This is a genomic window from Mycobacteriales bacterium (genome assembly GCA_035690485.1).
Classification (GTDB): Bacteria; Actinomycetota; Actinomycetes; order JAFAQI01; family DASSKL01; genus DASSKL01.
Map to the genome: position 1 here is coordinate 1 of DASSKL010000070.1, position 56,185 is coordinate 56,185.

Annotated in this window: 55 protein-coding genes (1 of these 55 cut by a window edge); 13 read left to right on the forward strand and 42 right to left on the reverse strand. The window is 71.0% G+C overall.

The window, feature by feature from the left end; all coding sequences use genetic code 11:
• Positions 1–696 (forward strand): methyltransferase domain-containing protein (locus VFJ21_09615; GenBank protein ID HET7407373.1); only part of this gene is annotated, 696 nt, incomplete at its 5' end.
• 34 nt (positions 697–730) lie between these two features.
• The gene (locus VFJ21_09620; GenBank protein ID HET7407374.1) at positions 731–1,171 is read left to right on the forward strand and encodes a nitroreductase family deazaflavin-dependent oxidoreductase; all 441 of its coding nucleotides are present in this window, start codon (positions 731–733) and stop codon (positions 1,169–1,171) included.
• Here VFJ21_09620 and VFJ21_09625 read toward each other — a convergent pair.
• The 3 genes from VFJ21_09625 to VFJ21_09635 are packed head-to-tail and all read right to left on the reverse strand — an operon-like array spanning position 1,168 to position 4,800.
• On the reverse strand, positions 1,168–1,602 hold the full coding sequence (locus VFJ21_09625; protein HET7407375.1) for a nuclear transport factor 2 family protein: 435 nt from the start codon (positions 1,600–1,602) through the stop codon (positions 1,168–1,170). The genes VFJ21_09620 and VFJ21_09625 overlap by 4 nt on opposite strands.
• Positions 1,602–2,621 (reverse strand): LLM class F420-dependent oxidoreductase, encoded by a 1,020-nt coding sequence (locus tag VFJ21_09630; GenBank protein ID HET7407376.1) that lies wholly within the window; start codon positions 2,619–2,621, stop codon positions 1,602–1,604. Before VFJ21_09630 ends, VFJ21_09625 begins: the two co-directional genes overlap by 1 nt.
• Positions 2,611–4,800 (reverse strand): acyl-CoA dehydrogenase, encoded by a 2,190-nt coding sequence (locus tag VFJ21_09635; GenBank protein ID HET7407377.1) that lies wholly within the window; start codon positions 4,798–4,800, stop codon positions 2,611–2,613. The genes VFJ21_09630 and VFJ21_09635 overlap by 11 nt, the downstream gene beginning before the upstream one ends.
• A 144-nt stretch (positions 4,801–4,944) precedes the next feature.
• Here VFJ21_09635 and VFJ21_09640 point away from each other — a divergent pair, with 144 nt between their 5' ends.
• Entirely contained in the window at positions 4,945–5,574 is a 630-nt protein-coding gene (locus VFJ21_09640) for a TetR family transcriptional regulator (GenBank protein HET7407378.1), read from the forward strand.
• A 7-nt stretch (positions 5,575–5,581) separates the two neighbouring features.
• Here the strand turns inward: VFJ21_09640 and VFJ21_09645 are convergent, their stop codons facing one another.
• Genes VFJ21_09645 through VFJ21_09655 form a run of 3 tightly spaced genes read right to left on the reverse strand, consistent with a single transcriptional unit; the run spans position 5,582 to position 8,968 of the window.
• On the reverse strand, positions 5,582–6,304 hold the full coding sequence (locus VFJ21_09645; protein ID HET7407379.1) for an ABC transporter ATP-binding protein: 723 nt from the start codon (positions 6,302–6,304) through the stop codon (positions 5,582–5,584).
• Positions 6,304–7,062, reverse strand: a complete 759-nt coding sequence (locus VFJ21_09650) for an ABC transporter ATP-binding protein (protein HET7407380.1) — start codon at positions 7,060–7,062, stop codon at positions 6,304–6,306. The genes VFJ21_09645 and VFJ21_09650 overlap by 1 nt, the downstream gene beginning before the upstream one ends.
• On the reverse strand, positions 7,049–8,968 hold the full coding sequence (locus VFJ21_09655; GenBank protein HET7407381.1) for an ABC transporter permease: 1,920 nt from the start codon (positions 8,966–8,968) through the stop codon (positions 7,049–7,051). The genes VFJ21_09650 and VFJ21_09655 overlap by 14 nt, the downstream gene beginning before the upstream one ends.
• 184 nt (positions 8,969–9,152) lie before the next feature.
• On the opposite strand from VFJ21_09655, the gene VFJ21_09660 reads away from it, so the two are divergent.
• Both VFJ21_09660 and VFJ21_09665 read left to right on the forward strand, forming a co-directional pair.
• The gene (locus VFJ21_09660) at positions 9,153–9,683 is read left to right on the forward strand and encodes a hypothetical protein (GenBank protein HET7407382.1); all 531 of its coding nucleotides are present in this window, start codon (positions 9,153–9,155) and stop codon (positions 9,681–9,683) included.
• Positions 9,684–9,711: 28 nt separating this feature from the next.
• On the forward strand, positions 9,712–11,001 hold the full coding sequence (locus VFJ21_09665) for an ABC transporter substrate-binding protein (protein ID HET7407383.1): 1,290 nt from the start codon (positions 9,712–9,714) through the stop codon (positions 10,999–11,001).
• A 7-nt stretch (positions 11,002–11,008) separates the two neighbouring features.
• On the opposite strand, the gene VFJ21_09670 is transcribed toward VFJ21_09665, so the two are convergent.
• From VFJ21_09670 to VFJ21_09750, 17 genes are all read right to left on the reverse strand, one after another.
• A complete protein-coding gene (locus tag VFJ21_09670) occupies positions 11,009–11,908 on the reverse strand; it encodes a 3-oxoacyl-ACP reductase (protein ID HET7407384.1) in 900 nt (299 codons plus the stop codon).
• Between the two features lie 36 nt (positions 11,909–11,944).
• Positions 11,945–13,069, reverse strand: a complete 1,125-nt coding sequence (locus VFJ21_09675) for an acyl-CoA dehydrogenase family protein (protein HET7407385.1) — start codon at positions 13,067–13,069, stop codon at positions 11,945–11,947.
• 8 nt (positions 13,070–13,077) lie between these two features.
• On the reverse strand, positions 13,078–14,253 hold the full coding sequence (locus tag VFJ21_09680; protein ID HET7407386.1) for an acyl-CoA dehydrogenase family protein: 1,176 nt from the start codon (positions 14,251–14,253) through the stop codon (positions 13,078–13,080).
• A 10-nt stretch (positions 14,254–14,263) separates the two neighbouring features.
• The gene (locus tag VFJ21_09685) at positions 14,264–15,457 is read right to left on the reverse strand and encodes an NADH:flavin oxidoreductase (protein HET7407387.1); all 1,194 of its coding nucleotides are present in this window, start codon (positions 15,455–15,457) and stop codon (positions 14,264–14,266) included.
• Complete coding sequence (locus VFJ21_09690) at positions 15,454–17,082, reverse strand: AMP-binding protein (GenBank protein HET7407388.1); 1,629 nt, start codon at positions 17,080–17,082, stop codon at positions 15,454–15,456. The genes VFJ21_09685 and VFJ21_09690 overlap by 4 nt, the downstream gene beginning before the upstream one ends.
• Positions 17,079–18,695 carry an acyl-CoA synthetase gene (locus VFJ21_09695; GenBank protein HET7407389.1) on the reverse strand — a complete coding sequence of 539 codons (1,617 nt, stop codon included), beginning with the start codon at positions 18,693–18,695 and terminating at the stop codon, positions 17,079–17,081. The genes VFJ21_09690 and VFJ21_09695 overlap by 4 nt, the downstream gene beginning before the upstream one ends.
• A gap of 12 nt (positions 18,696–18,707) precedes the next feature.
• Positions 18,708–19,466 (reverse strand): glucose 1-dehydrogenase, encoded by a 759-nt coding sequence (locus VFJ21_09700; GenBank protein HET7407390.1) that lies wholly within the window; start codon positions 19,464–19,466, stop codon positions 18,708–18,710.
• Positions 19,463–20,623 carry a thiolase domain-containing protein gene (locus VFJ21_09705; GenBank protein HET7407391.1) on the reverse strand — a complete coding sequence of 387 codons (1,161 nt, stop codon included), beginning with the start codon at positions 20,621–20,623 and terminating at the stop codon, positions 19,463–19,465. The genes VFJ21_09700 and VFJ21_09705 overlap by 4 nt, the downstream gene beginning before the upstream one ends.
• Complete coding sequence (locus VFJ21_09710; GenBank protein ID HET7407392.1) at positions 20,620–21,675, reverse strand: thiolase domain-containing protein; 1,056 nt, start codon at positions 21,673–21,675, stop codon at positions 20,620–20,622. Before VFJ21_09710 ends, VFJ21_09705 begins: the two co-directional genes overlap by 4 nt.
• Complete coding sequence (locus VFJ21_09715; GenBank protein ID HET7407393.1) at positions 21,676–22,179, reverse strand: Zn-ribbon domain-containing OB-fold protein; 504 nt, start codon at positions 22,177–22,179, stop codon at positions 21,676–21,678.
• Entirely contained in the window at positions 22,179–22,619 is a 441-nt protein-coding gene (locus VFJ21_09720; GenBank protein HET7407394.1) for an OB-fold domain-containing protein, read from the reverse strand. The genes VFJ21_09715 and VFJ21_09720 overlap by 1 nt, the downstream gene beginning before the upstream one ends.
• A 3-nt stretch (positions 22,620–22,622) precedes the next feature.
• Entirely contained in the window at positions 22,623–24,179 is a 1,557-nt protein-coding gene (locus tag VFJ21_09725) for an acyl-CoA synthetase (protein ID HET7407395.1), read from the reverse strand.
• Positions 24,180–24,242: 63 nt separating this feature from the next.
• Positions 24,243–25,490, reverse strand: coding sequence for a cytochrome P450 (locus VFJ21_09730; GenBank protein HET7407396.1), 1,248 nt, complete (start codon positions 25,488–25,490; stop codon positions 24,243–24,245).
• Positions 25,487–26,602, reverse strand: coding sequence for a nitronate monooxygenase (locus VFJ21_09735; protein HET7407397.1), 1,116 nt, complete (start codon positions 26,600–26,602; stop codon positions 25,487–25,489). Before VFJ21_09735 ends, VFJ21_09730 begins: the two co-directional genes overlap by 4 nt.
• A gap of 8 nt (positions 26,603–26,610) precedes the next feature.
• Positions 26,611–27,783 carry a lipid-transfer protein gene (locus VFJ21_09740; GenBank protein HET7407398.1) on the reverse strand — a complete coding sequence of 391 codons (1,173 nt, stop codon included), beginning with the start codon at positions 27,781–27,783 and terminating at the stop codon, positions 26,611–26,613.
• Complete coding sequence (locus VFJ21_09745) at positions 27,780–28,193, reverse strand: hypothetical protein (protein ID HET7407399.1); 414 nt, start codon at positions 28,191–28,193, stop codon at positions 27,780–27,782. Before VFJ21_09745 ends, VFJ21_09740 begins: the two co-directional genes overlap by 4 nt.
• Positions 28,190–29,140, reverse strand: a complete 951-nt coding sequence (locus VFJ21_09750; GenBank protein HET7407400.1) for a MaoC family dehydratase N-terminal domain-containing protein — start codon at positions 29,138–29,140, stop codon at positions 28,190–28,192. Before VFJ21_09750 ends, VFJ21_09745 begins: the two co-directional genes overlap by 4 nt.
• Before the next feature lie 149 nt (positions 29,141–29,289).
• Here VFJ21_09750 and VFJ21_09755 point away from each other — a divergent pair, with 149 nt between their 5' ends.
• Positions 29,290–30,453, forward strand: a complete 1,164-nt coding sequence (locus tag VFJ21_09755) for a steroid 3-ketoacyl-CoA thiolase (protein HET7407401.1) — start codon at positions 29,290–29,292, stop codon at positions 30,451–30,453.
• A gap of 9 nt (positions 30,454–30,462) precedes the next feature.
• Here the strand turns inward: VFJ21_09755 and VFJ21_09760 are convergent, their stop codons facing one another.
• Both VFJ21_09760 and VFJ21_09765 read right to left on the reverse strand, forming a co-directional pair.
• Positions 30,463–31,584: a methyltransferase domain-containing protein gene (locus VFJ21_09760; GenBank protein HET7407402.1), complete on the reverse strand. Its 1,122-nt coding sequence runs from the start codon at positions 31,582–31,584 to the stop codon at positions 30,463–30,465.
• A 122-nt stretch (positions 31,585–31,706) separates the two neighbouring features.
• Positions 31,707–32,768: a phosphotransferase family protein gene (locus VFJ21_09765; GenBank protein HET7407403.1), complete on the reverse strand. Its 1,062-nt coding sequence runs from the start codon at positions 32,766–32,768 to the stop codon at positions 31,707–31,709.
• Between the two features lie 128 nt (positions 32,769–32,896).
• On the opposite strand from VFJ21_09765, the gene VFJ21_09770 reads away from it, so the two are divergent.
• Both VFJ21_09770 and VFJ21_09775 read left to right on the forward strand, forming a co-directional pair.
• A complete protein-coding gene (locus tag VFJ21_09770) occupies positions 32,897–33,100 on the forward strand; it encodes a ferredoxin (GenBank protein HET7407404.1) in 204 nt (67 codons plus the stop codon).
• Positions 33,097–33,894, forward strand: a complete 798-nt coding sequence (locus tag VFJ21_09775) for a crotonase/enoyl-CoA hydratase family protein (GenBank protein ID HET7407405.1) — start codon at positions 33,097–33,099, stop codon at positions 33,892–33,894. Before VFJ21_09770 ends, VFJ21_09775 begins: the two co-directional genes overlap by 4 nt.
• A gap of 10 nt (positions 33,895–33,904) precedes the next feature.
• On the opposite strand, the gene VFJ21_09780 is transcribed toward VFJ21_09775, so the two are convergent.
• The 3 genes from VFJ21_09780 to cysD all read right to left on the reverse strand — a co-directional run bounded on the left by VFJ21_09780 (position 33,905) and on the right by cysD (position 37,265).
• Positions 33,905–34,303 carry a VOC family protein gene (locus tag VFJ21_09780; GenBank protein ID HET7407406.1) on the reverse strand — a complete coding sequence of 133 codons (399 nt, stop codon included), beginning with the start codon at positions 34,301–34,303 and terminating at the stop codon, positions 33,905–33,907.
• A 152-nt stretch (positions 34,304–34,455) separates the two neighbouring features.
• On the reverse strand, positions 34,456–36,357 hold the full coding sequence (gene cysN / locus VFJ21_09785) for a sulfate adenylyltransferase subunit CysN (GenBank protein HET7407407.1): 1,902 nt from the start codon (positions 36,355–36,357) through the stop codon (positions 34,456–34,458).
• Positions 36,357–37,265: a sulfate adenylyltransferase subunit CysD gene (gene cysD / locus VFJ21_09790; GenBank protein HET7407408.1), complete on the reverse strand. Its 909-nt coding sequence runs from the start codon at positions 37,263–37,265 to the stop codon at positions 36,357–36,359. The genes cysN and cysD overlap by 1 nt, the downstream gene beginning before the upstream one ends.
• Positions 37,266–37,333: 68 nt before the next feature.
• Between cysD and VFJ21_09795 the strand changes: the two genes are divergently transcribed.
• Positions 37,334–37,735 (forward strand): hypothetical protein, encoded by a 402-nt coding sequence (locus tag VFJ21_09795; GenBank protein ID HET7407409.1) that lies wholly within the window; start codon positions 37,334–37,336, stop codon positions 37,733–37,735.
• Positions 37,736–37,740: 5 nt separating this feature from the next.
• On the opposite strand, the gene VFJ21_09800 is transcribed toward VFJ21_09795, so the two are convergent.
• Positions 37,741–38,154 (reverse strand): Rieske (2Fe-2S) protein, encoded by a 414-nt coding sequence (locus tag VFJ21_09800; GenBank protein HET7407410.1) that lies wholly within the window; start codon positions 38,152–38,154, stop codon positions 37,741–37,743.
• Positions 38,151–39,662, reverse strand: coding sequence for an MFS transporter (locus VFJ21_09805; protein HET7407411.1), 1,512 nt, complete (start codon positions 39,660–39,662; stop codon positions 38,151–38,153). Before VFJ21_09805 ends, VFJ21_09800 begins: the two co-directional genes overlap by 4 nt.
• Positions 39,663–39,758: 96 nt before the next feature.
• On the opposite strand from VFJ21_09805, the gene VFJ21_09810 reads away from it, so the two are divergent.
• Positions 39,759–40,304, forward strand: coding sequence for a DUF1360 domain-containing protein (locus VFJ21_09810; protein ID HET7407412.1), 546 nt, complete (start codon positions 39,759–39,761; stop codon positions 40,302–40,304).
• A 6-nt stretch (positions 40,305–40,310) separates the two neighbouring features.
• On the opposite strand, the gene VFJ21_09815 is transcribed toward VFJ21_09810, so the two are convergent.
• The 3 genes from VFJ21_09815 to VFJ21_09825 are packed head-to-tail and all read right to left on the reverse strand — an operon-like array spanning position 40,311 to position 43,256.
• Positions 40,311–41,228, reverse strand: coding sequence for an SDR family oxidoreductase (locus VFJ21_09815; GenBank protein ID HET7407413.1), 918 nt, complete (start codon positions 41,226–41,228; stop codon positions 40,311–40,313).
• Positions 41,229–41,257: 29 nt separating this feature from the next.
• A complete protein-coding gene (locus tag VFJ21_09820) occupies positions 41,258–42,055 on the reverse strand; it encodes an SDR family NAD(P)-dependent oxidoreductase (GenBank protein ID HET7407414.1) in 798 nt (265 codons plus the stop codon).
• A gap of 58 nt (positions 42,056–42,113) precedes the next feature.
• Entirely contained in the window at positions 42,114–43,256 is a 1,143-nt protein-coding gene (locus VFJ21_09825) for an acyl-CoA dehydrogenase family protein (protein ID HET7407415.1), read from the reverse strand.
• 53 nt (positions 43,257–43,309) lie between these two features.
• Here VFJ21_09825 and VFJ21_09830 point away from each other — a divergent pair, with 53 nt between their 5' ends.
• Positions 43,310–44,347, forward strand: coding sequence for an LLM class F420-dependent oxidoreductase (locus VFJ21_09830; protein ID HET7407416.1), 1,038 nt, complete (start codon positions 43,310–43,312; stop codon positions 44,345–44,347).
• Between the two features lie 3 nt (positions 44,348–44,350).
• Here VFJ21_09830 and VFJ21_09835 read toward each other — a convergent pair whose 3' ends face one another.
• A complete protein-coding gene (locus VFJ21_09835; GenBank protein HET7407417.1) occupies positions 44,351–45,121 on the reverse strand; it encodes a crotonase/enoyl-CoA hydratase family protein in 771 nt (256 codons plus the stop codon).
• Between the two features lie 73 nt (positions 45,122–45,194).
• Here VFJ21_09835 and VFJ21_09840 point away from each other — a divergent pair, with 73 nt between their 5' ends.
• Complete coding sequence (locus tag VFJ21_09840) at positions 45,195–46,235, forward strand: prenyltransferase (protein HET7407418.1); 1,041 nt, start codon at positions 45,195–45,197, stop codon at positions 46,233–46,235.
• Positions 46,236–46,239: 4 nt separating this feature from the next.
• On the opposite strand, the gene def is transcribed toward VFJ21_09840, so the two are convergent.
• The 8 genes from def to VFJ21_09880 all read right to left on the reverse strand — a co-directional run bounded on the left by def (position 46,240) and on the right by VFJ21_09880 (position 55,923).
• Complete coding sequence (gene def / locus VFJ21_09845) at positions 46,240–46,752, reverse strand: peptide deformylase (protein HET7407419.1); 513 nt, start codon at positions 46,750–46,752, stop codon at positions 46,240–46,242.
• On the reverse strand, positions 46,752–47,273 hold the full coding sequence (locus VFJ21_09850; protein HET7407420.1) for an ACT domain-containing protein: 522 nt from the start codon (positions 47,271–47,273) through the stop codon (positions 46,752–46,754). The genes def and VFJ21_09850 overlap by 1 nt, the downstream gene beginning before the upstream one ends.
• Before the next feature lie 22 nt (positions 47,274–47,295).
• A complete protein-coding gene (locus tag VFJ21_09855; GenBank protein HET7407421.1) occupies positions 47,296–48,414 on the reverse strand; it encodes a hypothetical protein in 1,119 nt (372 codons plus the stop codon).
• A 2-nt stretch (positions 48,415–48,416) separates the two neighbouring features.
• Positions 48,417–50,192: an ATP-binding cassette domain-containing protein gene (locus tag VFJ21_09860; protein HET7407422.1), complete on the reverse strand. Its 1,776-nt coding sequence runs from the start codon at positions 50,190–50,192 to the stop codon at positions 48,417–48,419.
• Positions 50,189–52,447: an ABC transporter permease gene (locus tag VFJ21_09865; protein ID HET7407423.1), complete on the reverse strand. Its 2,259-nt coding sequence runs from the start codon at positions 52,445–52,447 to the stop codon at positions 50,189–50,191. Before VFJ21_09865 ends, VFJ21_09860 begins: the two co-directional genes overlap by 4 nt.
• Positions 52,447–54,228 carry a hypothetical protein gene (locus tag VFJ21_09870; protein ID HET7407424.1) on the reverse strand — a complete coding sequence of 594 codons (1,782 nt, stop codon included), beginning with the start codon at positions 54,226–54,228 and terminating at the stop codon, positions 52,447–52,449. The genes VFJ21_09865 and VFJ21_09870 overlap by 1 nt, the downstream gene beginning before the upstream one ends.
• 220 nt (positions 54,229–54,448) lie before the next feature.
• Positions 54,449–54,877, reverse strand: a complete 429-nt coding sequence (locus VFJ21_09875; GenBank protein ID HET7407425.1) for a DUF3618 domain-containing protein — start codon at positions 54,875–54,877, stop codon at positions 54,449–54,451.
• Between the two features lie 5 nt (positions 54,878–54,882).
• Positions 54,883–55,923 (reverse strand): glucose 1-dehydrogenase, encoded by a 1,041-nt coding sequence (locus tag VFJ21_09880; protein ID HET7407426.1) that lies wholly within the window; start codon positions 55,921–55,923, stop codon positions 54,883–54,885.
• A 93-nt stretch (positions 55,924–56,016) separates the two neighbouring features.
• On the opposite strand from VFJ21_09880, the gene bcp reads away from it, so the two are divergent.
• Positions 56,017–56,185, forward strand: the start of a protein-coding gene (gene bcp, locus VFJ21_09885; protein HET7407427.1) for a thioredoxin-dependent thiol peroxidase. Its footprint extends 311 nt past the window's final position; 169 of the gene's 480 nt are visible here — the first part of the coding sequence; its start codon is at positions 56,017–56,019; its stop codon lies off the right edge, out of view.

Sequence of the window (56,185 nt, forward strand, 5' to 3'; positions counted from 1 at the left end):
GGGATGACGCTTCTCGACATCGGCTCCGGACCCGGCACGATCACTGCGGACCTGGCCAGGCTCGTCGCCCCCGGACGTGTCACCGCGTTGGAGGCGACACCCGAAGCGCTCGCCCTCACGCAGGCGGAGATCACGTCGCAAGGACTGCACAGCGTCGGCTTCGCCGTCGGCGACGTGCATGCACTGCCGTACGACGACGGCACGTTCGACATCGTGCATGCCCACCAGGTGCTGCAGCACGTGGCCGATCCCGTGCGCGCCCTCACCGAGATGCGCCGCGTCTGCAAGCCACAGGGCATCGTGGCTGCGCGCGACAGCGACTACCGCGGTTTCACGTGGTGGCCGTTGCTGCCGGAGCTGGACGAGTGGATGGCGCTCTACCAACGGGTCGCCAGGGCCAACGGCGGCGAGCCCGACGCCGGCCGGCGACTGCTGTCGTGGGCGCAGCAGGCCGGTTGCACCGACGTCACCCCGTCTGCGTCGGCCTGGTGCTACGCGACGCCCGACGATCGCGACTGGTGGGGTCGGTTGTGGGCCGACCGGGTCCGGCAGTCGGCCATGGCCGAGCAGGCACTCGCGAGCGGCGCGGCCACCGCGGCGGACCTGCAGCGCATCGCCGACGGCTGGCTGCGCTGGGCACAGGCACCGGACGGCTGGCTCGCCATCCCGCACGGCGAGATCATCGCGAGGCCCTGACGGCACCGTCCGAGCCGGATGCTTGACTCGACGCATGCCTCTGCACGGTGACTACGAGCCCAGCAGCTGGAAATGGGTGCGCGACCAGGTCGAGCTCTACGAGAGCTCCGGCGGGACGCAGGGCACGACCCTGCGCGACACCGGAATGCCGGTCATCGTCGTGACGAACCGCGGCGTGAAGTCGGGCAAACTTCGCAAGACGCCGGTGATGCGCGTCGAGCACGAGGGCCGCTACGCGGTCGTCGCTTCCGTCGGTGGCGCGCCGAAGCACCCCACCTGGTACCACAACCTCGTCGCGGACCCCCACGTCGAGCTGCAGGACGGGCCGCAGAAGTGGGACATGGTGGCGCGCGAGGTCAGCGGCGCCGAGCGGCAGGAGTGGTGGGACCGTGCCGTCGCGGCCTACCCGCCCTACGCGGACTACCAGCAGAAGACCGACCGCGTGATCCCGGTGTTCGTGCTCGAGCAGGCCTAGCGCCGCACGTCGAGCGACCAGCTGCGGTCCTCGTGCCGCGACCGGATGCGCCAGCCCTGCGGCGTACGCACGATCTCGTCGCGGTACCACAGCCCGCAGAACAGCACCTGCTTCTCGTCGGCGACGACCATCGGGTTGAAGCAGATGCTGCGTACGGCGGCGGTGTCGGCGTCGGCCGCGTAGTCGATGTCGATGACCGTGCTGCCGACCAGGTGCTGGAAACCGGCGAAAGCCGGCAGGTTGTCGTCGAGAAAGACCTTCTGCTCGGCCAGCGACCCGCGGATGCCGCCCATCTCGCTGTAGTCGATCACCGCGTCGGGCGTGAACACCGCGTCGAGGTCGTCCCAGCGCCTGGAGTCGATCGCCGCGCAGTAGCGCGCGAGGAGGTCGAGGATCTCCAGCCGGTCGGAGATCTCCTGCTGCGACAGCATCAGCGGACCATGTCGGCGAGCGACCGCAGCACGGCGGGCTCGGTGACGCCGCCCACCAGAAGCGTCGTCACCGGCGACTGCCGCCAGAGCTCCATGCGCTCGCGGATCCTCGGCAGCGGGCCGCAGAGCGCGATGCCGTCGGCGAGGTCGTCGGGCACCGCCTGGAACGCCGCATCGCGGTCGCCGGCCAGGAACAGCTCCTGCACCCGGCGAGCCTCGTCCGCGTATCCCATGCGGGAAACCACGTCGAGGTGGAAGTTCTCGTTCTTCGCACCCATGCCGCCGATGTAGAAGCCGAGCGTGAGCTTCACGGTGTCGATGGCCCGCTGCACGTCGTCGTCGACGATGACGGAGACCGGGCAGGCGATCTCGAAGCCCGGTCGGGCCGATGCCAACGCGTCGGCGTAGAGGGCACCGCCGCGCTCGACGTGGAAGAAGATCGGCAGCCAGCCGTCGGCGATCTCGGCGGCGAGCGCGACGTTCTTCGGGCCCTCCGCGCCGAGGTAGACAGGGATGTCCGGCCGCAGCGGATGGCAGTTGGCCTTCAGCGGCTTGCCGAGCCCGGTGCCGCCCGGATAGGGCAACGGGTAGTGCTCGCCCGCGTTGGTCACCGGACCCTCACGACGCCAGACGTCACGCAGGATCCAGACGTATTCGCGGGTGCGGGCGAGCGGCTTGGGAAAGGGCACGCCGTACCAGCCCTCGACCACCTGCGGGCCGCTCACTCCGAGGCCGAGCACCATCCGACCGCCCGACAGCCGGTCGAGAGTGAGCGCCGCCATCGCGGTGGCGACCGGCGTCCGCGCGGAGATCTGCGCGAGCCCGGTGCCGAGCTTGATCCGGGACGTGTGCGCCCCGACCCAGGCCAGCGGGGTGAACACGTCGGAGCCGTAGGACTCGGCGGTCCAGATGGAGTCGAAGCCGGCGTCCTCGGCCGCCTGCGCCAGCGGCACCTGGTCGCCCGGACCCGGCCCGACCCAGTAGCCGAGCATGAGGCCGAGCTTGAGGTCAGCGGTCATCGCGCGGCAGCCCCAGGATGCGTTCGCCGATGACGTTGCGCAGCACCTCGCTGGTGCCCCCGGCGATCGTGAGGCAGCGGGTGTTGAGCATCGTGTGGGCCAGCTGCCCGGCGGCGCCGTCGAGCGCCAGACCCTGCTCCCCCAGCAGCTCGAAACGCAGCTCCGCGGCCTCCTGCTGGTGGCGCATGCCAACCAGCTTGCGCACGCTGCTGGCCGGACCGGGATCGGCACCGGACAGCTGGCGCAGCGTCGTACGGAACGCCAGCAGCGCCTGCACGTGCGCCTCGCAGACCAGCCGCCCGAGGCGGTCACGCAGCAGCGGGTCGACGCGGTCGCGCACGGCCACGTCGGCGAGCACGTCCTCGACCCCGCGGCCGAAGTGCGCGCCCGCGCTCATCGCGACCCGTTCGTTGGCGAGGGTCGTGCGGGCCAGCCGCCACCCGTCACCGACGGCACCGACCACGCAGTCGTCCGGCACGAAAACGTCGTCGAGGAACACCTCGTTGAACGCCGCATGCCCGGTCAGCTCGCGCAGCGGACGCACGTCGACGCCCTGGCTCTTCATGTCGAGCAGGAAGTAGGTGATGCCGTCGTGCCGGTCGGGCCCCTTGCCGTTGCCGCTGGTGCGCGCGAGCAAGATCGCCCAGTCGGCGACATCGGCCATGCTGGTCCAGACCTTCTGGCCGGTGATGCGCCAGCCGCCCTCGACCTTCACCGCCCGGGTCGTCAGGCTCGCCAGGTCGGAACCGGCGCCGGGTTCGCTGAACATCTGGCACCAGGTGATCTGACCGTGCAGCGTCGGCCGCACGAAGCGCTCCTGCTGCTCGGCGCTGCCGTGCGCCACGATCGTCGGCGCGGCCCAGCCGCCGATGATGAGGTCGCGCCGTTTGATGCCGGCCGCTGCGAGCTCCTGGTCGATGACGAGCTGCTCGACCGCCGAGGCGTCGCGGCCCCACGGCGCCGGCCAGTGCGGCACCAGGTAGCCGGCATCGGCGATCGCCGCGGCGCGTTGTGCCGGGTCGAGGTCGCGCACGCCGTCGACGAACTCCCGCACCTGCGCGCGCACCGCGGCGGTGTCGTCACCCAGCTCGAGGTGCAGGCGGCGGCGTACGCCGGACAGCGCCAGGTCTGCTGCCCGCCCCCGCCACTGCGCGGGATCGCCGAGGAGCGCGCGCAGGGACAGCGCACGCTTGAGTACGACGTGCGCGTCGTGCTCCCAGGTGTAGCCGATCCCGCCCAGCACCTGGATGCAGTCCTTGGCGTTGTCGACCGCTGCCTCGACGGCGACGGCGACGGCGATGGCCGCGGCGAGGTCACGATCGGGGGCGGCCGGCTCGTCGAGTGCGCGGGCGGCGTCCCAGGTCGCAGCCCTGGCCTGCTCGGCGCGCACCAGCATGTCGGCGCACAGGTGCTTGACCGCCTGGAATGCTCCGATCGGCCGGCCGAACTGCTCCCGAGTGCGGGCGTAGTCGGTGGCGGTGTCGAGCGCCCAGCCGGCCAGGCCGGCGCACTCCGCCGCGACCAGCACCCCGGTGAGCGACCGCACGGCGTCGAGGTCGAGACCGGGCAGGATGCGGGCAGCCGGCACCGCTACGCCCTCGAGATCGAGCCGCGCAGGACGGCGGGTGCCGTCGAGACCGGGCAGCTCGTGGACGGCGCAGTCTGCGGCGTCGACGACGAACCACACCTCACCGCCAGGACCCTCGGCACCGAGCACGACGACGTCGGCCAGTGCCGCGCCGAGCACCGGCCGGACGCTCCCCGCGACCTGCACGCCGTCGGCCGTGGGCGTCGCCGCCAGGCCACCGAGCGTCAGGGCGACGGCGCCGGTGGCGGTGCCGTCGACCAGACCGGGCAACAGCTCCTTGCTCGCCGTGGTGGGGTGCTGGCCGAGCAGCAGGCTGGCGAACAGGGTAGGCAGCGACGGGCCGTGCGCGAGCGCCCGGCCCAGCTCCTCGACCGCCACGGCCAGCTCGACTCCGCCGGCGCCGGAACCGCCGGACTCCTCGGCGACGTGCAGCCCGAGCAGCCCCTGGGCGGCCAGCCCCGCCCACCAGTCGGGCCTGCGCTGCGGGCCTTCGAGTGCCTCCCGGGCGGCGTCACGCAGGCCGGCCCGCTGGGCCCAGCCGCGGACCGCGGCGGCGAGGGAGGCGTGCTCCGCGGTCACCCCGATCGTCATGCGCTGGCCTCCCCGCGGGCCCTCGACGGCACTGTCGGGCATACTAGAACAGGTTCTCGTCTCGCCGACAGCGCGAGTCGGCGAATCGGTAGAACGGATGCTAATTTCGCTGCCGACGCACAGAGCACGAGAGGGCGGGCGGACGTGACGGACCAGTCGACGGCCCGGCCGGCGGACGACCAGGTCGACGACGACACGGTCGCACCGCAGGAGACCTCGGCGCAGCGTGCCCGGCGCACCCGCATCCTCGAGGCCACGCTGGAGCTGGCTCGCAGCGGTGGCTATGAAGCCGTGCAGATGCGCGCGGTCGCGGAGATGTCCGAGGTCGCTCTCGGCACCCTCTACCGCTACTTCCCGTCGAAGGTGCACCTGCTGGTCTCGGCGATGGCCTCGCAGCTCGAGCAGATGCGCACCAGCCTGCAGCGCCGCACGATCCCGGGCGACTCACGGCTGGAGCGAGTGGCTTACGTGCTCGAGCGGTCGACGCGTTCGCTGCAACGCAACCCGAACCTCACCGAGGCGATGGTGCGGGCCATGATGGCCGCCGACGCCAGCGTCGCCGCCGAGGTGACCGCGGTGCGTGCGCAGATGGGTGAGCTGATCATCAAGGCGCTGCGCAACGGCAGCGGCGCGCAGCCCGACGACGAGGCGCTCGCGGGCATCCTGCAAGACGTGTGGTTCGCCCGGCAGATCGCCTGGCTCGGCGGCCGCATCGGCACCGACGAGGTGTGGCGAGAGATCGAGCAGGCGATCGAGCTGGTCCTGCGTCGCTGAGGCTCGGTCAGGAGCCCGTCTTCCCACCCAGGTAGACGTCGGCGAGCGCCGCCTCCACCTCGGACGGTGTGCCGGACAGCTCGACCCGCCCGTGCGCCATGACGGCGACCCGGTCGGCGATCTGCAACGCGGTGCGGGCGAACTGCTCGACCAGCAGGATCGCGCGCCCCTCTGCGGCCACCTGGGCGACGATGTCGTAGAGCTCGCCGACGATGATCGGTGCAAGGCCCATCGAGATCTCGTCGAGCAGCAGCAGTCGCGGGTCGGTCGACAGGGCCCGTGACATCGCCAGCATCTGCTGCTCGCCGCCCGACAGCGTGCCGGCCAGCTGGTCGCGTCGTTCCGAGAGCCGCGGGAACCGGCCGAAGGCAACGTCGACGACGTCGGTCATCCGCGTCCCACGCCCGCGGTAGGTCCACATTCGCAAGTGCTCGGTCACCGTGAGGTTGGGGAAGATGCCGCGCCCTTCCGGGATCGTGCAGACGCCGAGCCGGGCCAGGCGTTCGGCCGGGGACCTCGTCAGGTCGCGGCCGTCGACCAGGACGGCGCCGGCCGTGGCCCGCAGCCGCCCGCTCGCGACCCGCAGCACCGTGCTCTTGCCCGCGCCGTTCGGCCCGAGCAGCGCGACGACGCCGGCCGCCGGCACGGTGAGGTCGAAGTCCTGCAGCACCGACACGGGGCCGTACCCGGCGCATACGCCCTGCAGCTGCAGCGCCGGCGGCGCTGGCATCAGTCCACCCTCGCCGGCGCGTCGCCGGGTGCCGCCGGCTCGACGGTGACCCCCAGGTAGGCCTCCTGCACCCGCCGGTCGTCCCGCACCTGCGTCGGCGTACCGGTCGCGATCAGCTCGCCGAAGTCGAGCACGTGCAGCATGGAGCACACGGCCATCACCAGGTCCATGTCGTGCTCGACGAGCAGCACGGCGATGCCTTCGTCGGCGAGCCGCAGCAGCAAGCGGCCCAGCGCCGCGCTCTCGCCGGACGAGAGCCCCGAGCTCGGCTCGTCGAGCAGCAGCACCCGCGGCCCGGTGGCGAGCGCGCGAGCCATCTCCACCAGCCGCGCGGTGCCGGTGGGGAGTACGTCGCAGGGCACGGCGGCAACGTCGCTGATGCCCACACGCTCGAGCAGCTCGCCGGTCAGGTCGGCCGGGCTGCGCCCGTGGCGGGTCAGGCCGGCAGCCACCTCGGCCGCGACGAGGACGTTCTCACGTGCCGTCAACGTGCCGAACAGCTCCAGGCGCTGGAAGGTGCGTGCCAGGCCGAGATGCGCGCGCGCCTGCGGCCGCAGCCGGGTGATGTCGCGCTCGCCCAGCCGCACCCGCCCGGCGTCCGGCCTCTGCAGGCCCGTGACGACGTTGAACATCGTCGTCTTGCCGGCGCCGTTCGGACCGATCAGCCCGGTGACCGCCCCCGCGGTGACCTCGAAGGAGACGCCCTGCAGAGCCTGCACGCCACCGAAGCGGACCGACACCTCCTCAACGCACAGCACGGCCGGCTCCCTCGACTGGGCCCATCGGAGCGGGGACGGCGACGACGGCCGGCAGGTCCGGAGCACGACGGTCCCGCAAGCGCTGCAGCGGTGTGTTGCCGCCGAACGTCCCGTTCGGGTTGCGCCCGATGCCGACCGCACCGAGCCCAACGCCCAGCGAGACGATGTCGCGCAGCGACCCGTGCACGTGCGTCTGGATCACCGGGCCGTAAGCCAGCACCAGCCCCGCGAAGAGCATCCCGGTCGTGGTGCGGATGCCGAACACGACGGCCAGCAGCAGCAGGAGGATGCTGCTGAGCAGCGGGAAATCGGCCGGCCCGACCAGCCCCTGCACACCTCCGAGCAGCGCCCCGCCGAGCCCGGCCAGCGCCGCGGACAGGGTGAAGACGAGCAGCTTCAGCCGGGTCAGGCTCATCCCGACGGTGGCTGCGGCCGCGGGGCTGTCGCCCATCGCCACCAGCCGGCGGCCCAACGTCGACCGGCGTACGGCGAGCACGCCGACAGCGACCAGCGCGAACACCGCGCACAGGAAGAAGAAGTAAGCCCGGCCGTTGGTCAGCGAGAGCCCGCCGACGTGCAGCCGCTTGATCGACAGCGACAGGCTGTTGCCGAAGACCTTCGGGTTCTGGAAGAACACGTAGTCCATCGAGTAGGCGAAGGCCAGCGTCGACAGCGCGAGGTAGAGGCCGCGTAAGCGCAGTGCGGGCAGCGCGATGAGCGCGCCGACCGCACCGGCCAAACCGACTGCGGCCAGCAGACCGAGCACCGACCCGCCGTCGCCGACCTTCGCCATCGCGAACGCGCCGATGCCCGCGAACGTCAGCTGGCACAGCGAAACCTGGCCGCCGTAGCCGGTCAGCAGCACCAGCGACAGCATCACCAGCCCGAAGCAGACCGCGAGGCTGACCGTCGCGATGGTGCCGGCAGAAAGCGTGACGGCGAGCACGGCGGCGACGGCGAGGAACGCCGCGGCGGTCACGAGCGACTCGCGCAGGCCGGCTACCCGTGGCGGCCGGATGACCGTGCTGCGTCCGCGCAGCCTCGCCTGCGGCAGCACGAGCAGGGCGACGAACAGGAAGACCATCGGGATGATCGGCTTGATCTGGCCGAGCAGGTTGCCGACCGGCAGGTAGCCGACGGCGTAGGACTCCAGCAGCCCCAGCGCGACACCGCCGACGAAGGTCAGCGGCAGGTTCTTCAGCCGGCCCACCATCGCGGCGGCGTAGCCGTTGATGACGATCAGCGTCAGCGTGTTGATGTCGAGCGTCACGAGCGGCGCCAGCAGCACGCCGGCGAGCGCGGCCAGCATGGCCCCGAGCGCCCAGCCCAGCTGGCTGAACCGCACCGGCGCTGCGCCGGTCAGTGCGGCCAGTTCACGGTCGTCGACCACCGCCCGGGTCGCGATACCCGGCCGCGTGCTGTAGAGGAACAGCCGCAACGCGATCGCGACCGCGATGGCGGCGGCCACGACCGTGAGCTGGTGCCAGCTGATGACGACGCCGGCCACCGACACGCTGTGCGTCGGGAAGAACTGCGGCACGAACCGCGGCTGGCTCGGGTCCCACACCATCTTCGCGATCCCGATGAGCAGCACGAGCAGGCCGACGGTCACGGTCAGCGACGTGTCGAGCGACGACGACTCGATGCGGCGCATGAGCAGCCGCTCGATGAGGAGGCCGAGCGCCGGCGCGACGACGAGTACGACGGCGGCGAAGGCCAGACCACTCGGCCAGTGATGGTGCTGCGACAGGTCCCAGAACGCGAACGCGCTGACCATCCCGATGGCGCCGTGCGCGAAGTTGAAGATGCCCGACGTGGTGTAGGTGACGACGAGGCCGGCCGCGGTCAGTGCATAGATGCACCCGGCGACGACGCCGACGACCGTCAGCGGGAGGAACGTGTCCATCGACTGCCGGTGACCTCCGTCGGGGGCGATCGCCTGATCGTGGCCTACGGCACGTTGCGCGACGGTGCATTTCGGCAATTCCCTGCACGAGTCGACGACCGCGATCACGATTGGCGCCTGAAACAGGTTCTACCTGTCCTATAGTCCGCTGACAACCCGCGCAGGGCCGCCGGAAGGAGCCCCGATGTCGCCTCGCCTCCCTGCCCCGCGAGCCGCCCGGATCGCCGGCGCCGCTGGCCTCAGCCTGCTGCTCGTCACGGCGTGCGGAGGCAGCAGCGGCGGCAGCTCCAAGGCTGCTGACACCACTCCGTCGCCGAGTGCGAGCAGTTCCTCGGCGGCGGCGAACCAGCCGGCCGACCCGGCCAAGGCAACGGCGGAAATCACCGCGAACTGGGAGGAGTTCTTCGCGCCCACCACGCCGGAGGCGACCGCACAGTCGTTGCTGCAGAACGCCGACAAGCTGCAGCAAGCGCTGGCAATCGCGGCAAAGGCGAAGGCGTCCGGCAACAAGACAAGCGCGAAGGTCAAGGGCGTGACCTTCACGAGCCCGACCGAGGCGACCGTCACCTACGACCTGCTGGTCAACGGCGCCGTGGCGCTGGCCGGCAGCACCGGCAAGGCCGTGCTCGAGGGCGGCACGTGGAAGGTCAGCCAGGTGACGTTCTGCACGCTGGTCGCGCTCAGCGCCAACGGCCAGCCCGTGCCCGGCTGCTGACCCGACGCCCGCAGGAGAGGACGCTCCCGTGACCTTTCGGCGCACCACACAGCTGCCGCGTCTCGGTGCCGCGGTCGCCGCCGTCGCGTTGGTCGCCACCGCGTGCGGAGGTAGTTCCGGCGGCGGCAGCGCCGCTGGCAGCCCGTCGGCCGGCACGGAGACAGCAGCGTCGACGATCGTCGGCAGTGCGAGCGCACCGATCACGAAGGACAGCGTCACCGTCGGCAACGTCGCGACGCTGTCGGGTCCGATCCCCGGGCTCTTCCAGGGTGCGCCGTACGGCGTCGACGCCTACTTCGCGATGGTCAACTCGCAGGGCGGGGTCAACGGGCGCAAGCTCGCGCTGGTCAGCAGCGACGACGCGCTCAACTGCAACGAGAACAAGACGCAGACCGACAAGCTGGTCGCCAGCACCTTCGCGATGGTCGGCAGCTTCTCCATCTACGACGACTGCGGCGCCACCGTGATCGCCGCCCACCCGCAGGTGCCCGACGTCTCGGTGCCGATCGGCGACCACGCCAAGGCGCTCGCCAACCTCTACAGCCCGCAACCGCAGCCGGCCGGCTATGCGCTCGGCCCGTTCGTCTACTTCAAGCAGAAGTACGCCGCGACGAAGGTCGGCTCGATCTACGGCGAGGGGGCCGCGGCGACGTCGTTCAAGCAGCAGTCCGAGGCGATGAAGTCGGTCGGCTACCAGATCGTCTACGCCCGGCAGGCGGGCAACACCGAGACGAACTTCACCTCCGACGTGATCCGCATGCGCAGCGAGGGCGTCAACTTCCTGTGGCTGACCGACTTCAACGCTGCCGGCATCGCGCGGGTGCTGACCGCCGCGAAGCAGCAGAACTGGAAGCCGAAGCTCGTCGTGACACCGACGGCCTACGACGCCAGCTTCTTCAAGCTGATCGGTGACCCGTCGGCGGCCGAGGGGCTGATGATGCCGCTGGCGTTCTCCATGTTCCTGGGCGAGGACAAGGCGCAGGTGCCGGCCGTCGCGACGTTCGACACGTGGATGCACAAGGTGCACCCCGGCTTCCAGCCCGACCTGTTCAGCCTCTACGGGTGGACGTCGGCCGCACTGTTCGTCGACGCGCTCAAGCAGGCCGGTAGCGACCCGACCCCCCAAGCCGTGCTCGACGCGCTGAAGAACACCCACGACTTCGACGCCGACGGCCTGCTGGCCAAGGCCGACGTAGGCACCAAGCAGCCGTCGGGCTGCTGGATGCTCGCCACCATCAAGTCGGGCAAGTTCGTGCGGGTGCTGCCCGACAAGGGCTTCACCTGCGACCCTGGCGGCTACTACCGGGCGACGCCGTAGCCCGCGGCTACAGCGTCATGAACGCATCGGCGCTGTAGCCCTGCTCCATGTCACGACCGGCGAAGTAGTCGCCCAGCGTCGCGTCGAGGTCGTCGGCGCTCCACGACCCGCCGGCGGCGTCCCAGCGCTGCGCGACTGCGGGCGGGCTGACGTGGACCACCATGCCGCCGTAGACGACGAACACCTGTGCAGTGATGCGCTCCGCGGCGGGTGAGGCGAGGTAGGCCACCAGCGGCGCGACGTGGTCCGGCGACAGCGGGTCCGGTTGGCCGGCCGGTGCCTCTCCGAACACACCAGCGGTCATCTGCGTGCGCGCCCGTGGGCAGATCGCGTTGGCCAGCACGCCGTAGCGGGAGCACGACTTGGCGGTGGCGACCGTCAACGCCACGATGCCGGACTTCGCGGCAGCGTAGTTGGGTTGGCCACCAGAGCCGAAGAGAAAGGCCTCCGACGAGGTGTTGACGACGCGCGCGTAGACGGCAGCGCCCGCGGCCTTCGACTGCTCTCGCCAGTGCGCCGTCGCGAAGTGCGTCATCGCCGCATGCCCCTTGAGGTGGACGGCGAGGACACTGTCCCACTCCTCTTCGGAGATGTTGAAGATCATGCGGTCGCGCAGGATGCCGGCGTTGTTGACGAGCACGTCGAGCGAGCCGAATGCGTCGACCGCGGTGCGCACCAGCGACTCCGCGGTCGCCCACTCGGCGACGTTGCCCTGCGCGGCGACGGCCTCGCCGCCGGCGGCCTCGATCTCCTTGCCGACGCTCGCCGCGGTGTCACCGTCGTAGTCGTTGACGACGACCCGCGCGCCCGCAGCCGAGAGCGCGAGGGCCTCCGCACGGCCGAGCCCCTGGCCGGCACCGGTGACGAGCGCGGTGCGCCCGGCGAGGGACAGACGGTCACTGCTCACGGCAGGGTTCCTCCTGGTTCGATGTCGGTCGGCCGGTCAGACCGGCTCGGCGGCGAGCGTGGCACCGATCCGCAGCAGCTGCGCAGTCGCCGCGCCGAGCGTCATCTCGATCTGCTTACTCCAGCGGAAGTAGCGCGCCAGCGGGTACTCGAGGTCGACCCCGACGCCGCCGTGCACGTGCTGCGCCGCGTGGGCGATGCGGTGACCGCCCTCGGCCGCCCACCACTTGGCGACCTGGACCTCGGTCGTGGCGGGCAGGCCCGAGTCGAGCAGCCACACCGCCTGCAGCGTGGTCAGCCGCATCGCCTCGACGTCGATGTAGGCGTCGGCCAGCCGGTGGCCGACCGCCTGGAACGACGCGATCGGCCGGCCGAACTGCTCGCGGCCGCTGGTGTAGGTGGCCGACAGGGCCAGTGCCTTGCCGCTGACGCCGAGGGCCGTCGCGGCCAAGCCGGCGAGTGCCCGGTCGAGCAGCCAGTGCAGCACCTCCTCACCACGGTCGGGGCCGGCCAAGACGTCGCCGGCACCGACCACCACCTCCCCCAGCTCGACCTCGGCCTGCGGCTGACCGTTGGTGGCCGTCTGCGGCCGCAAGGTCACCCCGGGCGCAGCCGGCTCGATCAGGGCGACGACCACGCGGCCGTCCGCGGCGGTGGCGGGGACGAGGATCCGGCGCGCCTGTGCGCCGAGCGGCACGCACGACTTGACGCCGGACAGCCGCCAACCGGCACCGTCGGCAGCGGCGGTCGTGGCCGGTCGTCGCGGGTCGTCGCGCCCGCTCTCGACAAGGGCGGCGGTGAGCAGCGCCGTGCCGGCGGCGACGTCGGGCAGGTCGCGTCGACGCTGCTCCGGCGTGCCGAACGCGTCGAGAGGCAAGGCGCCGCACAGCACGGTCTCGAACAGCGGCACCGGCGCGACGTGGGCACCGACCTGCTCGAGCAGCAGAGCCAGCTCGGTGAAGCCCGCGCCACCGCCACCGACGTCCTCCTGCAGGCACGCGCCCACGATGCCGGAGTCGGCCAGCTGCCTCCACAGGTCCTCGTCGAGCCACCGGCCATCACCTTCCAGCGCGGCGAGCCGGGCCGGGGTCGCGCGCTCGGAGAGGATGCGTGCGGCGAGCTCGACGAGGGCGCGCTGGTCCTCGGTCGGGTTGAAGTCCATCGTCGTCCTTACCGGGGGGCCCGGGGCATCGCGAGCCCGACCATCGAGATGATGTCGCGCTGGATCTCGTTGGTGCCGCCACCGAAGGTCAGCACGAGCGTGTTGCGCATCGCCCGCTCGAGATCGGCGCCGAGCAGCGCACCGGCGGAGTCCTTGGTCAGCGTCGAGGCCTGGCCGAGGATCTCCATGAGAGCGCGGTAGGCCTCGATGTAGAACTCGCTGCCGAACACCTTCACCGCCGACGCGTCGGCCGGGTTGAGGGTGCCCTCGGTGACGCTCCAGGCGACCTTCCAGTTGAGCAGCTTGAGGAACTCCAGCCGGGCGTGCAGCCGGCCGAACGACACCTGCACCCACTCCTGGTCGATCACCCGGCGGCCGTCGGCGAGCTTGGTGTCCTGGGCCCACCGGCGTACGTCGTTGATCTTGCGCTCGACCATGCCGGCGCTCGACAGCGCGACCCGCTCGTGGTTGAGCTGGCTGGTGATGAGCCGCCAGCCTTCGTTCTCGCCGAGCACGACGTTGCCGACCGGCACACGCACGTTGTCGTAGTAGGTGGCGCTGGTGTAGCCGCCGCCGATGGTGCGCACCGGCGTGTAGCTGAAGCCGGGCGCGTCGGTCGGCACGATGATGATCGACAGGCCCTTGTGCCGCTTGGCGTCGGGGTCCGTGCGGCAGGCCAGCCAGATGTAGTCGGCGTGCTGGATGAGGCTGGTCCACATCTTCTGGCCGTTGATGACGTAGTGGTCGCCGTCGCGGACCGCGGTCGTCTTGAGGTTGGCCAGGTCGGTGCCCGCGCCCGGCTCGCTGTAGCCGATCGAGAAGTGCAGGTCACCTCGGACGATGCGCGGCAGGAAGAAGTCCTTCTGCTCCTGCGTACCGAACGCCATGATCGTCGGCCCGACCGTGTTGGTCGTGAGGAACGGCACCGGCACGTTGGCGCGCTGCGACTCGTCGAAGAAGATGTACTGGTCGAGCAGGTCGCGGCCCTGGCCGCCGTAGTCCTTCGGCCACGACAGTCCCAGCCAGCCGTCGGCCCCGAGCTGACGGACGACCTCCTTGTACGCCGGACCGTCGAGCTCGCCCTTCGACAGGCCCTCGACGCGCTCGGGCGTCATGAGCCGGACGAAGTAGTCGCGCAGCTCGTCGCGCAACGCCCGCTGCTCGTCGGTGTAGGTCAGGTACATAGAACACGTTCTACTGGGCAGTCGACTCGGCGGTCAAGGACGGCAGGACGCAGTGCGTGCCGGCGTGGTCGTAGATGGTCGGGGCGCACTTGTTGCAGTGGATGCACAGCGACTCGCTGCTGGCGCCGGCCTGCAGCTTGTTGACCAGGTCGGGATCGCGCAGCAGGGCCCGCGCCATGGCGACGAACGCGAAACCGTCCGCAACCGCCTGCTGCACCGTGTCGAGCCGGTTGATGCCGCCGAGCAGGATCAGCGGCAGGTCGACGGCGACCCGGAACTGCCGTGCGTAGGGCAGGAAGAACGCCTCTTCGAAGGGGTACTCCGGCAGGATCCGCCGCAGCAGCGGCTTGACCACGGGTCGCAGTGCCCGAGGTTGGGTCCCCGCGAAGTCGTCCAGCGGCACCTCACCGCGGAAGAAGTACATGCCGTTGAGCAACGAGCTGCCGCCGGTGAGCTGCAGCGCGTCGACGGTGCCGTCCCCCTGCAGCATCCGAGCGACCTCGATGCTCTCGTCGAGCCACAGCCCGCCGGGCACGCCGTCGCTCATGTTGAGCTTGGCGGTCACCGCGGCCCGGTCGCCCACTGCGTCGCGGACGGCGCGCAGCACCTCACGGGGGAACCGGGCGCGGCCTTCGATGTCGCCGCCGTAGGAGTCGGTTCGCCGGTTCAGGTTGGGGCTCAGGAACGAGCTCAGCAGGTAGTTGTGGCCGAGATGCACCTCGAGGCAGTCGAACCCGGCCTCGACCGCGTGGCGCGCGGCAGCGACGAAGTCGTCGCGCACCCGGGCCAGGTCGCGCGGCGTCGCGGCCGGCACGACGCCCTTCGCCACCGGGCTGAACCGCCGGCTCGGCGCGAGTGACTTCTGCTTGTTGGACATCGCGTCGGCGACCAGCCCCGCGTGACCGAGCTGGGCGGCGGCGGCAGCGCCGTGCGCGTGCACCGCGTCGGTGAGCTTGCGCAGGCCCGGCACGGTGTCGGCGTCGAGCACGAGACAGTGGCGGAACACCCGGCCGTCGGGCGAGACGGCGCAGTAGGCGACGGTCGACATCGCCGCGCCGCCGCGGGCGACCGCCTCGTGGAAGGCGACCAGGTCCTCGGTCACCTGCCCGCGGTAGCTGCGCCCTTCGAACGTCGCCGCCTTGATGATGCGGTTGCGCAACGTCAACGGCCCGAGCCGGGCCGGCGCGAAGACGTCGGCGGTCACACCAGCACCCGGCCGGAGCGGGCGAACTCCTGCTCCACGGCGGCGGCGTCGGCGGGGGTGAAGGGCCGCATCGTGAGGTCGTCGCCGTCCCGCCACCAGACCTCGTCGGGCGCGTCCCAGCGGTCCTCCGCCAACCGGCGTACGACGATCTTGCCGGTAGCCGTCCGCGGCAGGTCGGCGGACACCCGCAGGAATCGCGGCACCCACTGGGGCGAGGTGTCGGGCTGGTCGGCGACCCACTGCGCGAAGCCCGACGGGTCGAAGCCGTCGCCGGGGACGACCGCCGCCATCAGCCGGTCGCCGGCGGTGGGATCGGGCACGGCGTAGACGACGGCCTCGACGACCTGGGGGTGGCGCGTGAGCAGCCGGGCGACCGGCGCGGCCGGGAAGTTCTCGCCGCCGACCCGCAGCCGGTCGAGGCTGCGACCGGCGAAGTAGAGGAAGCCCTCGGCGTCGCGGTAGCCGAGGTCGCCGCTCCAGTAGTGCCCGTCGCGGGAGCGGTGCGCGGACTCCTCGGGTGCGTCCCAGTAGCCCTCGAAGCCGCCGAGCCCGTCGACGTTGACGAACTCCCCCACCGCGACGTCGGCGTTGGCCAGCCGGCCCGACTCGTCGAAGACCGCAGGCGGGCAGTCCTCGCCGGTCTGCGGGTCCAGCACGCGGATGTCGCCGACGCCACGGCCGAGCGAGCCGGGCGGGGTGTCCGGGGTGCGGGTGATGCTGATGCCGCCCTCGGTCGAGCCGAAGCCGTCCATCACCTCGCAGCCGAAGCGTCGCGCGAACCGCTCCAGGTCCGCGGGCGCCCCCTCGTTGCCGAAGACGCGTTGCAGCGGGTTGTCGGCGTCGTCGGGCAGCTCCGGCTGCGCCAGCACGTAGGACAGCGGCGTGCCGACGTAGTTGGCGTAGGTCGCGCCGAACCGCCGTGCGTCGGGGATGAACTGCGACGCCGAGAACTTCCGCCGCAGCGCGATCGTCGCGCCCACGGCCAGGCTCGGCGCCCAGCCGGCGATGACCGCGTTCGAGTGGAACAGCGGCATGCTCACGTAGGTCACGTCGTCGGGCGTGAGGCCGACCCGCTGCACCATCCCGTAGCCGTAGGTCGCGATCTTCCCTTGCGAGCAGCGCACCGCCTTCGGCGTGCCGGTCGTCCCGCTCGTGAAGATCAGCAGGTACAGATCGTCCACCTGGGCCTCGCCGTCCGGCAGCGCCGCCGCGTGGTAGGACATCGCGTCGACGTCGACGACGCGGGCACCACCGGTGTCGGCCCCGTCGAGCAGCGGTGCCATCGACGCATCGGTGAGCACGAGGTCGCAGGCGGTCGCGCGGATGTCGTCTCCGAGCGCATCACCTCGACGCATCGGGTTGAGCCCGACGAGGACGAAGCGGCCGAGCGCGGCGGCGGCCAGCCAGAAGGAGAACTCCGGCACGTTCTCCAGCAGCACACCGACGTGCGCGGGACCGTCGGCTCCGCGTGCCCGGCGGTCGGCGGCGTACCACGCGGCGCGAGCGGCGGCCGCGGCGGTGTGCTCGGCCCACGTCCAGCAGCCGACATCGGTGACGAGACCGGGACGCGGGTCGTCGGCGCGGGCGCGGACAAACGTGGAGACGGTCGTGAACCACGCGCTCACGGCGCGGTGACCGCCGCGGCCGCCGCCTCGGCCAGCACACGGGCCGCCCAGCCGTAGTCGGGCTTGCCGCTCGGCGAGCGTTCGATCAGGTCGACGGCGTGGCAGAAGCGCGGCACCTTGTAGCGGGCGATGCGTGCCGCGAGGTGCGTCTCGATCTCGGGCTGCGTGGGCACCCCTGCGCCGGGCCGCACCTGCAGCACCGCGGCGACCCGCTGCCCCCAGCGGTCGTCGGGGATGCCGGCGACCACCGCGTCGACGACGTCCGGGTGCGCCTTGAGCGCCCCCTCGACCTCCTCCGGGTAGACCTTCTCGCCGCCGGAGTTGATGCAGACCGAGCCGCGGCCGAGGAACCGCATGGTGCCGTCGGCCTCGACGGTGGCCATGTCGCCGAGCAGCACCCAGCGCTCGCCGTCGACCTCGACGAAGGTCTCGGCGGTCTTCACCGGGTCGTTGTAGTAGCCGAGCGGGATGTGGCCGCGCTGCGCGACTCGGCCCACGGCGCCGGAGCCGGGCGGCACCGGCCGGTGGTGCTCCTCGTCGAGCACCTGGGTGCGCTCGTTGACGACGAACCGCAGGCCGTCGGCCGGCTTCGACCCGGGCGGCGCGGTGCCGTTGAAGCCGCTCTCCGACGAGCCGTAGCTGTCGACCACGTAGACGTTGGGCAGCAGGTCGGCGATGCGGTCGCGCAGCGGCTGGGAGAGCAGCGCGCCCGCCGACGCCAGCGCCAGCAGCGACGAGGTGTCGTAGGACCGCTCCTCCAGCGCCTGCACGATCGGCAGCGCCATCGCGTCGCCGACGATCGTGATCGTGTTGACCTGCTCCTGCTCGATCAGCGAGAGCGCGCCGTGGCCGGTGTAGCGCCGGATCAGCACCACCTTGCCGCCGCCGAGGAAGTTGATGAAGCTGCCGAGCTCCGCCGCGCCGTGCATCAGCGGCGGCGCGGGAAACGACACACCGGGCGAGTTGGCCGCCGCGCGCGGGCCGGCATCTTCCGGCCGGGCCAGCGGCTCGCCCATCGGGTAGCCGCCACCCATGCCGGCGAACAGCAGGTCCTCGTGGCGCCACATGACGCCCTTGGGCATCCCGGTCGTCCCGCCGGTGTAGATGATGAACAGGTCGCCGCCGGAGCGCTCCGGGAAACCGTCGCGGTGGTCCGGCTGCGCGGCCAGCGCGTCGTCGTAGACCGTGGTGCCCGGCGGCAGCGCGGCGCCGTCGGTGGGACCCACCGCGACCAGGTGCCGGATCTTCGGCGTGCGCGGCAGGACCGCCGCCACCCGGTCGGCGAACTCGGTGTCGAAGACCACGCCGACAAGGTCCGCGTCGTCGTACAGGTAGTGCAGCTCGTCCTCGACGTAGCGGAAGTTGACGTTGACCGGCACCGCTCGGATCTTGAACAGCGCGAGCATCGTCTCGAGGTACTCGGTGCCGTTCATCATGTGGCAGCCGACGTGGTCACCGGGTGCGATGCCGTCGGCGAGGAAGTGGTGCGCCAGCCGGTTGGCGCGCGCGTCGAGCTCGCGGAACGACAGCCGGCGGCCCTCGGCGTAGAGCGCCTCGCGCTCCGGCACGTGGTCGACGATGTGCTCGAAGAGGTCCGCCAGGTTGAACTGCACGCCGCTCCCCCGCTAGTGCTTGAAGCCGGACCCGGCGATCGCGCCGCCGTCGACCGCGAGCTCGGCGCCGGTGATGTAGGACGCGGCGTCGCTGGCGAGGAACGCCGTCGCCTCGGCGACCTCCTCCGGCCGGCCCATGCGCGACATCGGCACCTGCTTGCCCACCCACTTCATGTTGTCGTCGGTGGGGGCGAACGCGCGGACCATCGGGGTGTCGATGCCGCCCGGGTGCACGCTGTTGACGCGTATGTGGTCGGCGGCGAGCTCGATGGCCGCGGCCTTGGTCATGCCCCGGACGGCGAACTTGCTGGCGGTGTAGGGCACGAGGAACCGGTTGCCACCGAGACCCTCGACGCTGGAGACGTTGACGATCGCGCCGCCGCCCGCCCGCTTCATCGCCGGGGCGGCCTCGCGCATGCCGAGGAAGACGCCCATCGCGTTGACGTCCATGACGAGGCGGTACTCCTCGGTGCTCGTGTTGCCGAGCTCGTTGATGCGCAGCACGCCCGCGTTGTTGACCAGCACGTCGAGCCGGCCGAAGACCTGCTCGGTCTCCGCCACCGCGTCGTGCCAGGCCGTCTCGTCGGTGACGTCGAGGATCAGCGCGACGGTGTCGCCGCCCAGCAGCTCCGCCGTCTCCTTGACCTCGGGCAGCACGTCGCCGAGCACGACCTTCGCGCCCTCGGCGACGAACAGCCGCGCGGTCGCGGCGCCCATCCCCCGCGCCGCACCGGTGATCAGTGCGACCTTGCCGTCCAACCGTCCGCTCATGGCTTCTCCGCTCCGACGACCCACATCGCGAAGTACTGCGAGCCGCCCCCGTAGGCGTGCCCCAGCGCCCGGCGGGCGTCCTTGACCTGGTGTTCTCCCGCGGTGCCGCGCACCTGGTTGGCCGCCTCGAGGAAGCGGATCATGCCGGACGCGCCGATCGGGTTGGACGAGAGCACGCCGCCGGACATGTTGACCGGCAGGTCGCCGTCGAGCGCGGTGGCGCCGTCCTGCACCATCTTCCAGCCGGTGCCCTCGTCGGCGAAGCCGAGATTCTCCAGCCACATGGGCTCGAACCAGCTGAACGGGACGTAGATCTCGGCGCAGTCGATCTCGTGCAACGGGTCGGTGATGCCGGCCTCGGCATAGAGCGCGGCGGCGCAGTCACGGCCGGCGTGCGGGTTGACCCGGTCGCGGCCGGCCCCCATCGTCGGCTCCGAGCGCAGCGCGGTGCCATGGACCCACGCGACCGGCCGGCTGCTGGCCGCCGCCGACGCCTCGTCGCCGATGACCATCGCGGCCGCACCGTCGGACGACGGGCAGGTCTCGGCGTAGCGGATCGGGTCCCACAGCAGCGGCGAGGTCGCGATGCCCTCGAGCGTGATCTCGGGCTGGTGCAGGTGCGCGTAGGGGTTCTTCAGCGCGTTGAGCCGGTCCTTGAGCGCGACCTTGAAGCCCGTGTCGAGCGGCGCCTGCGACTTGCGGATGTAGCCGCGCACGATCGGCGCGAAGTAGCCGCCGGCGCCGGCGACCAGCGGCTGCGAGAACGGCAGGTGGATCGACAGCGCCCACATGGCGTTGCTCTCCGACTGCTTCTCGAACGCCACGGTCAGCACGCGCCGGTGGATGCCGGACTGCACGAGGTGGGTGGCGATGACCGACGTCGACCCGCCGACCGAGCCTGCCGTGTGCACCCGGGTCATCGGCTTGCCCACCGCACCGAGCGCCTCGGCCAGGTAGAGCTCGGGCATCATCACGCCCTCGAACATGTCGGGCGCCTTGCCGATGACGACCGCGTCGATGTCGGCCCAGTCGAGCTCGGCGTCGGCGAGCGCCCGCTCGGCGGCCTCGTGCACGAGGCCGCCGATCGAGACGTCCTCCCGCTTGGCCTCGTGCTTGGTCTGCCCGGTGCCGAGGACCGCCGCCCGCTGCCCGCTCACTGTTCGGCCTCCAGGACGCAGACGAGGTTCTGCTGCAGGCAGGGCCCGCTGGTCGCGTGCGCCACGGCGCGCTGCCCCTCGCCGGCGGACACGCGCCTGGCCGCCTCGCCGATGCGCACCAGCCCGGCCACCATGACCGGGTTGGACACCAGCGCCCCGCCCGACGGGTTGACGGCGGTGGTGTCCTCGTCGAGGCCGAGCGCCTCGAGCAGGATCAGCTCCTGGTGCGAGAAGGGCGCGTGCAGCTCGGCGAGATCGGCGCGGCCGTCGACGCCCGCGCGTTGCGCGGCGATCCGGGTCGACGCGGAGACCGTGAGGTCGCGCGAGCCGACGTACTGCCCCTCGATGCGGTGGTCGATGCCGCGGATCCACGCCGGCCGCTCGGCCAGCTCCCGGGCCCGGTTACCGGCGGCGAGTACGACGACCGCCGCGCCGTCACTGACCGGTGGGCAGTCGTGCTTGCGCAGCGGATCGGCGTAGAGCGGCTCGGCGAGCAGCGTCGCCTCGTCGGTCTGCTCCGACACCTGCGCGTGCGGGTTGCCGGCGGCGTTGCGGCGGTCCCGGGCGACGACCCGGGCGAGGTCCTTCTCGCCGATGCCGTCGGCGTCGAGCAGCGCGCGGGCCTGCAGGGCCGCGAGGCTCACCGCGTCGGGCCACAGCGGACCGACCAGGTAGGGGTCCAGCTGCAGCGACAGCACCCGGGCGATGTCGCCGGGCGAGCTCTTGCCGAACGCGTAGACCAGCGCGGTGTCGATGTCGCCGTGCTGCAGCCGCACCCATGCCTCGTAGAGCGCGAACGCGCCGTCCATCTCGACGTGCGACTCGGCGATCGGCGGCCACGGCCCGACCGCGTCGAGCGCGGAGACGAAGGCGAACGCCTGCCCGGCGAGGTAGTCGCTGGAGCCGGACACCGTGAACCCGATGTCCTGCGTCGTCAGGCCGGTGGGCTCGAGCGCCTCGCGCAGCACCGGCAGCAGGATCTCGACCTCGTTGCGGTTGTCCTCGCGCGCCGACGCGTGCTGCGCGTAGGAAACCACCGCCACCGGGCGCATCTAGAGCGCCTCCTTGAACGACTCGTAGTCGGCATCCGGCTCGTCGATCGGCTCTACGTAGTCGATGTTGGTGAACGAGTAGTCCCACTCGTCGCGCGGCAGCCAGTGCGCGCGCACCCGCATGCCCATCCGGACCTCGTCGGGCGAGACGCCCTGCACGAGCACCATCGACGTCATGTCGGAGCCGTCGAAGAGCACCTCGCCGGAGATGTAGGGCAGGTCGATCACCCGGTTGGCGAAGTTGACGTTGACGACGGCGTAGGTGACGAGCGTGCCGGTGTCGGCGACCTCGACCTCCTCCGCGAACTCGACGCCGCACATCGGGCAGCCTCCGCGTGGTGGCACGTAGACCTTGCCGCACTGCGGGCAGCGGCGGCCGAGCAGCCGCCCCTCCTTCAGCCCGTGCAGGAACCGCGACTGCGCGGCGCCCGGCGTGTAGCGGTAGTCCAGCCGGATCGGCGTGACGATGCCCTTGACCGGCTTCGAGCCGTCTGCAGCAGACATCACCGCACCGCCTCGAAGCAGGCGATGTCGTGGATGTCGCCGGTGGTCTCATCGGCCCAGCGCACCCGCACCCGCATGCCGGTGGCGATCTGCTCGCGGGGGGCGTCGAGCGCGTGCAGCAGCGACGTGTCGGCGCCGTCGAGCCGCACCAGCGCCCACGCGAACGGGCGCTCGAACGGCTGGCCCAGCCGCGGCTTCGGGTTCCACGACCACGACGTGACGACGCCCTCGGGCGACACCTCGACGAGGTCGTCGTGCGGCAGCGCGGCGGCCGTCCTCGCGTCGTACTCCGGTGGCGGCACGACGACGCGTCCGCTGCTGTCGCGTACGCCGAAGACCTTGCGCTCGCGCAACCCGGTGAGGAACGCGCCGACCATCGGCCCGGTCGACCGCGTGTAGGGGAACTCCATCGAGTGCGGAGCCGAGAGCACCTCAGTCATGGGTCACACCAGCTGCGATTCGCGGCCGGCCCAGTAGGGGTCGCGCAGCTGTCTCTTGATGAGCTTGCCGGTCGGCGTACGCGGGAAGTCGTCGACGAAGTCGATCGAGCGCGGCACCTTGTACCGGGCGAGGTTCTCGGTGCAGAAGGCGATGAGCTCCTTCTCCAGCTCCGGACCCGGCGTCACGCCCTCGGCGGGCTGCACCGCCGCCTTGATCTCCTCGCCCAGGTCGTCATTGGGTACGCCGAACACCGCGGCGTCGCCGACCTTCGGGTGCTGCAGCAGCACGGCCTCGGTCTCGGCGGGGTAGATGTTGACGCCCCCGGCGATGATCATGTCGACCTTGCGGTCGCGGAGGAACAGGAAGCCGTCGTCGTCGAGCTCGCCCGCGTCGCCGACCGTGAAGAAGCCCTGGTCGTTCCAGCTCTTCTTGGTCTTCTCCGGGTCGCCGTGGTACTCGAACGTGCGGTCGCCCATCTTCATCCAGACGGTGCCGATCCGGCCGTTGGGCAGCTCGTTGCCGTCGTCGTCGAGGATCTTGATGGTGCTGCCCGGCCACGCGACACCGACGGTGCCGGGCTTCTTCAGCCAGTCGTCGGGGCTGGCGACGGTGCCGCCGCCCTCGGTCGCGGCGTAGTACTCCCAGATGACCGGACCCCACCACGCGAGCATCTTGTGCTTGGTCGGCACCGGGCACGGGGCGGCACTGTGGATGACGTGGCGCAACGACGACACGTCGTAGGACGCGCGCACGTCGTCGGGCAGCTGCAGCATCCGGTGGAACATCGTCGGCACCATGTGGCTGGTGGTCACGCGGTAGCGCTGGATGCGCTCGAGCGTGCCTTCCGGCGTCCACCTGTCCATGAGCACGACGCCGTGGCCGGAGTGCAGCGCGTTGATCGTGAACTGCGCGACGGCCGTGTGGTAGAGCGGCGCGACGGTGATGTGCACGTTGTCGCCGTGCGGCTCGATGCCGAACAGCATGTGCAGGAACGTGCCGAACTCCGCCATCGTGTCGGGGTCGAGGTCGGGCAGCGGTCGCTTGACGCCCTTGGGCCGGCCGGTGGTGCCCGACGTGTAGTTCATCAGCGCGCCGGCCTTGCGGTCGTCGGGCGCGCTCGTCGGCTGCCCGACGGTCAGCTCGACGTAGGGGCGGTAGCCCTCGATGCTGCCGACCGCGAACCGCGCGCTCTCCGGCAGCGACATCTCGCTGCCCGCCCGCACGGCCTCGGCGGCGAAGCGCTCGTGCGCGATGAACGCCTTGGCGCCGGAGTCCTCGACGATGTAGGCGATCTCCGGGCCGACGAGGTGGAAGTTGACCGGCACCATGTGCCAGCCGGCCTGCTGCACCGCGAGCAGCACCTCGATGAACTCCCGGCCGTTCGGCAGCAGCACGGCGACCACGTCGCCGGGTGCCAGCCCGATGGCCCGCAGGCCGTGTACCAACTGGTTGGCCGACACGAGCAGGTCACCCGCGGTGTGTTCGGCACCGTCGGGCTCGACCAGTGTCATGCGCTGCGGATCCGCGGCGGCGATGCTCCAGAAACCCAGCGACGACACGGGTGCTCCCTCCGGACCGGCGGACGAGCCGCAGACTAGAACGTGTTCTCGTTCCGGGCAAGGCTAGGCGTATCGGACCGGCAGCCGTTTGATGCCGTGGATGAACGACGAGCGCAGCCGGTCCGGCGGTCCCAGCGGCGCGATGTCGGGCATCCGGTCGGCGATCGCCTCGAACAGGATCCCGATCTCCGCCCGGGCGAGGTTGGCCCCCAGGCAGAAGTGCGGGCCACCGCCGCCGAACGCGACGTGCTCGTTGCTCTCGCGGGTGACGTCGAAGACGTCCGGGTCGGCGATCGCGGCCGTGTCGCGGTTGCCCGAGGGGTAGAAGATCGCGACCCGGTCCCCCGCGCGGATCTGCTGGCCGCCGAGCACGGTGTCGGACATCGCGGTGCGCTGGAACACGACGACCGGCGTCGCCCACCGGATGATCTCCTCGACCGCGGTCTCCAGCGGCCGGTCCGTCTTGAACTTCTCCCACTGGTCCGGGTGGTCGAAGAACGCCTGCATGCCGTGGGTGATGGCGTTGCGGGTGGTCTCGTTGCCGGCGACCGCGAGCAGCAGGAAGAACTGGTCGAACTGGTCGACGGTCAGGTTGTCGCCGTCGACGTCGGCCTGCAGCAGCTTGGTGATGATGTCGTCCTTGGGCTCGCGCTGGCGCAGCTCGGCGAGCTCGTTGGCGTACATGTAGGTCTCGGTGGCGGCGATCATGCCGTCTTCCGGCGTGTTCGTGAACTCCGGGTCGTCGAACCCGATCAGCCGGTTGGACAGGTCGAAGATCTTGCCGCGGTCCTCGGCGGGGATGCCGATCAGCTCGCAGATCGCCAGCAGCGGGAGCTCGGACGCGACGTCCTGGACGAAGTCGCCCTCGCCCTTGGCCAGCGCCCGGTCGACGATCTGGTCGGCGAACTCACGCAGCCGCGGCTCCATGGCCCGGATCTGCCGGGGGGTGAAGACGCGCTGGACGATGTTGCGCAGCGCCGTGTGCTCCGGCGGATCCATGTTGATCATCAGCAGGCGCATCCCGGCGAGCGACTCCTCGTCGTCGCGCCCGTTGCCGGTGTGCACGAACGACCCGCGCTCGTACGACGAGAAGATCTTGGGCTGCCTGGACACCTCGACGATGTCCTCGTGCCGGGTCACCGCCCAGAAGCCCTCACCCCACGCGCCCGGCTGGTCGTGCCAGAAGATCGGCTGCTCCTCACGCATCCGCGCGAACTCCGCCAGCGGTACGCCGGACAGGAAGCGGTCCGGGTCGTTGAGGTCGATGTCGACCGGGCAGCGCGGCCGCGACTGCTCGACGGGTGCGCTCATGAGGTCTCCTCCAGGACGGGCAGGGCCGCGACGGCGCGTGCGTAGTCCGCGCGCAGGGCGTCGACGACCTCGCGGACGCTGCGGGTGCGGGTCATCGACCCGACCAGCTGACCGATCGGCGTGCCGAGCAGCTCTTCCTTGCCGGCCGCCCGGATTCGCGCCTGGGCATCGGCGTTGAGCATGTACTGCAGCGGCATGCCGAGTGGAGCGGGAGTCTCCGGGTCGTCCCAGGCCTCGGTCCACTCGGTGCGCAGCAGCCGGGCGGGCTTGCCGGTGTAGGAACGCGAGCGGACCGCGTCGTTGGACGCGGCGGCGTGGAACTTGCGGTACATGGCCTCCGGCTGGCCGCACTCGAAGGTGTCGAGCCAGATCGAGCCGGTCCACACACCCTGCGCGCCCAAGGCCAGGGCCGCGGCGATCTGCCGGCCACTGCCGATGCCGCCCGCGGCCAGCACCGGCGCCGGCGCGACCGCGTCGACCACCTCCGGGGTGAGGACCATCGTCGCGACCTCGCCGGTGTGACCGCCGGCTTCGGTGCCCTGCGCGACGATGATGTCCACCCCGCGGGCGCGCTGCTTGAGCGCCTGGTCCTTGCGGCCCACCAGCGCGGCGACCTTCACTCCGTGGCGGTGCGCCTCGTCGACGATGTCCTGCGGCGGCGGGCCCAGGGCGTTGACGAGGATCTTGATGTCGCGCTCGAGCGCCAGCTCGACCTGGGGGCGCGCGGTGGTGTCGGTCCAGCCGAGCAGGTCGAGCGGCTTCTCGACGTCGTCGGGCAACGGCGGCACGCCGTGCTCCTGCAGCAGGCGCTCGACGAAGTCGCGGTGCTCCTGCGGGATCATCTTCTCGAGCATCCCGTGCAGCTCGGTGAGCTCCATGCCCGCGATCGCCTCGGTCTTTGCGGGCATGACGATGTCGACGCCGTAGGGCTTGCCGCCGACCTCCTTGTCGAGGTAGTCGAGCGCATCGCGCAGCTCGTCGGGTGTGAAGCGCACGGCGCCGAGCACGCCCATGCCGCCCGCGTTGGTGACGGCGGCCACCACCTCCGGCATGTAGCTGAAGGCGAACAGCGCGATGTCCATGCCGAACTCGTCGGACAGCGGTGTGCGCATGTTGCTTCCTATCGGTCGGTGCTGACGATGAGCCCGCTGGTCGGCACCCCGGTGCCGGCCGTGACGACGACGTTGTCGACGTCCGGGACCTGGTTGACGGACGTGCCACGGACCTGCCGGACCGCCTCGGCAATGCCGTTCATGCCGTGCAGGTAGGCCTCGCCGAGCTGGCCCCCGTGGGTGTTGACCGGCAGCCGGCCGCCGAGCTCGATGGCACCGTCGGCGATGAAGTCCTTGGCCTCCCCGCGCTTGCAGAAGCCGAACTCCTCCAGCTGCTGCAGCACGAACGGCGTGAAGTGGTCGTAGATGACGGCGGTCTGCACGTCGTCGGGCCCGATGCCGGACTGGGCCCACAGCTGCTCGGCGACCAGACCCATCTCCGGCAGGCCGCCGATGTCGTCGCGGTAGTAGCTGATCATCGACTCCTGGCCCTGGGCCGACCCCTGCGCGGCCCCGGCGATGACCGCCGGCGGGTGCGGCAGGTCACGCGCCCGCTCGACCGTGGTGACGACCAGCGCCTGCCCGCCGTCGGTCTCCTGGCAGCAGTCGAGCAGCCGCAGCGGGTCGACGATCAGCCGGGAGGCCTGGTGGTCCTCGAGCGTGATCGGCTTGCCGTAGAACCACGCGGCCGGGTTGGTCGCGGCGTGCTTGCGGTCGGCCACGCTGACCCGGCCGAAGTCCTCGCTGGTCGCGCCGTACTCGTGCATGTAGCGGCGGGCGAACATCGCGACCCAGGCCGCCGGGGTCATCAGACCGAACGTGCTGACCCAGCTCATCGCGACGCCCTCGGCGGTGGGCTCGCTGCGGGAGATACCGGAGCCGAAGCGGTGGCCGGACCGCTCGTTGAACGCGCGGTAGCAGACGACGGTGTCGGCGACGCCGGTCGCGACGGCGAGGGCGGCCTGCTGCACGGTCGCGCAGGCCGCGCCCCCGCCGTAGGCGATGCGCGAGAAGAACGTCAGGTCGCCGAGCCCGGCGGCCCGGGCCACCTGGATCTCTGGGTTGGTCTCCATCGTGAACGTCGTCAGACCGTCGACCTCCGACGGCTCCAGACCGGCGTCGGCGACGGCGGCGCGCACCGCCTCGGCGGCGAGCTGCAGCTCGGACCGGCCCGAGTCCTTCGAGAACTCCGTGGCGCCGATCCCGACGATCGCCGCCTGCCGGGCGAAGGAGCGTGTCATGCCGGGATCAGCACGGTGACCGTGCCCGTCACGTGGTCGCCGAGGGAGTTGCGGCCACGCACGGCGACGGTGACGAGCGGCCCCTCCGCGGTGTCCTCGACGGTGCTGACCGTGCCGGACAGCGTGAGCGCATCGCCGGCGTAGTTGGGCACCCCGAGCCGGATCGACGCGTGCTTGACGATCGCGTCGGGCCCGGTCCAGTCGGTGACGAGGCGGATGCAGTAGCCGTTGCTCGTCAGGATGTTCGTGAAGATCGTCTTGGACCCGCGCTCCTGGGCGGCGGCGATGTCGTGGTGCACGTCCTGGTAGTCGCGCGTGGCGATCGCGGTGGCGACGATGTTGCGGACGCTCGCGTCGATGGTCAGCTCCGGCAGCACGTCACCGACGGCCGGCTTCGTCGCGAGCGTCATGCCGCGGCCTCGGCCGGCTCGGCGGGGCGGAAGACCGGCAGCACCTGGCCGCCCGGCACCTCCTGGAAGTCGAGCCGCACCGGCAGCCCGACGTGCACCCGGTCGTGGTCGACACCGGCCGCCAGCTCGCTGACGATGCGCACGCCTTCGTCGAGCTCGACGAGCAGCACCGTGTGCGGCAGCACGACGCCGGGCAGCGGCGGGTAGTGATGCGTCACGTGGCTGTAGACGCGACCGCGACCGCTCGCCACGACGTAGCCCTGCTCGGTGCTGCCGCAGCGTGCGCACATCGGCGCCGGCGGGTGCCGAAGCATGCCGCAGCCGTTGCACTGCTGGATCCGCAGCTCGCGCCCCGCGACCCCCTCCCAGAAGAACGCGTTGTCGCGCCCGATCGCCGGGGCCACCCGGCTGCCGACGTCAGCCCCGCCGGCCGCGGTCGACTCTGCGGCCGGCGGCTTGAACTTCAACAGCCGCATCCGGCCGATGCCGACGACCTCGCCGTCGCCGGTCATGTAGTCGTGCCGCACGGTCGTGAAGTAGCCCATGCCGAGTGCTGTCTTCTTCTCCTCCGACAGGTCTTCGGCGTAGGACCGCACGCTGATGCGCTCGCCGTGGCGCAGCTCCCGGAGGTAGTCGTGCTCGTAGTTGACCGCGACCACCGACGTGTAGCCGGCCTCGTCGAGCCGCTTGATGACCTCGTCGTTGGGGCCGGGCCGGCTCGGGTCGCGCGGCGCATCCATGGTCCAGGTCTGCAGCATCCCCGGTGGCGCGATGAGGTGGCCCCGGCGCGACGCGCGCGCGTAGTCCTCGTCCAGGTAGGCCGGATTGGTGTCGCCCAACGCCTGGCACCAGTGGTGGACCATCGGCAGGTTGACCGGGTCCCGCCCGACGCGCACCGGCCCGGGAGTGCCGTCCAGGAACGCCCGCGCCTCATCGATCGCGGTCATCCGAGCAGGCCTCCCACGAGGGATCACGACGATGTCGTCCGGTGCCGGAAAACGTAGGCGAGCACGCTCGCCCGGGTCAAGAACGTGTTCTAGTTTTGCAGGGTACGCCGTTCTTGCCGGTGCGCTAGAACAGGTACTACTTTTGCGACATGCCTGAACCCGTGATCGTCACCGCTGCCCGCACCCCGATCGGCAAGCGCAACGGCCATCTGTCCTCCTTGCACGCCACCAAGATCCTCGGTGCCGCGCAGCAGGAAGTCGTGAAGCGCGCGGGCATCTCGCCGGAGGCCGTCGAGCAGGTCGTCGGTGGCTGTGTCACCCAGGCCGGTGAGCAGGGGTTCAACATCACCCGCGGCTCCTGGCTGGCAGCCGGCCTCCCCTACACGACCGGCGCGACGACGATCGACTGCCAGTGCGGCTCGGCGCAACAGGCCAACCACCTCGTCGCAGGTCTCATCAGCGCCGGCGCCATCGACGTCGGCATCGCCTGCGGGATCGAGGCGATGAGCCGCGTGGGTCTCGGTGCCAACGTGCTCAACGGCCCCGGTACCCCGCGCGCCGACGACTGGGACATCGACCTGCCCAACCAGTTCGAGGCGGCCGAGCGGATCGCCCAGCGGCGCGGCATCACGCGCGCCGACGTCGACGCCTTCGGCCTGCGCTCGCAGCAGAACGCCAAGCGGGCCTGGGACGAGCAGCGGTTCGACCGCGAGGTGTTCGCGATGGAGGCCCCGGTCCTCGATGCCGAGGGCAAGCCGACCGGAGAGACCCGCATCGTCGACCGCGACCAGGGACTGCGCGACACGACGGCCGAGGGCCTGGCCAAGCTCGCGCCGGTCATGCCCGACGGCGTACACACCGCGGGCACGTCGTCGCAGATCTCCGACGGCGCCGCCGCCGTCATGTGGATGTCGCGCGAGCGGGCCTCTGCGGAAGGGCTGCGACCGCGGGCCCGCATCAGGGCGATGGCGCTGGTCGGCGCCGAGCCCTACTACCACCTCGACGGTCCGGTGCAGGCCACCGAGACGGTGCTGCGCAAGGCCGGCATGAGCATCGGCGACATCGACCTGTTCGAGGTCAACGAGGCATTCGCGTCGGTCGTGCTGTCGTGGGCGTCGCAGCACGAGCCCGACATGGACAAGGTCAACGTCAACGGCGGCGCGATCGCGCTCGGTCACCCGGTGGGCTCGACCGGCAGCCGGCTCATCACCACCGCGTTGCACGAGCTCGAGCGCACGGACAAGCAGTTCGCGCTCGTCACGATGTGCGCCGGCGGGGCGCTGTCGACGGCAACGATCCTCGAGCGCCTCTGACGCGCCTGGCTACGGGCGCAGCTCGTAGATGAGGTTGAACGGCGTACGCGTCGCCTCGCGGGCGCGGGTGAAGCCCGCCTCGCGGGCCAGCGCGAGCGTCTGTGCCGGACCGGCCTGGTTGCCGAGACCGGCGCACGGCTCGGCCGACAGGCCGCTCGGCAGGCACAGCAGCACCGACGCCGCGGCATAGACCCGGCCGACGGGGTTGAGCGCATCCTCGACCGTGTCGCCGCCCATCGGCTCGACGAGCAGCACCCAGCCGTCGGGGTGCAACGCGGCGCGCGCGGCGCGCAAGGCACCGAGCGGGTCGGGCATGTCGTGAAGGCAGTCGAAGTAGGTGATCAGGTCGTACTCACCGGACAGGTCCAACGCGCTCCCGGTCCGGAAGCTCACCCGGTCACCGAGCCCCTCGGCGACCGCCTTGCCGGTCGCCGCCTCGATCGACTCCCGGTGGTAGTCCAGCCCCACGAAGGTCGACGCGGGATATGCCGCCGCCAGGATGCGCGTCGACGCGCCGAACCCGCAGCCGACGTCGGCCACCCGCGCCCCGGCCTGCAGCCGCTCCTCCAGCCCGGTCAGCGCCGGGATCCACATCGGCGTGAGGAAGTTGAGGTACGTCGGCCGGAAGAAGCGCTCGGTCCCGTGGAAGACGTCGGGATGGTGCTCGTGCCAGCCCATGCCCGCACCGGTGCGAAACGCATCCGTGATGCGGTCCAGCGCCCGGGTGGACGCCGTCAGGTTCTGCAAGCCGCCGGCAAGGTAGGCCGGGCTGTCGGGATGGCAGAACGCCTCCGCCTGCTCCGGCGAGAGCCGGTAGCGGCCGTCACCGGCGTAGTCGATGTAGCCGGACGCGGCCATGGCGAGCAGCCACTCGCGCAGGTAGCGCTCGGACAGCCCGGTGCGTTCCGCCAGCTCGTCGGACGTCACCGCCCCGGTCGACTCGAGCGTCTCGAACAGACCGTGCCGGTCGCCGATGAGCGCCAGGGGCACGGCGAGTGCGGCGCCCATGTCGTTGACCAGCCGATGGAGCAGCTCCTCCATCCGCTGCTCGTCGACCGGTTGCGGTCCGGCCGGAGGCCTCGCCTCGGGGATGACCTGCAGGTCTGGCGATGTGCTGAGCTGATCGGCCATCACGGCCTCCGTGGGAGAAGCAGCTCGCTGAAGTGGCTCAGTATGGGGAGCGGGCTAACGGCCCGTCCAGGCCCCGAAACCGGTGCGTATCGGGTGCCCGCCGCATTCGTATCCGTGTCGCACTACGCCCTTCTCTCCGCCAGCACGGTCTCCGCGAGCCTCGTCGCGGTGTTGTCCTGCGCCATCGTGTCGTCGGGCGTCAACAGGCCCCAGTCCTTGAAGATGACCGCGAGCCTGCCCATGATCACGGCGAACCGGAACGCCGCGAACACCTCGTAGTAGTCGAGGTTGTCCAGCCGGATGCCGCTGCGCTCCTCGTAGCGCGCGACGGTCTCCGCCTTGCTCGGGAAGCCGTCCAGCCGGGGCACGCCGCAGGCCTCGCTGTGGTGCCGGTCCAGGTACATCGCCCACGTCACATCGACCGCCGGCGCCGCGACCTCGACCATCTCCCAGTCCAGAACGGCGACCGGGGCGCCGGCGGCGTCGTACATCACGTTGCCGATCCGCGCGTCGCCCCACGTGAGCACCTGCCGCTCGGCGTCGGGAGCGTGCGCGCGCAGCCAGCCCAGCGCCCGGCGCGCGACCGGCACCGGCTCATCCCGCTCGACCGAGGCGAGGAACCGTTCGTAGTAGTCGAGCTGCGCGGTCAGTCCACCGGCCGGCAGGTCGAGGTCGAGGGCGGGCCAGTCGACGCGGTGCAGGTCCGCGATCGTGTCGATGCAGCCCCACCAGATGCGCGCCCGGTGCTCCGGCGTGACCCCGTGCAGCCACCCGTCGACGTGGTAGGGCGGGTTGTCGGGCGGCACCACGCCCTGCACCTCGTCCATGACGAAGAACGGCGCACCGAGCAGCGAGTCGTCGGTCTCGTACCACCGCACCGCGGGCACCGGGATCGTCGTGTGCTGCCGCAGCGCCCGCAGGACGCGGTACTGCCGGTCGAAAGCCGGGTCCGGGAACAGCGTGTAGCCGCTCGGCGCGACCCGGACGACGTACGACGCGGCGCGGGGGTCCCCGTCTTCGGTCCAGCTCGCGTCGAGAATCAGCGTCTCGTTGGAGAAGCCGGTGGCGCCCGGTCCGCGCAGCTCGCCGACGGCGACCTCGCCGTCGGCGTGCACCCGCGGCGCCAGCCAGGCCGCCAGCTGCTTGCGGGTCCGCGCCGGGTCGCGCTGGGCGGGGATCGGCATGGCTCTCCTCGGCGGCGCACTGACTGGCCTGCGGCACAAAAACTAGAATGCGTTCTAGCAGGAGTCGCCTGCCGCTGCTAGGTTTTCGGCGGCGCTCGACGGGAGGCTTCATGGGCAGGCAGCTCAACGTGACGGTCGAATCAACCTGCATCAGCTCCGGCTACTGCCGCAACACCTTGCCCGACGTCTTCGTCGAGGGGCCCAACCGCCGATCGGTGGTGACGCACAACCCGGTCGAGGAGTCGCCGAAGCTGCAGGAGGCGATGGAGGGCTGCCCGGTCGAAGCGATCAGTGCGGTCGACGCCGAGACCGGCGAGGTGGTCTTTCCGTGAGCGAGGAGCACCTGCTCGTCGAGCATGCCGACCATGTCCTGACGCTGCGGATGAACCGGCCGGAGGCGAAGAACGCCTTCTCCCCCAACATGCTCGCGCGCATGGCGGAGGCGTGGGAGCGCGCCGACGCCGACGACGACATCCACTGCGTGATCCTGACCGGGTCCGACGACGTGTTCTGCGCCGGCGCCGACCTCAAGGCGATGATGAGCGACCCACCACCGGGCGACGAGTACGCCAAGCGGTTCCGCGAGGACGCCGACCTGGCCTGGCGCGCGCTGCTGCGCCACTACCGGCTGGCCAAGCCGCTGATCGCCGCCGTCGAAGGACCGGCGATCGCCGGCGGCACCGAGATCCTGCAGGCGACCGACATCCGCGTGGCCGGCGAGTCGGCGACGTTCGGGGTCGCAGAGGTACGCCGGGGGCTGTTCCCCCTCGGCGGCTCCACCGTCCGGCTGCGGCGGCAAATCCCTTACCCGGTCGCCGCCGAGATGCTGTTGACCGGCAAGACCATCACCGCGCAGGAGGCGCTGTCCTACGGGCTGATCGGCTCGGTCGTCCCGGACGGCAAGGCGCTGAGCCACGCGCAGGAGATCGCCGCGCAGATCTGCGCCAACGGACCGCTGGCGGTCAAGGCCATCAAGCGGTCGCTCACCGAGACCGAAGGGCTGCCCGAGAAGCAGGCCCTGGAGGTCGAGCTCGAGATCGGCATGCCGATCTTCGCGACCGAGGACGCCCGCGAAGGCCCCCGCGCCTTCGCCGAGAAGCGGGCGCCCCACTTCGTCGGGCGCTGAAACCCGCCCGTCAGGACGGCGGGGCGAAGAACTCCAGGGCGTTGCCATCGGGATCGCGGAAGGACAGACCCGAGCCGTACGACGCGTCGACGATGCCGCCGTTGGCGTAGCCGAGCTCGTCGAGCCGCCGTTGCCAAGCCTCCAGATCGGCACGACTGCCGCAGTGGAAGCCGACGTGGTCGAGCCCGATCCGGAACTCGCTGAACTCGTCGCCCGCCGGCGTCTTGCCAGGGTGCTCGTGGATCCCGACCAACGTCCCGCCGGGCAGCATCCACACGACGTGCCGCCAGGGCCCGGTGTCCTCGTCGATGACCGGTTCGGCGCCGAAGAGATCGGCGTACCACGGCTTGCTCAGGTCGCAGCTGCGGACGGTCAGCGCAACATGTCCGAGCGCGGGAAAATCGGCCATGCTCGCCCCTCGTGGTCGACGGCCCCGGCCGGGCGCCGGGGCGCTTCGCTGCACCTCACCACGAGAATGACTGAATCGCAATACATAACTCGCACTACGAGTAACCGGTCAGCCCCGGGCTGGCAACGGCAGGACCCGCGCCATGACGGACGTCAGGGCAGGATTCCGGACACCCTCAGCTGCGCGACGACCGCTTCTGCTGCCTGCTCCGCCGTCATCGTCACCGTGTCGACCCGCAGCTCGGGTGACTCCGGGGCTTCGTAGGGCGAGTCGATGCCCGTGAAGTTCGGCAGCTCGCCGCGGCGCGCCTTGGCGTAGAGCCCCTTCACGTCCCGCTGCTCTGCATCGGCCAACGGAGTGTCGACGTGCACCTCGACGAACTCGCCCTCGTCGACCAGCGCCCGGGCCATCCGCCGCTCGGCCCGGAAGGGCGAGATGAACGACACCAGCACGATCAGCCCGGCGTCGACCATGAGCCGGGAGACCTCCGCGACCCGGCGGATGTTCTCGACCCGGTCGGCCTCCGTGAAGCCGAGGTCCTTGTTCAGCCCGTGCCGCACGTTGTCGCCGTCGAGCAGGTAGGTGTGCGCCCCCAGGGCGTGCAGCCGCTTCTCGACGAGGTTAGCGATCGTCGACTTGCCCGCACCCGACAGGCCGGTGAACCACACGACCGCCGGGCGGTGCCCCTTCAGCTCGGCATGCGCGACCTTGTTGACCTCGACCGCCTGCCAGTGCACGTTGTCCGACCGGCGCAGCGCGAAGTGCAGCAGGCCGGCGCCGACGGTGTTGTTGGTCAACCGGTCGACGACGATGAAGCCGCCCATCTCCCGGTTGTCGGCGTAGGCATCGAAGGCCACCGGACGGTCGAGGTGCACGTTGCAGACGCCGATCTCGTTCAGCGCCAGCGTCGTGGCCGCGACGTGCTCCAGCGTGTTGACGTCGACGCGGTGCTTCGGCCGCGAGATCGACCCACCGACGGTGCGCGCGCCGATCTTGACGAGGTAGGGCCGGCCCGGCAGCATCTCGTGCTCGCCCATCCAGACGACGTGCGCCTCGAACTGGTCGGCGCTGCCCGCCGGCGCGTCGCCCGCGCACAGCACGTCGCCACGGCTGCAGTCGATCTCGTCCGCGAGGGCGATCGTCACCGACTGGCCGGCCACCGCTTGGTCCAGGTCGCCGTCCATCGTCACGATGCGCGCGACGCGGCTCGTCGTGCCGGCCGGTACGACGCGCACGGGGTCGCCCACGCGGACGGTGCCGCCCACGATCTCGCCGGAGAAGCCGCGGAAGTCGAGGTTCGGCCGGTTGACCCACTGCACGGGCATCCGGAAAGGCCCCGCCTGCCGTTGGTCGGACACCTGCACGGTCTCCAGGAAGCCCATCAGCGTCGGACCGGCGTACCACGGTGTGTGGTCGGACAAGGACGTGATGTTGTCGCCGCGCAGCGCCGACACGGGGATGCACGTGACGTCGTCGATTCCGATCTCGGCGGCGAACGCGCGGTAGTCGGCCTCGATCCGGTCGAAGGCGTCCTGCGAGTAGTCGACGAGGTCGAGCTTGTTGATCGCGACCGCGACGGTGCGGATGCCGAGGAGCGAGACGAGGTAGCTGTGCCGGCGGGTCTGGGTCAGCACGCCGTTGCGCGCGTCGACCAGGATCACCGCCACGTCGGCGGTCGAGGCACCGGTAACCATGTTGCGGGTGTACTGCTCGTGCCCGGGCGTGTCGGCGACGATGAACTTGCGGCGGTCGGTCGAGAAGAACCGGTAGGCCACGTCGATCGTGATGCCCTGCTCGCGCTCGGCGCCGAGCCCGTCGACCAGCAGCGCGAAGTCGAGGTCGCCGCCCTGGGTGCCGACCTTCTTCGAGTCGATCTCGAGTGCGGCCAGGTGGTCCTCGAAGACCATGTGCGACTCGTAGAGCAGCCGGCCGATCAGCGTGCTCTTGCCGTCGTCGACGCTGCCGCAGGTGATGAAGCGCAGCAGGCTCTTGTGCTGGTGCGCGTGCAGGTAGGCGTCGATGTCCTGCGCGATCAGGTCGGAGACGTGGGCCATCAGAAGTAGCCCTCTTGCTTCTTCTTCTCCATGGAGCCCGACGAGTCGAAGTCGATGACCCTGCCCTGTCGCTCGGACGTCGTGGTGAGCAGCATCTCCTGGATGATCGCCGGCAGCGTGTCGGCGGTGCTCTCGACGGCACCGGTCAGCGGGTAGCAGCCGAGGGTGCGAAAGCGCACGCTCTTCATCGTCGGCTGCTCGTCGGGCAGCAGCGGCATCCGGTCGTCGTCGACCATGATCAGCGTGCCGTCGCGCTCGACGACAGGTCGTTCCGCCGCGAAGTACAGCGGCACGATCGGGATCTGCTCGAGGTGGATGTACTGCCACACGTCGAGCTCGGTCCAGTTGGACAGCGGGAAGACGCGGATGTTCTCCCCCGCGTTGTGCCGCACGTTGTAGAGGCTCCACAGCTCGGGCCGCTGCTGCTTGGGATCCCAGCGGTGCTGCGCCGAACGGATCGAGAAGACACGCTCCTTGGCGCGTGACTTCTCCTCGTCGCGGCGCGCCCCGCCGAACGCCACATCGAAGCCGTGGAGGTCGAGCGCCTGCTTGAGCCCCTCGGTCTTCCACATGTCGGTGTGCACCGACGAGCCGTGCGTGAAGGGGTTGATGCCGAGCCTGACGCACTCGGGGTTCTGGTGCACCAGCAGGTCGAGGCCGAGGTCGGCGACCAGCTTGTCGCGGAAGGCGTACATCTCCCGGAACTTCCACGTGGTGTCCACGTGCAGCAGCGGGAACGGCGGCTTCGACGGGTAGAAGGCCTTCAACGCCAGCCGCAGCATGACCGCGCTGTCCTTGCCGACGGAGTAGAGCATCACCGGCCGCTCGCTCTCGGCGACGGCCTCGCGCATGATGCGGATGCTCTCGGACTCCAGTCGCTGCAGGTGCGTCAGTGCTGGTGCGGCCATGGTGGTCACGGAAACAGGGTAGAAGTAGAACGTGTTCTATCGTGAGGCCGGTCGCCTAGGCTGCTGCGGTGCTCCCGGTCCACCTCGACACGATCCGCCTTTTCCTGCACGTGCTCGGCGCGACGATCTGGGTCGGCGGGCAGCTGACGCTCGCCGGGCTGGTGCCCGTGCTGCGTCGCATCTCGCCCGACGCGCCGCGCGAGGCGGCACGGCGGTTCAACGTCATCGGTTGGAGCGCGTTCGCGCTGCTCGTCGCGACCGGGATCTGGAACATCACCGCGCTGGGTGACCACGTGAGCGACAGCTATCGCGCCACGCTGTCGGCCAAGCTCGTCGTCGTGGCGATCTCGGGCATCGCGGCCTTCCTGCACATCCGGGCGACCTCGCGCCGGGGTCTCGCCGTCTGGGGCGCGCTGACCGGGCTGTCGGCGCTGGGCGCGCTGTTCCTCGGGATGCTGCTCGGCTCCTGACACCGTCAGGTGGCGAAGACCTGACCGTCGCGCACGGTCACCGGCAACGACTGCAGCGGGCGGGCAGCCGGCCCCCGGACGACCGCGCCGGTCGTGGCGTCGAAGACCGACCCGTGGCACGGGCACTCGAGCCGTGACCCGGCCGGTGAGACGGTGCAGCCCTGGTGGGTGCAGATGGGGCTGAACGCCGCCGCCGTGTCGGCAGTCGGCCGGCCGACGATGATCGACGCGCCGCCCGGCACGGTCACCGACACCGCCTCGCCGACCGGGATCGCGTCGAGCGCGACCAAGGGGTCGGAGGTGGACAGCCGGATGGCGGGCGAGGCGCCCCGCCCCGCGCTCGCACAGCCGGTGAGGACGGCCGCGCAGACGGCGCAGGCTCCGGCCAGCAGGCCGCGGCGCGAAACCGCAGGGGTCACGCCGCCCCCGCCATCGGCAGCTGTCCGCCGCGCGGGCTCTCCGCCCGGATCAGCACCAACGTGGCCACGAAGCCGGCCAGCGCGAAGTAGGCGCCCACCCGGAACGCCGAGTCCCAACCGTGCACGGTCGCCTGCTGCAGCAACGCGAGCTTCGCCTGCTGTGTCGGCGGCCCGGACAGTCCGGCGAGCAGGCTGTGCAGCCGGTGGTCGAACGCCGAGCCGAACACCGTGATCAGCGCGGAGAGCCCGAGCGTGCCGCCCACCTGCTGGCCGACGTTGAGCATCGCCGACGCGATGCCGCTGTCCTCGGGCGCGACACCGGCGACGGCGCCCAGCGTGATGGGCACGAAGATCAGCCCCATCCCCGCGGCGATCATCAGCATCGGCGGCACGATGCCGGTCGCGTAGGTCGAATGGACGCTCAGGTGGGAGAGCAACCACAGCCCGCCACCGGCGAGCAGCGTGCCGCTCGCGATGAGGTTGCGCGGGGCCAGCTTGGTCACCAGCCGGCTCGCCACCTGGGCCATCACCACGATCACCGCGCTCACCGGCAGGAACGCGAAGCCGGCCTTCAGCGGCGAGAAGCCCAGCACCTCCTGCACGAACTGCGTGAGGAAGAAGAACATCGCGAACACTGCGGCACCCACGATGAGCATCACGACGTAGGTGCCGACCCGGGTCCGGTCACGGAAGAGCCGCAGCGGCATCAGTGGCTGCGGCGTACGCGCCTCCACGACGACGAACGCGACGAGCAGGGGTACGGCGACGGCCAGCGCGACCACGGTGACCGCGTCGCTCCACCCGTCGCTCGCGGCGTGAATCAGCCCGTAGACGAGGCTCGCCATGCCGAGCGTCGACGTCAGCGCGCCGGCGATGTCGAGCCGGCCGGTGCTGCGCGCGTTGTCGTCGGTGACGAACGGCGCGGCGACGGCCAGCGCGATCCCGATCGGGGCGTTGACGAACAGCACCCAGCGCCAGGACAGGGCGTCGGTCAGCACGCCACCGAGGATCAGCCCGATCGCGGCCCCCGCGCCGGAGACCGCGGCGTAGACACCGAACGCCTTGTTGCGCGCCGGCCCCTCCGCGAACGTCGTCGTGATCAGCGCGAGCGCGGTCGGCGAGGCGATCGCGCCGCCGATGCCCTGCAGCGCCCGCATCGCGAGAAGCATCGTCTGGTCCTGCGCGAACCCGCCGGCGAGGCTCGCCAGCGCGAACAGCAGCACGCCGGTGATGAACATGCGCCGCCGGCCGAACAGGTCACCCATGCGCCCGCCGAGCAGCAGCAGGCCGCCGAAGGTCAGCGTGTAGGCGTTGAGCACCCAGGCGAGCGAGGTCTGGCTGAAGTGCAGCGCGTCGCGGATGTGCGGCAGCGCGATGTTCACGATGGTGGCGTCGAGCACGACCATCAGCTGTGCGCTGGCGATCACGCCCAGGGCCAGCCCCGGGTGCGGTCGCCGGCGCCCGCCGCCTGCGTCGACGTCAGGCCGGTCGGGGCTGAACGTGGTCATCAGGCCAACCTAACCGCCGCGGCCGACCGCGGCGGGCGGTGTGATCACCGTCACCCCCGGCCGGGTGGCGACCCCTGCACCGGGTATGCCGCTGGCATGAGCAACGTCGCCGAGAACCTCACCGACAAGGTCCGCGAGACGGCCCATCGCGAGGCCGCGGAGTACACACAGGGCGAGGACCGGCCCCTGGCCGGTTACACCGCCACGATGGGCACCTACGCGCTGACCGCCGCCGCGCTCGTCGCCGCCAGCCGGCTGATGGGCCGGCGCGGACCGGCAGCGGTGCCGTGGGCCGACCTGGCGCTCTCGTCGCTCGCGACGTTCAAGCTGTCACGGCTGATCGCCAGGGACCCGGTCACCAGCCCGCTACGCGCGCCGTTCACCCACTACGACGGGCTGACCGGCCCCTCCGAGCTGCACGAGGAGCCCCGCGAGGACAGCACCTGGCGGCACGCGATCGGCGAGCTGCTGACCTGCCCGTTCTGCGTGTCGCAGTGGGTGGCCACCGGCTTCGTGAGCGGCCTGGTGCTGGCCCCGCGGTTCACCCGGCTCGCGGCCTCGACGTTCGGCGTGGTGGCGGTGTCCGACTTCCTGCAGTTCGCGCACGCGGCGATCGAGCAGGCCACCGGCGAGGCCAAGTAGTCGGGCCTACTCCTTGGGGATCTGGCCGCCCATGTTCGCGTTCTTGGCGGCCTTGGCGACGAGGTCCGGCACGACCGAGCCGAGCTCGCTCGGGTCCCACCGGGCGCCCTTGTCGGCCCCCGGTCCGGCGTGCCAGCCCTCGGCGACGCTGATCTCGCCGCCGCGGACGTTGAACACCCGGCCGGTCACGCCCGTGCAGTCGCCGCTGCCGAGCCAGACGACCAGTGGGGCGATGTTCGAGGGGTCGCGCGGGTCCCAGCCCTCGTCGAGCGGCTTCGCCCCACCGGGCATGAGGTTCTCGGTCATGCGGGTGAGCGCGCCGGGTGCGATCGCGTTGACGAGTACGCCGTAGCGCTCGAGCTCCTTGGCGGCGATGACCGTGAAGGCGGCGATGCCGGCCTTGGCCGCCCCGTAGTTGGTCTGGCCGACGTTGCCGTAGATGCCGGAGGCCGAGCTGGTGTTGACGATGCGCGCGTCGACCGGCTCGCCCGCCTTGGCCTTGTCGCGCCAGTGACCGACGGCGACGCGGGTCGGGGCGAAGGTGCCGCGCAGGTGCACCTTGATGACGGCGTCCCACTCGTCGGGCGTCATGTTGAACAGCATCCGGTCACGCAGGATGCCGGCGTTGTTGACCAGCGTGTGCAGCTCGCCGAACGTGTCGATCGCGGTGCGCACGAGCCGCTCGGCGCCCTCCCAATCGGACACGTCGTCGTAGTTGGCGACCGCCTCGCCGCCCATCGCCTTGATCTCGTCGACGACCTGCTGGGCCGGCGCGTCGTCGGAGCCGACACCGTCGGCCGAGCCGCCGACGTCGTTGACGACGACCATGGCGCCCTGGCGAGCGAACTCCAGCGCCTCCTCCCGGCCGATGCCGCGGCCGGCGCCGGTGACGATGACGACGCGGCCGTCGCACAGTGCAGACATGACTTTCGGTCTCCGTTTCTTCGTGGCGATCAGGAAGCGGGGTGCGGGATCGATCCCAGCTCGTCGAGCAAGGTCTGCGAGTAGGTGACCCGACCGGTCAGCGTCCGCGGGTCGCCGCTGCACAGCGCGAGCGCGGCTCGGGCCATGACCTCGGGCGGCTCGACCCGGTCGGGGTCGGTGTCGTCGGTGACGAGGTGGTGGAACAGCGTCCCCGGCGTCGGCACCACCCGGTTGGGCGACAGCGCGTTGACCGCGATGCCCGCGTCGTAGACCTCGGACGCGAGCCCGGTGGTGAAGCGTTCGAGCGCGGCCTTGCACATGCCGTAGACGGTGCCTCCGATCCGGCCCGCATCGGGCTTCGGGTGCACCGCGGCGATCGACGAGATGTTGAGGATCCAGCCGGAGCCGCGCTCGCGCATGCCGGGCAGCACCAGCTGCGCCAGGTGGAACGGCGCGTTGACCTGCACCTCGAACATCAGGTCCATGCGCTTGGCCGGGAAGTCGGCGACCGGCAGGAAGTAGGTCACCGCCGCGTTGTTGACGAGGACGTCGACGGGCCCGAGCGCGTGCTCGCTCTCGGCCACCAGCCGCTCGCGGTCCTCGCGCCGCGACAGGTCGGCCGGGATCGCGACGGCGGTGCCGCCGGCCGCGCGGATCCGCTCGACGGTCTCGTTGATCGTGCCCTCGAGCGCGCTCTGCCCGGGATCGACGGTGCGGGCGGCGACCGCCACCCGCGCGCCCTCCGCGGCGAACAGCTCGGCGATCGCGGCCCCGATGCCGCGACTTGCCCCGGTCACGATCGCGGTCTTGCCGTCGAGTGCGCTCACGAGTCCCGCATCCTGTCGAGGTAAGGCGACGTTGTCGAGCGTCGTTCGGTTTTCACCGTCAGACGCCGAGGGAACGGCCGACGATCTCCTTCATGATCTCTGTGGTGCCGCCGTAGATCGTCTGGATGCGGCAGTCGAGGTAGGCCTTGGCGATGGGGTACTCGAGCATGTAGCCGTAGCCGCCGTGCAGCTGCACGCAGCGGTCGATGACCTTCTTCTGCAGCTCGGTCGTCCACCACTTCGCCATCGCCGCGTCGCTCGGCGACAGGTTGCCGGCGTTGTGCTCGGTGATGCACCGGTCGACGAAGACCCGGGCGATCTCCACCTCCGTAGCCATCTCGGCCAGGGCGAAGCGGCTGTTCTGGAAGGTGCCGATCGGCCTGCCGAACGCCTCCCGCTCCTTGCAGTAGGCGACCGTCACCTCGAGCGCCCACTCAGCCGAGGCCACCGCGCTCACCGCGATCGACAGCCGCTCCTGCGGGAGGTTCTGCATCAGGTAGATGAAGCCCTGGCCCTCCTCGCCGAGCAGGTTGGCCTTCGGCACGCGGACGTCGGAGAAGAACAGCTCCGCGGTGTCCTGCGCCTTCAGCCCCATCTTGTCGAGGTTGCGGCCGCGCTCGAACCCGGGCATCCCGCGCTCGACCATCAGCAGGCTGATGCCCTTGTGCCCGGCCTCCGGGTCGGTGCGGGCGACGACGATGACGATGTCGGAGTGGATGCCGTTGGTGATGAACGTCTTCTGCCCGTTGACGACGTAGTCGCCACCGTCCTTGAGCGCGGTCGTCTTGATGCCCTGCAGGTCGCTGCCGGCTGCGGGCTCGGTCATCGCGATCGCCGTGATGATCTCGCCGGAGCAGACGCCCGGCAGCCAGCGCTGCTTCTGCTCGTCGTTGAGCAGCCGCACGAGGTACGGCGCGACGACGTCGTTCTGCAGGCTGTAGCCGACTCCGGTCGCGCCGGCGCGCGCCATCTCCTCGTCGAGGATCGCGTTGTAGCGGAAGTCGGCCTGGCCGCCACCGCCGTAGGCCTCGTCGATCTCGAAGCCGAGGAGCCCCTGCGCGCCGGCCTTTGTCCAGACCTCGCGGTCGACGATGCCGGCGGACTCCCAGGCGGCGTGGTGCGGGGCGATCTCCTTGTCGATGAACGCCCGGACCATCTCGCGGAAGCCGGCGTGCTCGGAGTCGAAGATCTGCCGCTGCATGGGGTCCCCTCTGATCTGACGTCGACCTCAGATTCTAGTGCTACGGTCCGGCCATGAAGGTCGACGGTGGACTCGGGATCAGCAGGGGCTCGGGCGAGATGTCGTCCGAGGCGATCGCGGCGTCGGTCCGCGAGCAGGAGCAGCTCGGCTACGACGGCGTGTGGTCGGCCGAGACCGCGCACGACGCGTTCCTGCCGCTGGTCGTCGCTGCCGAGCACAGCGAGCACATCGAGCTGGGCACCGCGATCGCGGTCGCCTTCGCCCGCAACCCGATGAACCTCGCCTACCTGGCCAACGACCTGCAGCTGATGTCGAAGGGCCGGTTCATGCTCGGCCTCGGCAGCCAGATCAAGCCGCACATCGAGAAGCGGTTCGCGATGCCCTGGAGCCACCCGGCGCCGCGGATGCGCGAGCTGATCCTCGCGATCCGGGCCATCTGGGACGCGTGGGAGACCGGCGGCAAGCTCGACTTCCGGGGCGACTTCTACACCCACACGCTGATGACGCCGTTCTTCGACCCGGGGCCCAACCCCTACGGCCGGCCGAAGATCCTGCTCGCCGCTGTCGGCGAGGTCATGACCAGCGTGGCGGCCGAGGTGGCCGACGGCATGCTCGTGCACGGCTTCACCACCCACCGCTACCTGCGAGAGGTCACGGTGCCGACGATCGAGGCCGGGCTCGAGCGGGCGGGCAAGAAGCGGGGCGACTTCCAGATCAGCTACCCGGCGTTCGTGGTGACCGGCCGCGACGACGAGCAGATGACCAAGGCCGCCGCCGGCGTACGCCAGCAGATCGCGTTCTACGGCAGCACCCCGGCCTACCGCGGCGTGCTCGACCTGCACGGCTGGGGTGAGGTCGGGGCCGAGCTCAACCGGCTCTCCAAGAGCGACGACGCCGGCCGCTGGCAGGCCATGGGCACGCTGATCGACGACGAGATGCTCGACGCGTTCGCCGTCGTGGCCCCGCCCGACCAGGTCGCCGCCGCGATCAAGGACCGCTTCGGCGACCTGGTCGACCGGTTCAGCTTCTACGCGCCCTACGCCGCCGAGCCCGGCACCTGGGACGCCGTGATCGCCGAGCTCAAGGGCTGAGGGTTACTCGCCCTTCCAGACCGGTTCGCGCTTCTCGACGAACGCCATCGCGCCTTCCATGGCGTCCTTGCTGGTGTTGACCGTGCCCGAGAAGTGGTTGTTGCGCTTCCACAGCTCCTCCTCGGTCAGATCCTGGGAGAGCCGGGCGAGCTCGAGGCTGGCCTTGATCGACAGCGGTGCGTTCTTGGCGATCTTCTCGGCGATCTCGAGCGCCTTGGCGAGCAGGTCGCCGTCGGCGACGACGTGGTTGACCAGGCCGACCCGGTGCGCCTCGGCGGCGTCGATGCGCTCGGCGGTGAGGATCATCTCCAGCGCCTTGCGGGGGAACATCGCCCGCGGCAGCCGGAAGACGCCGCCGGCCGCGGCGAACAGGCCGCGCATCGGCTCGGGCAGACCGAACGTCGCCGACTCGGCCGCGACGAGGAAGTCGCAGGACAGCGCGATCTCGCAGCCGCCGGCGAGGGCGAACCCGTTGATCGCGCCGATCACCGGCTTGGTGCGCGGGTAGGTCACGAAACCCGCGAAGCCGCCCTTGGGCTGCACGACGCCGCCGGCCTCGCCGGAGGAGAACGCCTTGAGGTCCATGCCCGCGCAGAACGCCTGGCCGGTGCCGGTGAGGATCGCGACCCGCGCCTCGTCGTCGGCCTCGAACTTCTCGATCGACTCATGCAGCCCGGTAGCGAGCGCGCCGTTGACGGCGTTGCGCGCGTCGGGACGGTTCAGCGTGATGACCGCGGTGCGGCCTTCCATCCGGTAGAGGACCTCGTCGGCCATGACCTGTCTCTCCTGCAGTTGAGGGCTACGTCAGGTTCTTCCTACCGTGCGCCCGCCGGGTAGCGTGATCGGGGTGACCGATCAGGCGGCCGTCCATCCCGCACTGGACCCCCACGTCAACGGCCGGCTGGCCGCCTGGCGCTACGCGCTGCGCACCACGAACCCGCCCGCGGGCGAGATCGACGCCGTGACCCGCTGGCTGGTCGTCACCCGGGCCGCCGTGCTGCCGATGACGCTGTTCGCCGGTCTGGTCGCCGCACTGCTGGCGGTCGGCGCACCGCACGTCAGCGTCGTCAACCTGCTGGTCGCGATCCTCGGCATCCTGCTGGCCCACGTCGCCAACAACCTCATGAACGACCTCGCCGACACCCAGGTCGGCACCGACACCCTCGACTACCCGCGCGCGCTCTACGCCCCGCACCCGATCCTGTCCGGGCTCGTGACCAAGGCCCAGCTCTACCGGGCCATCGCGCTGGTCAACCTCGCGGACCTGGCGATCCTGCTGTTCCTCGCCGGCCGTCGCGGCTGGCCGATCGTCGGCTTCGCGCTCGGCGGCTTCCTGCTCAGCGTCGCCTACACGTCTCCACCGCTGCGGCTGAAGAAGATCGGCCTCGGCGAGCCCGACGTGCTCGTGGTCTGGGGGCCGCTGATGGTGGTCGGCACCTACTTCGCCGCGACCGGCACCGCGCCCTGGCAGGTGTGGCTCGCCTCGCTGCCCTACGGGCTGCTCTGCACGACGGTGCTCATGGGCAAGCACGTCGACAAGATCCCGTACGACGCACCCGCCGGCACCCGCACGCTGCCGGTCCTCCTCGGGGAGCGGCGGGCGCGGGGCCTGACCCGCGGGCTGCTCGCGACGTTCTACGTGCTGGTCGCCGTCGACGTCGCCGTCGGCGCGCTGCCCTGGCCATCGCTCACGGTGGTCGCGGGGCTTCCGGTGGCCGCCAAGGCCTGGCGCTACCTGTCCCGACCGCGGCCCGACGCGCCCCCCGAGGGTTTCCCGATCTGGCCGTTGTGGTTCGCGGCGATCGCTTTCCTGCACACCCGGCGGGCCGGCGCGCTGCTGGTCGCCGGCCTCGCGATCGCAGCCGGCTTCGGGATGACCGGCTACTGAGCCGCTACAGGTAGCGCTTGCGCGGGTAGAGCGCGTGCGCGCCGGCCACCCGGTCGAGGAACAGCATCCCGTCGAGGTGGTCGAGCTCGTGCTGCAGGCCGACCGCCTCGTAGGCATCCGCCTCGACCACCCGCTCCTCCCCCGTGCCCGGCACCACCCCGGCCACGGTGACCCGGAGGAACCGCGGCACGTCGCCGGTGAGGTCGGGCACCGACAGGCAGCCCTCGCGGCCGGACTTCGGCTCCTCGCCGTGCACGAGCCGGGGGTTGGCGAGCACGACGAGTCCGGCGTACGACCTGGTCTTGCGGTGACCACCGACGTCGAGGCAGAAGACCCGCCAGCCGACCCCGATCTGCGGCGCGGCAAGCCCCACGCAACCGGTGAACTCGCGCATCGTCGCGACAAGGTCGTCGGCGAGGGCCGCGACGGCCGGGTCGCGCGGGTCGACGTCGACAGACGGCGTGCTGAGGACCTCAGCCGGGGCGTGGACGACCGGCCGCACCTGCGGATCGCTCACTACAGGAGTTCCGCCTCAGCCGCGCGCAGGGACGCGTGCACACCGAGACCCGCGGCGAGCTCGGCGAGGTCGCGGTCGAGCTGCTCGGCGTCGACGTCGCCGGGGAGGTCGACCTCGCACACGAGCACGTAGAGGTCACCGGCGAGCCGGGTCGTCATGTCGGTGATGTTGCCGTGGCAGTCGGCGACGAGCCCGGTGATCGCCGCAACGATGCCGGGGCGGTCGGCGCCGTGCAACGAGAGCAGGTAGTGGCTGCCGGCCGGCACGGCCTCCGCCGTCTCCGGACCGACCTCGGCGACCGTGGTGTGCACGCCCAGCCGCCGCTCCGCCGGGACCAGCGCGGCGCGGATGGCGGCCTCGGTCACCGCCGCCTGCGCGATCAGGGTCATCGCGAACCGCCCGCGCAGGATCGTCATCGACGAGTCCTCGAGGTTGGCCCCGAGGTCGGCGAGAGCCGAGGTGACGGCCGCGACGATGCCCGGGCGATCGTCACCGATGACGGTGACGGCGAAGGCGGTCATGCCCCCGGAGGGTAGTGGCGGTCTAGAGCCGCACGGGTGGCCGGGGGCGGTCCCGGACGAACCGGCCGACCCCGCCGGCCCGCGTCGCCTGCAGCCCCTGCAGCAGCGGGTGGCCAGTGCGTGTGAGCACCGGCGCCGCGGCCTCGGCCTGGCCCTCGTCGGCCGCCGCGGCCGCGCCACCACCCATCGCCGCGAGCACCGGATGGTGGAAACGGCGGGCGGACGAAGCGGCACCGGGGTTCGCCATCACGACCAGCAGGACGAGCGCCAGGCCGACGATGAGGCCGATGCCCAACGTGCGGCCGTCGTGGTTGCCGCCGGAGGCGGCCAGCCGACGGGTGGGGTCGGCGACGACCGGAGCGCCGCCCTGCCCCGACGGCGCCGTGCCGGCCTCGGGACCCGCGACCGACGGAGCGACCCCCGCGTTCGTCGGCGGGGCGGCGAACGAGTTGTCACCGGAAAGCGCCGGCATGGGGGCGCCGGCCGACGACGCACCGGCTGCGCCCGTGCCGGTCGAGGTCGACCCGTCGGTCACCGGGTTGGCGGGCAGGCCGCTGCCGTCGCTGCCGGCGCCGGTCGCCGTGAACGACGCGTCCGACGGCTTGGCGATCGTCACCTCGAACGGCGTCTGGTAGCCCGGGTCAGGCACCACCACGAAGTCGAAGGTGCCGGGCATCGCCTGGAGGCTGTCGTTGAGCGTCCACGTGACCTTGGACCCGTTGGCCTGGCCGGTGATCTTCTTGCTGCAGTCATAGGTCGGCGCGTGGTCCCACTGCTGGTTGCCGCCGCCCGACCAGGCGCTGGTCGTCGGGCAGAGCACCAGGGCGGGTGCCTCGACCGACTTGTTGTCGGCGATGTCCAGCGTGAGGGTGCCGCCGCTCGACCCGCTGGCGACGTAGCGCAGCGCGGCGAACGCCGCGACACCCGCCGGGGTGTTGCGGACGACGAGGGTGCCGTCGTCGGTGTAGGTCGGGTCCTGCGGCAGCGTGCCGACGGTGGCGTTGCCGGGCCGCGCCTCGCTCCACCAGCCGGTGACGACGGGCGAGTCGGCGCTGGCCGACCCGGCGGTGACCAGCAGGCCACCGGCGGAGGCAACTGTGAGCAGCACCGCTGGGAGCATCCGGCGAAGCAGGGTCGACATCGTCAGCTCCTAGTCCCGGTGGAAGAGGCCCGCCGCCGCGGCCGGGGCGTCGACGCGGTGTCCGGTTCGCCCCGACCCGAGCGGTTGATCACAGCAGTGTCGCTGCCGAGGTAGGACGACACGACGACGGGGTCCTCGAGCACCGCCTGCGGCGGCCCTTCCGCGATGACGCGGCCGAGGTCCATCGCGACCAGCCGGTCGGAGATCGCGGTGATCAGCGGCATGTCGTGCTCGATCACGAGCATGGCGCACCCGGTCTCGGCCTGGATCCGGCGCAGCAGCGGCCCGAGCGCCTCGGTCTCGCGCTGCGCGATGCCCGATGACGGCTCGTCGAGGATGAGTACGACGGGGTCGTGGGCGATCGCCATGGCCAGGTCGACGATGCGGCGGGAACCGGTCGACAGCTCGGACACGAACTTGTCGCGGAAGGCACCGAGGTTCATCAGCTCGACGAGGTCCTCGACGGTGTAGGCGACGTCGTCCTCCGAGGCGAGCACGGCCGGCAGGCCGAGCAGCGCGGCGAAGTGGTCTCGGGTGTCGATGTGCCGCTCGACACCCATCGCGAGGTTCTCCGCGACGGTGAGCGTCGGGAAGATGCGCGCGTCCTGGAACGACCGGCCGAGGCCGATCGTCGCCCGGCGGTCGGCGGGCCAGCCGGTCACGTCGACACCGCGCAGCATCACCCGGCCGGCGTCGGGCTTGAGGAAGCCCGACAGGACGTCGAAGATCGTCGTCTTGCCGGCGCCGTTGGGCCCGATGACGCCGAGGATCTCCCCGGCCCGTACCTCGATGTCGACGTCGGACAGGGCATTGATGCCGCCGAAGCTCTTGGAGACCGACTGCGACGCGAGGACCACCGGCGCGTCCGGACCGGGGGCCGGCCGCTGCGGCTCGGCGACCGCCGCACGCCTGCCCTTCGCCGCGCGCGGTGGGGCAGGTCGAGTCTGTGCCGCCCCCTGCAGGAAGACCGAGCGCAGGATGTCGTCCCGCTCCAGCAGCTCGGCCGTCGGCCCGGAGAACCGCACCTCGCCCTTCTCCATGAAGAAGGCGCGGCTGGCGATCGTGAGCGCGACGTTGACCGACTGCTCGACCACGATGATCGTGCAGCCGGTGGCATGGATCGCGCGCACCATCTCGAGCAGCTGCTCGACGATCGTCGGCGCGAGCCCGAGCGACAGCTCGTCGATGACCAGCAGCTTCGGCTTGGCGACGAAGGCCATGCCGAGCGCGAGCTGCTGCTGCTCCCCGCCGGACAGGTTGCCGGCGAGCTGACCCCACCGCTCGCGCAGCCGTGGGAACTGGTCGAGCACCTGCTGGGTGCGGGCCTCGACCTGCTTGGGGTCCTCGTCGGCGTAGAGCCAGGTGCCGGCCTTGAAGTGCTCGGCGACGGTCAGCGTCGGGAAGACGGCCTTGCCGCCGGGCACCTGGATGATGCCGAGCTTCGACGTCTTCACCGCGTCGGCGTGGGTGATGTCGAGGCCGTCGAAGAGGATGCGCCCCGCCGCCGGGTCGACGAGACCGGAGATCGCCTTGAGCAGCGTCGACTTCCCGGCGCCGTTGGTCCCGAGCAGGGCGACGATCTCGCCGCGCTCCACCTCCATGTCGACGCCGAAGAGGATCTGCACCTTGTCGTAGGCGACGTCGACTCCGCTGCACTGCAGCAGCGGCCCCTCCCCTGCTGCCGGCCGGGGCACCTCGAGCACGGCGGTCTGCGCCGCCTGCCGCCGCGCCAATCGGCGCAGCGCAGCGGTCGGATCCACCCGCCCGGCGCGCCTCACGACCGCGCTCCGACGGTCGGCTCGGCGGGTCCGGGTTGCGCGGACAGCCCGCGGAAGCGCTCCTCGGCGCTCTCGAGCACCTCGGTCTCGTCGTCGGGCTCCGCGTCGACCCGGCGGTCGGCGACCAGGGAAGGCACGTGCAGGCCGCGCCGGGCCGCCACCCAGCGCAGGAACCGGTCGCGCTGCTTGAAGCCCTCCTCCGCGGACCCTCCGGGGTAGAGCATGAGGTTGGCCACGAGCAGCGGGCCGGTGAGCAGCAACGGCAGGATCGTGGCCACGCTCTGCCCGATGTAGGGGTCGAGCTGGTGGCCGAACAGCGCGGACGCCTCGAACAGCATCGCGCCGACCACCGCGAACGGCAGCGACGTGAGCCCGCCGATGACCACCGCAAGGAAGATCGAGATGCTGTTGAAGACCGAGTAGCTGCCGGGGATCACGTTGTGCTGGCCGTAGGCGAACAGCACGCCGGCGACACCGGCGATGCCCCCGGAGATGGCGAACGCCGCGAGCTTGGTGCGGATCGGGTTGACCGTGTAGGCGGCACCGGCGCGCACGTTGTCGCGCACCGCCATCAGCACGCGCATGCCGCGGTTTCGCCGGAAAGACAGGGCGGCGACGTAGACCACCGCGAGGAACGCCAGGCAGACGAAGTAGAAGTTCAGATCGTCCTCGAGGTTGATGCGTCCCCACAGCAGCGGCCGCTCGACGGAGGCAGCGAAGCCGGACGGCAGCAGCAACCGGCCGATCGGGTAGTTCTTGTTGAGGATGTAGCCCTGCACCGCGTAGCCGAACGCCAGCGTGGTGACGGCGAGGTAGAGGCCGCTGATCCGTAGCGCCGGGATGCCGATCACCATCGCGGTCACCGCGCCGGCCAGGATGCCGATGCCCATGGCGAGGAAGAAGTCGATGTTGTGCTCGGCGACGAGGCCACCGGAGACGGCGGCGGCCATGCCGACCAGGCCGAACTGACCGAGGCTGATCTGCCCCGCCCAGCCGGACAGGATGACCAGCGACACCGCGACGATGCCGTAGAGCGGCAGCACCGCGAGCGAGGGCAGGTAGGGGCTGCTGACGACGAACGGCAGCACGACCATGAAGCCGACCATCGTCACGGTGATCGCGTAACCGGCGCGGCGTACCTCGGGCAGGTTGCGCAGCTCGACCGGTACCGGCCGGAAGCGCTTGACGTTCTGCCAGGTGGCGACGCCCATGTCGTAGGCGCGGGACGCGACACCGCGCTGCACGAGCAGCGCGACGATGATCACCACGAGCATCAGCGCCGAGGCGACGTTGTTGGTGCCGGTGCTGGCGATCGAGGCGAAGATGAGTACGCCGATGCCGAGACCGGCCATCAGCGTGACCCCGATGCGCTCCAGCCGCCCAACGACGGCCGCGGCCATGCCGTAGAGCAGGGTGTCGAAGCCGAGCGTGGCGTCCTGCGGCACCCCGATGAGCGGGGACTGCACGTAGATCGCCGCCCCGGCGAGCAGGCCGGCGATCGCCCAGGCGACGGTGCCGACGAGCTTGACCGGGATGCCGAGCAGCGAGGCGCGGTCGGCGTTCTCCGCCGACGCGCGCAGGGCGATGCCCATGCGCGTCCAGCGCAGGAACGACGCGAGGCCGGCGGTGAGCCCAACGACGACGGCGAAGGCGAAGATCTGGTCACCCGAGAGCACGGGCTGGCCCTGGCCGTTGTGGAACGCGAAGTCCCGCCAGGGCGTCGGGACGGTCGCGATCTGGCCGGCCTTGGCACCGAGCCAGATCGGGATGAAGAACGCCAGCGCGCCGAGCGACTGGGCGATGCCGACCGTGACCACCGTGAGGATCAGCCGCGGCGCCTTGGCGAACCGTCGCATCACGAGCACGTCGGCCAGCACGCCGAACAGCGGCCCGCCGAGGAACGCGATCGGCAGCGCCTCCAGGTAGCCCAAGTAACCCTGGATGTTGAGCAATAGCGCCGTCACCGCGGGCACCGCACCGATGGCCGCGGCGGCGAAGTTGATGATGCGCACGCTGCGGTAGATCAGCACCAGCGCGACGCCGATGAGGCCGTAGAGCGACCCGAGGGCGAGCCCGTCGATGTAGTTCTTCGTCGACAGGTCGAACGCGACCCAGGTGAACGCCCAGAAGCCGACGATCAGCAGCGCCCAGCGGACGGCCTTGGCGGCCGGCCCGTCGTCGTCGCGCAGCCACTTCCAGACCTGGCCGGCTGCCGGCAGCGCCGGCCACCGCCGGACAGAGTCCAGACTCGACATCAGTGCCGCCCGTCCATCGGCATCGGCGGGCCGTCGATCGCGTCGAAGCTGCCGTTCTTGCGCGCGCCCTCGATCTGCACGTAGTGACCCGGTTTGCCGTTGACGTTGGACTTCTGGTGCTTGTCCCAGTAGACGATGCGGACGTCGGCGTTCCAGCCGTGGTTGTCGGGCGCGAGCACCCGAAGGATGCGGCCGGTGTCGCCGCCGCCGCGCGGCGGGATCCGGAACGCCGCGGCGGCCATGTTCTGCGGGGTGAGATCCGGGCCGGTGGCCTGGATCATCGTCATCAGCATGTTGATGTAGCCCCAGTTGGTGGTCGCCGTGTCCGACTCGAACGGCGTGTTGCCCTGGCCGCCGCCGAGGTGCCAGATGCGGGTCGCCGTGTCGTTGTCGAGCGGCTCACCGGCGTCGAGCTGTGACAGCCCAAAGGCGAGGTCGTAGGGGCAGTGGCCCGACTGGGGGCAGGCCAGCCCGCCGTCGCTCGTGTAGGTCTGGCCGACGGTGTCCGCGTCCATGCCCTGGTTGGTGGCGAGGACGTTCTCCGGCCAGTAGTTGTTCTGCGCCTCGCCGGAGTAGAGGAACTGCGGGGCGACGGGGTCGCACAGGCACAGCACGGTCGTCGCCGGGTGGCCGGGCTTGTTCATCGCGGCGATGCCCGCCTGGGTCTGCTGCGCAGCCGTGTTGATGTTCTGGTCGTAGTAGTACTGGTTCTGGCTGAAGTCCTCGCCGCATTTCTGCTTCAGCAGCGGCGCGAGGATCTTCTGCGCGGTGTACTGGTTGTCCGGGTCGTTGGTGCTGATGACCCCGAGCACCCGCTTCTTGCCGTTGAAGTTCTGCGCCGGGTTGAAGTTGGGCGCGTACTTGACCACGCGGCTGCTGTTGTTGCTCGTCATCTGGCTGCACCACCAGTTGGCGAACATGCTCATCATCCGGGTGCCCGTCATGTTGACGTCCCAGTGATAGGGGTTCATCGCCTGGTTGAAAGCCTCGGAGAACCCCGCCCCACCGAGGTTGACCGTGCCCTTGCGGGCCAGCTCTGCGAAGCAGTCCGAGCACAGTGTGGTGTTCCAGATGACCGCGTAGGGGTGGTACTTCGCGACGATCGTGTCCATCTCGGGAATCAGGCACTGCTTGTCGGGTGGCACCGACTGGCACTGGCCGGCGTAGGTGTCGATGTGCAGCTTGCGCCCGTAGAGCTCGTAGTGGCTGTTGACGAACTTCTCGACCGCGTTGTTGAACGCCTGGGCCTGGCTGAAGCTCACATAGAGACCCTGCGCCTGCAGGATCGCGTTGACCTCGGGCCCGTAGTCGCTGACGTACCAGACGACCTCGATCTGGTCCTTGGTCACGCCGCGGTAGGTGTTGCCACCGTTGGCGCCGGTGAACTTGGGCGTGCACGGCGGGGCGTAGTAGTCGATCTTGGGGTCGTACTGCCGGCCGTCGACACAGTGGCTCGTGTCGCCCGCCGCCGTCCCCGTCGGCGTGGCGCCGCCTGCTCCGCCGCCGCCGGTGCCGGCGGTGCCGCCGGCTCCGCTCGCGCTGCTGCCCGTGGCCGCGCCGGCTCCGGTCGCCGTGCCGCCGGCTCCGGCCAGCGAGCCGCTGCTGCCGGTGGCCCCACTGCTGCCCGGCACCCCGCCGGTGCCGTTCTGCGTGTAGAGGCTGCCGCTGGCGGTGTTGCTGCTGCCCGGCGCGGTCGACGGCACGATCGTGATGATCAGGGCCTGGAGGGCCAGGACCACCGCCAGCGGCAGGTAGCGCCGAGCGAGCTTGGTTCCATCCATGTGGGCCTCTTGGAGTGCGCGGGGGTGCTGCGCCGCTAATTCGCTGTGAGGCCCGTCACGTCCTGCCGTCAGGTGGTGACTATTCGGATGCGACGGCGCAAGGCCGCGTCAAGAGGTGCGGCGCGTGACAAATCGCCGAGCAGGCCGACCTAGACTGCCGGAAGGTCGGTCTCGCCCGTATCCCCCCCGCGGGCGAGGCCGGCCGCCTCGTGCCAGTCGGTCAGCGGCGCGACTGGCGCCCGTAGCCGACGTAGAGCGCGACCGCGGCCACCGCGGCGACGACACCGACCGCGATCAGCACCCGGTCGGTGCGCAGCTGCCGCTCGATCGTGTAGGTGTGGGACCCGGTGAACGCCGACCCCGACCCTTCCTCGGCCACGTGGCGCAGCTCGTCGAGCGCTGCGCCGCTGCGCGACGGGGGCAGCGCGCGACGGCTCATCGGCTGGCCGACGGGCAGGCCGTCGGGGCCGTGGAGAACGTCGTGCACGGCGGTGCGCAGGCGAGCGGCGCTGCGGCTCGCGACCCGCTTGGGGCTGACACGATCGGCGATGGCGTCGATGGTCTCGGCGAGCTCGGCCCGGGTGTGCTCGATCTCTCGCTGGATGGCGTGCGGGTCCTGGCCGGCCACGTCTTCCTCCTCGCGGGTCACTGCCATCACTGTCGCAGGTCGACGACGACCTTCACGTCGTCGGGTCGCTTGTCGAGGGCGTCCGGCCAGGCGTCCATCGGCACCCGTCGGGTGATCAGCCGGGCGAGCCAGTCGTTGTCGGCTGCGCTGAGGTAGCCGGCGGCCAGCTCGTAGTGCCGCCGGTTGGCGTTGACCGAGCCGAAGACCACGTCGTTGCCGAGCACGAGCTCCTTGTTGAGCGCGTCGGCCTCGGTGCTGATCGCCCTGGTGCCGGAGGAGATCCCGGTCAGGCAGGTGATCGCGTTGTGCGCCGTGCGCTGCAGCAGGTCGAAGACCAGCTGGCCGACGCCGGTGCACTCGATGACGACGTCGGGCTCGCCGGCATCGGCCGCGTCGCTGTGGTAGGTCGCGCCGAGGTCGCGGACGAGCTGCGGCTTGGGGCCGTCGGTGACCCGGTCGAGCACGTGCACCTCGTAGCCCTTCTGAACCCCGATCATCGCGGCCAGCAGGCCGATCGGCCCGGCGCCGGTGACGAGGACGCGGTGCGCGTCCAACGTCGCCCGTGCGCTGATCTTCTCGACCTGGTCCCAGGCCTTGGCGACCACGGAGGTCGGCTCGGTCAGCACCGCGAGGTCGCCGAGGTCCGCGTCGAGGCGGACGGCGAACTTGGCCGGCACCCGCCACTGCTGCGAGCCGTAGCCGTCCATCTCCTTGATGCCGCGCTCGGTGTACTTGCCGTTGCGGCAGAAGTCCCACTCGTCCTTCGAGCAGGGCATGCAGGGCACCGGGTCGGGTCGGCGGACGATGCCGACGACCAGGTCGCCCGTGGCGAACCCGCTGCCCTTCGGGGCATCGATGACGCGGCCGAGCGACTCGTGGAAGAGCGTCATCCGGTCGCTTCCCGGCGGCGGCCAGCCGTAGCCGTACTGCGTGATCTCGACGTCGGTGCCGCAGACGCCCACGAGCTGGCCCTCGACGTGGATCTCGCCGAGGTCGGGCGGCGGCTCGGGGACCTCCTCGACCTTCGCCGACTCAGGTTTACCCGGCGTAACGGTGCATGCCTTCACGTCCGCTCCCTCCCCGCTCCCCACCGCTCCGAACATCGTCGTCACGCACTAGCGTGCTCGCACGCCCACGCAGGACGGTCCCGAGGAGGCATCATGCCGCGTCTGTCGATCGGCGACCCCGCCCCGGAGTTCTCACTGCCCGACGCCGACGGCAACCTCGTCCGGCTCTCGGAGCTCCGCGCCGGCCACCCGGGGCGCGTCGTCGTCTACTTCTACCCGGCGGCGCTGACCCCCGGCTGTACGACGCAGGCCTGCGACTTCC

Excerpts from the sequence above, each read along its gene's own strand:
- VFJ21_09735 (HET7407397.1), bottom strand. The coding sequence starts at position 26,602 with ATGCGCACACCGCTGTCCGACGAGTTCGGCATGGACATCGCGCTGTTC.
- VFJ21_09620 (HET7407374.1), top strand. The coding sequence starts at position 731 with ATGCCTCTGCACGGTGACTACGAGCCCAGCAGCTGGAAATGGGTGCGC.
- cysN (HET7407407.1), bottom strand. The coding sequence starts at position 36,357 with ATGGCCCACGTCTCCGACCTGATCGCGCAGGACATCGACGCCTACCTG.
- VFJ21_09645 (HET7407379.1), bottom strand. The coding sequence starts at position 6,304 with ATGCCAGCGCCGCCGGCGCTGCAGCTGCAGGGCGTATGCGCCGGGTAC.
- VFJ21_09740 (HET7407398.1), bottom strand. The coding sequence starts at position 27,783 with ATGACACGCTCCTTCGCCCGGCAGGCGGCGATCGTCGGGATCGGCGCC.
- VFJ21_09760 (HET7407402.1), bottom strand. The coding sequence starts at position 31,584 with ATGGCCGATCAGCTCAGCACATCGCCAGACCTGCAGGTCATCCCCGAG.
- VFJ21_09630 (HET7407376.1), bottom strand. The coding sequence starts at position 2,621 with ATGACCGCTGACCTCAAGCTCGGCCTCATGCTCGGCTACTGGGTCGGG.
- VFJ21_09745 (HET7407399.1), bottom strand. The coding sequence starts at position 28,193 with ATGACGCTCGCGACGAAGCCGGCCGTCGGTGACGTGCTGCCGGAGCTG.
- VFJ21_09710 (HET7407392.1), bottom strand. The coding sequence starts at position 21,675 with ATGCGCCCGGTGGCGGTGGTTTCCTACGCGCAGCACGCGTCGGCGCGC.
- VFJ21_09780 (HET7407406.1), bottom strand. The coding sequence starts at position 34,303 with ATGGCCGATTTTCCCGCGCTCGGACATGTTGCGCTGACCGTCCGCAGC.
- VFJ21_09730 (HET7407396.1), bottom strand. The coding sequence starts at position 25,490 with ATGAGCGCACCCGTCGAGCAGTCGCGGCCGCGCTGCCCGGTCGACATC.
- VFJ21_09655 (HET7407381.1), bottom strand. The coding sequence starts at position 8,968 with ATGGACACGTTCCTCCCGCTGACGGTCGTCGGCGTCGTCGCCGGGTGC.
- VFJ21_09870 (HET7407424.1), bottom strand. The coding sequence starts at position 54,228 with ATGGATGGAACCAAGCTCGCTCGGCGCTACCTGCCGCTGGCGGTGGTC.
- VFJ21_09635 (HET7407377.1), bottom strand. The coding sequence starts at position 4,800 with ATGACGATCGGGGTGACCGCGGAGCACGCCTCCCTCGCCGCCGCGGTC.
- VFJ21_09660 (HET7407382.1), top strand. The coding sequence starts at position 9,153 with ATGTCGCCTCGCCTCCCTGCCCCGCGAGCCGCCCGGATCGCCGGCGCC.
- VFJ21_09680 (HET7407386.1), bottom strand. The coding sequence starts at position 14,253 with ATGTACCTGACCTACACCGACGAGCAGCGGGCGTTGCGCGACGAGCTG.
- VFJ21_09625 (HET7407375.1), bottom strand. The coding sequence starts at position 1,602 with ATGCTGTCGCAGCAGGAGATCTCCGACCGGCTGGAGATCCTCGACCTC.
- VFJ21_09815 (HET7407413.1), bottom strand. The coding sequence starts at position 41,228 with ATGTCTGCACTGTGCGACGGCCGCGTCGTCATCGTCACCGGCGCCGGC.
- VFJ21_09750 (HET7407400.1), bottom strand. The coding sequence starts at position 29,140 with ATGACCGCGATCGATGAGGCGCGGGCGTTCCTGGACGGCACTCCCGGG.
- VFJ21_09830 (HET7407416.1), top strand. The coding sequence starts at position 43,310 with ATGAAGGTCGACGGTGGACTCGGGATCAGCAGGGGCTCGGGCGAGATG.
- VFJ21_09675 (HET7407385.1), bottom strand. The coding sequence starts at position 13,069 with ATGGACTTCAACCCGACCGAGGACCAGCGCGCCCTCGTCGAGCTCGCC.
- VFJ21_09805 (HET7407411.1), bottom strand. The coding sequence starts at position 39,662 with ATGACCACGTTCAGCCCCGACCGGCCTGACGTCGACGCAGGCGGCGGG.
- cysD (HET7407408.1), bottom strand. The coding sequence starts at position 37,265 with ATGGCCGCACCAGCACTGACGCACCTGCAGCGACTGGAGTCCGAGAGC.
- VFJ21_09700 (HET7407390.1), bottom strand. The coding sequence starts at position 19,466 with ATGAGCGGACGGTTGGACGGCAAGGTCGCACTGATCACCGGTGCGGCG.
- VFJ21_09720 (HET7407394.1), bottom strand. The coding sequence starts at position 22,619 with ATGACTGAGGTGCTCTCGGCTCCGCACTCGATGGAGTTCCCCTACACG.
- VFJ21_09810 (HET7407412.1), top strand. The coding sequence starts at position 39,759 with ATGAGCAACGTCGCCGAGAACCTCACCGACAAGGTCCGCGAGACGGCC.
- VFJ21_09765 (HET7407403.1), bottom strand. The coding sequence starts at position 32,768 with ATGCCGATCCCCGCCCAGCGCGACCCGGCGCGGACCCGCAAGCAGCTG.
- VFJ21_09825 (HET7407415.1), bottom strand. The coding sequence starts at position 43,256 with ATGCAGCGGCAGATCTTCGACTCCGAGCACGCCGGCTTCCGCGAGATG.
- VFJ21_09865 (HET7407423.1), bottom strand. The coding sequence starts at position 52,447 with ATGTCGAGTCTGGACTCTGTCCGGCGGTGGCCGGCGCTGCCGGCAGCC.
- VFJ21_09715 (HET7407393.1), bottom strand. The coding sequence starts at position 22,179 with ATGTCTGCTGCAGACGGCTCGAAGCCGGTCAAGGGCATCGTCACGCCG.
- VFJ21_09835 (HET7407417.1), bottom strand. The coding sequence starts at position 45,121 with ATGGCCGACGAGGTCCTCTACCGGATGGAAGGCCGCACCGCGGTCATC.
- VFJ21_09755 (HET7407401.1), top strand. The coding sequence starts at position 29,290 with ATGCCTGAACCCGTGATCGTCACCGCTGCCCGCACCCCGATCGGCAAG.
- VFJ21_09850 (HET7407420.1), bottom strand. The coding sequence starts at position 47,273 with ATGACCGCCTTCGCCGTCACCGTCATCGGTGACGATCGCCCGGGCATC.
- VFJ21_09855 (HET7407421.1), bottom strand. The coding sequence starts at position 48,414 with ATGTCGACCCTGCTTCGCCGGATGCTCCCAGCGGTGCTGCTCACAGTT.